This is a genomic window from Nitrincola schmidtii (assembly GCF_008973715.1).
Lineage (GTDB): Bacteria > Pseudomonadota > Gammaproteobacteria > Pseudomonadales > Balneatricaceae > Nitrincola > Nitrincola schmidtii.
This window is the reverse complement of record NZ_WBOL01000010.1, coordinates 57,672-115,342: the sequence shown is the minus strand read 5'-3', so window position 1 is coordinate 115,342 and position 57,671 is coordinate 57,672. Positions and strand designations below refer to the sequence as shown.

The 57,671-nt window shown below is 45.9% G+C and carries 55 protein-coding genes (2 of these 55 cut by a window edge); 14 read left to right on the top strand and 41 right to left on the bottom strand.

The window, feature by feature from the left end; genetic code table 11:
• Window positions 1-1,025 carry the 5' portion of a DUF294 nucleotidyltransferase-like domain-containing protein gene (locus tag F7R24_RS10240; RefSeq protein WP_151671164.1) on the bottom strand. It extends 91 nt beyond the left edge of the window, so 1,025 of the gene's 1,116 nt are visible here — the first part of the coding sequence; its start codon is at window positions 1,023-1,025; its stop codon lies beyond the left edge, outside the window.
• Window positions 1,026-1,258: 233 nt separating this feature from the next.
• On the opposite strand from F7R24_RS10240, the gene F7R24_RS10235 reads away from it, so the two are divergent.
• From F7R24_RS10235 to F7R24_RS10215, 5 genes are all read left to right on the top strand, one after another.
• Window positions 1,259-2,797 carry a peptidoglycan DD-metalloendopeptidase family protein gene (locus F7R24_RS10235; RefSeq protein ID WP_151671163.1) on the top strand — a complete coding sequence of 513 codons (1,539 nt, stop codon included), beginning with the start codon at window positions 1,259-1,261 and terminating at the stop codon, window positions 2,795-2,797.
• Window positions 2,798-2,834: 37 nt separating this feature from the next.
• The gene (locus F7R24_RS10230) at window positions 2,835-3,593 is read left to right on the top strand and encodes a TSUP family transporter (RefSeq protein ID WP_151671162.1); all 759 of its coding nucleotides are present in this window, start codon (window positions 2,835-2,837) and stop codon (window positions 3,591-3,593) included.
• Window positions 3,594-3,639: 46 nt separating this feature from the next.
• On the top strand, window positions 3,640-4,266 hold the full coding sequence (locus tag F7R24_RS10225) for a hypothetical protein (protein ID WP_151671161.1): 627 nt from the start codon (window positions 3,640-3,642) through the stop codon (window positions 4,264-4,266).
• 81 nt (window positions 4,267-4,347) lie between these two features.
• Window positions 4,348-5,772 carry a two-component system sensor histidine kinase NtrB gene (locus F7R24_RS10220; RefSeq protein ID WP_151671193.1) on the top strand — a complete coding sequence of 475 codons (1,425 nt, stop codon included), beginning with the start codon at window positions 4,348-4,350 and terminating at the stop codon, window positions 5,770-5,772.
• 14 nt (window positions 5,773-5,786) lie between these two features.
• The gene (locus F7R24_RS10215; protein WP_151671160.1) at window positions 5,787-7,388 is read left to right on the top strand and encodes an ABC transporter ATP-binding protein; all 1,602 of its coding nucleotides are present in this window, start codon (window positions 5,787-5,789) and stop codon (window positions 7,386-7,388) included.
• Window positions 7,389-7,393: 5 nt separating this feature from the next.
• Here F7R24_RS10215 and F7R24_RS10210 read toward each other — a convergent pair whose 3' ends face one another.
• The 4 genes from F7R24_RS10210 to nfuA form a co-directional block, all read right to left on the bottom strand.
• Window positions 7,394-9,274 (bottom strand): SurA N-terminal domain-containing protein, encoded by a 1,881-nt coding sequence (locus F7R24_RS10210; RefSeq protein ID WP_151671159.1) that lies wholly within the window; start codon window positions 9,272-9,274, stop codon window positions 7,394-7,396.
• Between the two features lie 77 nt (window positions 9,275-9,351).
• Window positions 9,352-9,642: an HU family DNA-binding protein gene (locus F7R24_RS10205; protein WP_338087107.1), complete on the bottom strand. Its 291-nt coding sequence runs from the start codon at window positions 9,640-9,642 to the stop codon at window positions 9,352-9,354.
• A 116-nt stretch (window positions 9,643-9,758) separates the two neighbouring features.
• Complete coding sequence (gene lon / locus F7R24_RS10200; protein ID WP_151671157.1) at window positions 9,759-12,203, bottom strand: endopeptidase La; 2,445 nt, start codon at window positions 12,201-12,203, stop codon at window positions 9,759-9,761.
• A gap of 176 nt (window positions 12,204-12,379) precedes the next feature.
• Window positions 12,380-12,973 carry a Fe-S biogenesis protein NfuA gene (nfuA, locus tag F7R24_RS10195; RefSeq protein ID WP_151671156.1) on the bottom strand — a complete coding sequence of 198 codons (594 nt, stop codon included), beginning with the start codon at window positions 12,971-12,973 and terminating at the stop codon, window positions 12,380-12,382.
• 193 nt (window positions 12,974-13,166) lie between these two features.
• On the opposite strand from nfuA, the gene rlmD reads away from it, so the two are divergent.
• Both rlmD and F7R24_RS10185 read left to right on the top strand, forming a co-directional pair.
• Window positions 13,167-14,552, top strand: coding sequence for a 23S rRNA (uracil(1939)-C(5))-methyltransferase RlmD (rlmD, locus tag F7R24_RS10190; protein ID WP_151671155.1), 1,386 nt, complete (start codon window positions 13,167-13,169; stop codon window positions 14,550-14,552).
• Window positions 14,549-15,169 (top strand): RluA family pseudouridine synthase, encoded by a 621-nt coding sequence (locus F7R24_RS10185; protein WP_151671154.1) that lies wholly within the window; start codon window positions 14,549-14,551, stop codon window positions 15,167-15,169. The genes rlmD and F7R24_RS10185 overlap by 4 nt, the downstream gene beginning before the upstream one ends.
• On the opposite strand, the gene F7R24_RS10180 is transcribed toward F7R24_RS10185, so the two are convergent.
• The 4 genes from F7R24_RS10180 to dapA form a co-directional block, all read right to left on the bottom strand.
• Window positions 15,166-16,113, bottom strand: a complete 948-nt coding sequence (locus tag F7R24_RS10180) for a 2-hydroxyacid dehydrogenase (RefSeq protein ID WP_151671153.1) — start codon at window positions 16,111-16,113, stop codon at window positions 15,166-15,168. The genes F7R24_RS10185 and F7R24_RS10180 overlap by 4 nt on opposite strands.
• Window positions 16,114-16,155: 42 nt before the next feature.
• Window positions 16,156-16,869, bottom strand: coding sequence for a phosphoribosylaminoimidazolesuccinocarboxamide synthase (gene purC / locus F7R24_RS10175; protein ID WP_151671152.1), 714 nt, complete (start codon window positions 16,867-16,869; stop codon window positions 16,156-16,158).
• A gap of 89 nt (window positions 16,870-16,958) precedes the next feature.
• Window positions 16,959-18,353 carry an outer membrane protein assembly factor BamC gene (gene bamC, locus F7R24_RS10170; RefSeq protein WP_151671151.1) on the bottom strand — a complete coding sequence of 465 codons (1,395 nt, stop codon included), beginning with the start codon at window positions 18,351-18,353 and terminating at the stop codon, window positions 16,959-16,961.
• A gap of 14 nt (window positions 18,354-18,367) precedes the next feature.
• Window positions 18,368-19,243 (bottom strand): 4-hydroxy-tetrahydrodipicolinate synthase, encoded by an 876-nt coding sequence (dapA, locus tag F7R24_RS10165; RefSeq protein WP_151671150.1) that lies wholly within the window; start codon window positions 19,241-19,243, stop codon window positions 18,368-18,370.
• 186 nt (window positions 19,244-19,429) lie between these two features.
• Here dapA and F7R24_RS10160 point away from each other — a divergent pair, with 186 nt between their 5' ends.
• Window positions 19,430-19,897, top strand: coding sequence for a peroxiredoxin (locus tag F7R24_RS10160; RefSeq protein WP_151671149.1), 468 nt, complete (start codon window positions 19,430-19,432; stop codon window positions 19,895-19,897).
• Between the two features lie 36 nt (window positions 19,898-19,933).
• Here F7R24_RS10160 and F7R24_RS10155 read toward each other — a convergent pair whose 3' ends face one another.
• Window positions 19,934-21,028 carry an AI-2E family transporter gene (locus F7R24_RS10155; RefSeq protein WP_151671148.1) on the bottom strand — a complete coding sequence of 365 codons (1,095 nt, stop codon included), beginning with the start codon at window positions 21,026-21,028 and terminating at the stop codon, window positions 19,934-19,936.
• Between the two features lie 25 nt (window positions 21,029-21,053).
• On the bottom strand, window positions 21,054-21,293 hold the full coding sequence (locus F7R24_RS10150) for a sulfurtransferase TusA family protein (RefSeq protein ID WP_151671147.1): 240 nt from the start codon (window positions 21,291-21,293) through the stop codon (window positions 21,054-21,056).
• Window positions 21,294-21,425: 132 nt separating this feature from the next.
• On the opposite strand from F7R24_RS10150, the gene F7R24_RS10145 reads away from it, so the two are divergent.
• Complete coding sequence (locus F7R24_RS10145; protein ID WP_240776078.1) at window positions 21,426-22,868, top strand: M48 family metalloprotease; 1,443 nt, start codon at window positions 21,426-21,428, stop codon at window positions 22,866-22,868.
• A gap of 55 nt (window positions 22,869-22,923) precedes the next feature.
• Here the strand turns inward: F7R24_RS10145 and nadA are convergent, their stop codons facing one another.
• The 15 genes from nadA to aspS form a co-directional block, all read right to left on the bottom strand.
• Window positions 22,924-23,967, bottom strand: coding sequence for a quinolinate synthase NadA (nadA, locus tag F7R24_RS10140; protein WP_151671145.1), 1,044 nt, complete (start codon window positions 23,965-23,967; stop codon window positions 22,924-22,926).
• A 101-nt stretch (window positions 23,968-24,068) separates the two neighbouring features.
• Complete coding sequence (queC, locus tag F7R24_RS10135; RefSeq protein ID WP_151671144.1) at window positions 24,069-24,764, bottom strand: 7-cyano-7-deazaguanine synthase QueC; 696 nt, start codon at window positions 24,762-24,764, stop codon at window positions 24,069-24,071.
• A 17-nt stretch (window positions 24,765-24,781) separates the two neighbouring features.
• Window positions 24,782-25,597: a tol-pal system protein YbgF gene (gene ybgF, locus F7R24_RS10130; protein ID WP_151671143.1), complete on the bottom strand. Its 816-nt coding sequence runs from the start codon at window positions 25,595-25,597 to the stop codon at window positions 24,782-24,784.
• Window positions 25,598-25,604: 7 nt separating this feature from the next.
• Entirely contained in the window at window positions 25,605-26,120 is a 516-nt protein-coding gene (pal, locus tag F7R24_RS10125) for a peptidoglycan-associated lipoprotein Pal (protein ID WP_151671142.1), read from the bottom strand.
• 52 nt (window positions 26,121-26,172) lie between these two features.
• Entirely contained in the window at window positions 26,173-27,474 is a 1,302-nt protein-coding gene (gene tolB, locus F7R24_RS10120; RefSeq protein WP_151671141.1) for a Tol-Pal system beta propeller repeat protein TolB, read from the bottom strand.
• Window positions 27,474-28,529 (bottom strand): cell envelope integrity protein TolA, encoded by a 1,056-nt coding sequence (gene tolA / locus F7R24_RS10115; protein WP_151671140.1) that lies wholly within the window; start codon window positions 28,527-28,529, stop codon window positions 27,474-27,476. The genes tolB and tolA overlap by 1 nt, the downstream gene beginning before the upstream one ends.
• A gap of 8 nt (window positions 28,530-28,537) precedes the next feature.
• Window positions 28,538-28,954, bottom strand: coding sequence for a protein TolR (tolR, locus tag F7R24_RS10110; RefSeq protein WP_151671139.1), 417 nt, complete (start codon window positions 28,952-28,954; stop codon window positions 28,538-28,540).
• Window positions 28,955-28,969: 15 nt separating this feature from the next.
• On the bottom strand, window positions 28,970-29,647 hold the full coding sequence (tolQ, locus tag F7R24_RS10105) for a protein TolQ (RefSeq protein ID WP_151671138.1): 678 nt from the start codon (window positions 29,645-29,647) through the stop codon (window positions 28,970-28,972).
• A 129-nt stretch (window positions 29,648-29,776) separates the two neighbouring features.
• A complete protein-coding gene (locus F7R24_RS10100) occupies window positions 29,777-30,052 on the bottom strand; it encodes a TraR/DksA family transcriptional regulator (RefSeq protein ID WP_151671137.1) in 276 nt (91 codons plus the stop codon).
• A 102-nt stretch (window positions 30,053-30,154) separates the two neighbouring features.
• Window positions 30,155-31,168, bottom strand: coding sequence for a Holliday junction branch migration DNA helicase RuvB (ruvB, locus tag F7R24_RS10095; protein WP_151671136.1), 1,014 nt, complete (start codon window positions 31,166-31,168; stop codon window positions 30,155-30,157).
• 52 nt (window positions 31,169-31,220) lie between these two features.
• Window positions 31,221-31,856, bottom strand: coding sequence for a Holliday junction branch migration protein RuvA (gene ruvA, locus F7R24_RS10090; RefSeq protein WP_151671135.1), 636 nt, complete (start codon window positions 31,854-31,856; stop codon window positions 31,221-31,223).
• The gene (locus F7R24_RS10085) at window positions 31,853-32,578 is read right to left on the bottom strand and encodes a trimeric intracellular cation channel family protein (protein ID WP_240776077.1); all 726 of its coding nucleotides are present in this window, start codon (window positions 32,576-32,578) and stop codon (window positions 31,853-31,855) included. Before F7R24_RS10085 ends, ruvA begins: the two co-directional genes overlap by 4 nt.
• Entirely contained in the window at window positions 32,569-33,084 is a 516-nt protein-coding gene (gene ruvC / locus F7R24_RS10080; RefSeq protein WP_151671134.1) for a crossover junction endodeoxyribonuclease RuvC, read from the bottom strand. Before ruvC ends, F7R24_RS10085 begins: the two co-directional genes overlap by 10 nt.
• Entirely contained in the window at window positions 33,081-33,818 is a 738-nt protein-coding gene (locus tag F7R24_RS10075; protein ID WP_151671133.1) for a YebC/PmpR family DNA-binding transcriptional regulator, read from the bottom strand. The genes ruvC and F7R24_RS10075 overlap by 4 nt, the downstream gene beginning before the upstream one ends.
• A gap of 83 nt (window positions 33,819-33,901) precedes the next feature.
• The gene (aspS, locus tag F7R24_RS10070; RefSeq protein WP_151671132.1) at window positions 33,902-35,665 is read right to left on the bottom strand and encodes an aspartate--tRNA ligase; all 1,764 of its coding nucleotides are present in this window, start codon (window positions 35,663-35,665) and stop codon (window positions 33,902-33,904) included.
• 139 nt (window positions 35,666-35,804) lie between these two features.
• On the opposite strand from aspS, the gene F7R24_RS10065 reads away from it, so the two are divergent.
• Window positions 35,805-36,707, top strand: coding sequence for an alpha/beta hydrolase (locus F7R24_RS10065; protein ID WP_151671131.1), 903 nt, complete (start codon window positions 35,805-35,807; stop codon window positions 36,705-36,707).
• Here the strand turns inward: F7R24_RS10065 and F7R24_RS10060 are convergent.
• Entirely contained in the window at window positions 36,682-37,137 is a 456-nt protein-coding gene (locus tag F7R24_RS10060) for an HIT domain-containing protein (protein WP_151671130.1), read from the bottom strand. The two genes, F7R24_RS10065 and F7R24_RS10060, sit on opposite strands and share 26 nt — an antisense overlap.
• Window positions 37,138-37,235: 98 nt before the next feature.
• On the opposite strand from F7R24_RS10060, the gene F7R24_RS10055 reads away from it, so the two are divergent.
• Window positions 37,236-38,408 (top strand): GNAT family N-acetyltransferase, encoded by a 1,173-nt coding sequence (locus tag F7R24_RS10055; protein ID WP_151671129.1) that lies wholly within the window; start codon window positions 37,236-37,238, stop codon window positions 38,406-38,408.
• Here F7R24_RS10055 and fghA read toward each other — a convergent pair.
• From fghA to F7R24_RS10035, 4 genes are all read right to left on the bottom strand, one after another.
• Window positions 38,405-39,265 (bottom strand): S-formylglutathione hydrolase, encoded by an 861-nt coding sequence (fghA, locus tag F7R24_RS10050; RefSeq protein WP_151671128.1) that lies wholly within the window; start codon window positions 39,263-39,265, stop codon window positions 38,405-38,407. The genes F7R24_RS10055 and fghA overlap by 4 nt on opposite strands.
• A gap of 47 nt (window positions 39,266-39,312) precedes the next feature.
• On the bottom strand, window positions 39,313-40,431 hold the full coding sequence (locus tag F7R24_RS10045) for an S-(hydroxymethyl)glutathione dehydrogenase/class III alcohol dehydrogenase (protein ID WP_151671127.1): 1,119 nt from the start codon (window positions 40,429-40,431) through the stop codon (window positions 39,313-39,315).
• 134 nt (window positions 40,432-40,565) lie between these two features.
• Window positions 40,566-41,597 carry a CobW family GTP-binding protein gene (locus tag F7R24_RS10040; protein ID WP_240776076.1) on the bottom strand — a complete coding sequence of 344 codons (1,032 nt, stop codon included), beginning with the start codon at window positions 41,595-41,597 and terminating at the stop codon, window positions 40,566-40,568.
• Entirely contained in the window at window positions 41,575-42,459 is an 885-nt protein-coding gene (locus tag F7R24_RS10035; protein WP_151671126.1) for a LysR family transcriptional regulator, read from the bottom strand. The genes F7R24_RS10040 and F7R24_RS10035 overlap by 23 nt, the downstream gene beginning before the upstream one ends.
• A gap of 267 nt (window positions 42,460-42,726) precedes the next feature.
• On the opposite strand from F7R24_RS10035, the gene gbdR reads away from it, so the two are divergent.
• Window positions 42,727-43,863: a choline metabolism transcriptional regulator GbdR gene (gbdR, locus tag F7R24_RS10030; RefSeq protein ID WP_151671125.1), complete on the top strand. Its 1,137-nt coding sequence runs from the start codon at window positions 42,727-42,729 to the stop codon at window positions 43,861-43,863.
• Window positions 43,864-43,931: 68 nt separating this feature from the next.
• Here the strand turns inward: gbdR and F7R24_RS10025 are convergent, their stop codons facing one another.
• From F7R24_RS10025 to F7R24_RS09990, 8 genes are all read right to left on the bottom strand, one after another.
• Window positions 43,932-45,311: an L-serine ammonia-lyase gene (locus F7R24_RS10025; RefSeq protein ID WP_151671124.1), complete on the bottom strand. Its 1,380-nt coding sequence runs from the start codon at window positions 45,309-45,311 to the stop codon at window positions 43,932-43,934.
• A 45-nt stretch (window positions 45,312-45,356) separates the two neighbouring features.
• A complete protein-coding gene (gene purU / locus F7R24_RS10020) occupies window positions 45,357-46,226 on the bottom strand; it encodes a formyltetrahydrofolate deformylase (protein WP_151671123.1) in 870 nt (289 codons plus the stop codon).
• Window positions 46,219-46,842: a sarcosine oxidase subunit gamma gene (locus F7R24_RS10015; protein ID WP_151671122.1), complete on the bottom strand. Its 624-nt coding sequence runs from the start codon at window positions 46,840-46,842 to the stop codon at window positions 46,219-46,221. Before F7R24_RS10015 ends, purU begins: the two co-directional genes overlap by 8 nt.
• Window positions 46,835-49,852, bottom strand: coding sequence for a sarcosine oxidase subunit alpha family protein (locus F7R24_RS10010; RefSeq protein ID WP_151671121.1), 3,018 nt, complete (start codon window positions 49,850-49,852; stop codon window positions 46,835-46,837). Before F7R24_RS10010 ends, F7R24_RS10015 begins: the two co-directional genes overlap by 8 nt.
• On the bottom strand, window positions 49,849-50,157 hold the full coding sequence (locus tag F7R24_RS10005) for a sarcosine oxidase subunit delta (RefSeq protein ID WP_151671120.1): 309 nt from the start codon (window positions 50,155-50,157) through the stop codon (window positions 49,849-49,851). The genes F7R24_RS10010 and F7R24_RS10005 overlap by 4 nt, the downstream gene beginning before the upstream one ends.
• 15 nt (window positions 50,158-50,172) lie before the next feature.
• The gene (locus F7R24_RS10000) at window positions 50,173-51,423 is read right to left on the bottom strand and encodes a sarcosine oxidase subunit beta family protein (RefSeq protein WP_151671119.1); all 1,251 of its coding nucleotides are present in this window, start codon (window positions 51,421-51,423) and stop codon (window positions 50,173-50,175) included.
• A gap of 21 nt (window positions 51,424-51,444) precedes the next feature.
• A complete protein-coding gene (gene glyA / locus F7R24_RS09995) occupies window positions 51,445-52,740 on the bottom strand; it encodes a serine hydroxymethyltransferase (RefSeq protein WP_151671118.1) in 1,296 nt (431 codons plus the stop codon).
• Between the two features lie 182 nt (window positions 52,741-52,922).
• On the bottom strand, window positions 52,923-54,029 hold the full coding sequence (locus F7R24_RS09990; protein WP_151671117.1) for an FAD-binding oxidoreductase: 1,107 nt from the start codon (window positions 54,027-54,029) through the stop codon (window positions 52,923-52,925).
• A gap of 275 nt (window positions 54,030-54,304) precedes the next feature.
• Between F7R24_RS09990 and F7R24_RS09985 the strand changes: the two genes are divergently transcribed.
• Entirely contained in the window at window positions 54,305-55,567 is a 1,263-nt protein-coding gene (locus F7R24_RS09985) for an aromatic ring-hydroxylating oxygenase subunit alpha (RefSeq protein ID WP_151671116.1), read from the top strand.
• A gap of 139 nt (window positions 55,568-55,706) precedes the next feature.
• Window positions 55,707-56,327, top strand: coding sequence for a CBS domain-containing protein (locus tag F7R24_RS09980; RefSeq protein WP_151671115.1), 621 nt, complete (start codon window positions 55,707-55,709; stop codon window positions 56,325-56,327).
• Here the strand turns inward: F7R24_RS09980 and F7R24_RS09975 are convergent.
• Both F7R24_RS09975 and fdhF read right to left on the bottom strand, forming a co-directional pair.
• On the bottom strand, window positions 56,324-56,542 hold the full coding sequence (locus F7R24_RS09975; RefSeq protein WP_151671114.1) for a hypothetical protein: 219 nt from the start codon (window positions 56,540-56,542) through the stop codon (window positions 56,324-56,326). The two genes, F7R24_RS09980 and F7R24_RS09975, sit on opposite strands and share 4 nt — an antisense overlap.
• Window positions 56,543-56,565: 23 nt before the next feature.
• Window positions 56,566-57,671, bottom strand: partial view of a formate dehydrogenase subunit alpha gene (gene fdhF / locus F7R24_RS09970; protein WP_151671113.1) — the end only. It continues 1,663 nt past the right edge of the window; 1,106 of the gene's 2,769 nt are visible here — the last part of the coding sequence; its start codon lies beyond the right edge, outside the window; it ends in the stop codon at window positions 56,566-56,568.

Here is a 57,671-nt window from a genome sequence, read left to right as displayed (position 1 = left end):
TCCACCCAACCATCAGGTGTACGGTTCAATTCAACGGCTTTCATTTGCGACTCCAGTAATAGAGCCAACAATAAGGATAAGGCTTCTTCTAAGGATTCGGCCTTAGAAGCACTGAGAAGACCCATCGATTTCAGCGCTAACAGTCTTCCTCGACAATCTTGCTGTGCAATTCCCTTTCTTAAAGAAAATAACCGCAACGCCGCTTGCAGCGGAAGCAAACCTTGGCGCTTCAGATTGATTGCATGTTGATGAGGAGCTTCTTGATCATCTCCCACTAAGCGATCAAATCTATCCAAAGCAACGCGCGTCTCATCCTGTAATGCATTCATCTCATCTAGAAAAAGGCCTGCACTGGGCATCAGCTCAATCAAATATTGCCTGAACTGCTCAGCCAACACAGCATTGCCGTAAACTGGAGCAAAATCTAATAAAATATTGGATAGCTGAACCAGCTTCACCGTGCGCCGACCACTCCAGAGACGCATTTGTTCACACCACTCTTTTAAAGGTTTTCGCCACAAAGGCCAACGTGCCATCACATGACCTTTGCAGAGTGGAATGCCTGCATGGTGTAACTTATCAGTGAAACGTTCTGCCAATGACTGAAACCAAGTATCTATTTCGACGTGACGATCTTGGGGGTAGTCTTGCAATATCATGGCATTGTCTTGATCAGGCCCGAGTAGACTCTCATGACGTGCGCCTGAGCCAAGCGTCAGCACACAAAAATCACAAGGAGGATGCCCCCAACCTTGCTGAAGCATTTCATCCAGGGATTCTCTTATAGCAAAACGATAGATCCAATCATTATGATCACTGACAACCTGACTAATTCGCCATGCAGGAATATCGATCGCCTGAAGCGCGCTGACAAGCTCTGGCTGCCAACCTTTAAGAGTGGCAAGATCCTGACTTGATTGAATAGCACAGAAAGCCGTTTTTAATTCAGATAGGCAATCAGGCCAGTGAGATGTGTCCGGCAAGCTATCATTGGCAAAGAGGGTTCGCCATCCAGACTGCGTCATATTCTGATCTCTTTTTTATTATATTGACTATCAGCCTAGCTCCTTAAACTCGCTTTGTCTTTAACACTAAAGGCGATGAAAAACTGATCTAGCGCATAAAAATCGATAGAAATCAGCAAAAACTTAACTTAGGTTATGCATTACCGTTGCAATCAGGTCCTAAATCACGTGATAATCGCGTTCAATTATACTTTTTATAGACCATTGATGATCAAGGTATAGCAGGGTACAGGATGCAACTGAGGAAAACCGATTCATCAGCTCTCAGCGCTAAGGGCATTCCTACGACACATATTATCGCATTAAGTCTCGCCGTTATTGTCACTGTGACTGCGGCTTTCTGGCCTGATAGTGATACTTCTGAGACTCAAAACTCAGTAGCAAGTTCACGATCTTCATCAACAGATAACCTTGTAAATGACTCTGCAAGTCCAAGCAATCAAGCGACAACCCATATCTCTCCGAAAATACGTTATCGATCTGAAAATCAAACCGAGTATGAAGGCGACACATCAACTGTGCAGTTGACTCAATCCCTGCCAGAAAATGATCCCGACACACTCAATAATGATTATGCTGAATTTGACTACGACAATCATGTCGCATTCGACGATGAATCTCTGGCAGCAATTGAAGAAGATACAGAATTACCAGAAGTTGAATTAGAGCTCCGCCTAACCATAGACGAAGGCGACACTCTAAGCACCTTGTTTGATCAAGCTAGTGTTGGTCAGACGGTGATGTATCAGATTCTATCAGCAGACGAGCAACTTCTGGCTTTGGATATTTTAAGACCCGGTAATCTACTGACTTTCCGCAAAAATCCAGAAACTCATGATTTAGAGGAAATGGAACTCTATGTTCATATAGGTAAGCAAGTCATTTATCGTCGCGTGGATAATGAAAACTTCGAATTTGAAGAAGTGATACATGAAGGCGATTGGGAACAAGAAATTATTGCAGGTGAAATCTATGGCAGTTTTTACGTATCTGCCATACGTGCTGGTTTAACCAAAGCCGAGATCCATGAAATCAACAAGCTTTTAAGTGAACAGATTGACTTTAACCGCCAAATTCAAGCGGGCGATCGTTTCCAAGTCGTTCGTAATGCTCAGTATGTCGGTGATGAGTTCACCGGACAAACCTCGATTGAAGCGATCAGACTTCAACAGAGTCGTAAGTCTTACACCGCGTTTTTATTTGAAGATGGCAATTACTATGATAGCAACGGTGATAGCTTAACCAGAGCTTTCCGCCGCTTACCGCACAATCAAAACTTCAGAATCAGCTCTCAATATAACCCTACCCGTAGACACCCGGTTACAGGTCGTGTCGCGCCCCACAACGGTACCGATTTTGCGATGCCGACAGGCACTCCGATTGTTAGCATCGGTGATGGGGTCGTTACTCGTGTGGAAAACCACCCCTTTGCTGGTAAATATTTAGAAATTCGCCACAACAGTACCTATGCAACTCGCTACCTTCACATGCACCGCATCGATGTTCGCCGTGGTGACTCCATCAAGCGTGGTCAGCGCATCGGTCTCTCTGGTGCGACGGGTCGTGTCACAGGACCGCATTTACATTTTGAACTTCATGTTAACGGTAGACCCGTTAACCCTATGACAGCAAATCTACCCTTAGCTACTTCAGTACCTAAAGAACAGCTTGCCGAGTTCAATAAACGTGTTGACGAGCTTGTGTCAGTGATGGAAGTTGCGAGAGAAGAACAATTTGCTATGCGCAGAAATGAATCTCAACCTGGCACCTAATCAAGACGACCTGTTTGATATCATGACGTCTTTATAAATGGAGCTAGAGCTCTCCGTCATTCTTCTATTAATGCTAGCTGCCTTAGCAGCTGGCTTTATAGATTCCATCGCCGGTGGCGGCGGACTCATTACTGTTCCCGCTTTGTTAGCCACTGGCATGCCTCCTGCTCTAGCATTGGGTACCAATAAACTACAAAGTTGTTTTGGCTCTTTCACCGCGACCTTATATTTTTGGCGCCAAGGCCTCATCAAAATTCGCGAATTATGGCCCCATATCATCTGTACTTTTTGTGGTAGCGCGGTAGGTACTTTGCTGGTTCAGCATATTGACCCCACCCTACTCAGTAAACTACTCCCATTTCTTCTCATTGGCTTTTCATTGTATTTCCTTTTTTCTCCTCGTATCAGTAACGATGATAGTGAGCAGCGCCTTTCACCCCTCTTGTTTGCTTTTGTTATAGGCACTAGCGTCGGTTTCTATGATGGATTCTTTGGTCCAGGAACCGGCTCTTTCTTTGCAATAGCCTTTGTTGCTCTTGCTGGTTTTGGCCTTGCCAAAGCAACTGCGCATACGAAACTGTTAAATTTTACCTCTAATATTGCCTCCTTACTGTTTTTTGCGCTCGGCGGTCATGTACTATGGTCAGTGGGCTTGGCGATGGCAGTGGGTCAATATTTAGGGGCTCGGGTTGGATCAAGAATGGTTGTCAGTCATGGTGTTAAATTGATCCGTCCGTTATTAGTAGGGATCTCTCTGATCATTAGCCTAAGGCTTATCTGGCAGCATTATATGTAATAATAGCGCTGCTATCTGGCCATTTATTTACAACAAAGGATGCGTCATGAATCGATTTCTTTTCAGGTCTGTTTTTTTCAGCATAATATCTACCACCGCGATGATTTTAGCTTCTCATGCAGTGGCTCAAAATAGCAGTGAATTTAGCCTTTTAGCGACGCCAGAAGTCCTTAACTCTGAAGAAGGTGAAGTTCTACAGGTCTTTTTACCACCTTCATGGCACACCGTTCACAAAGAGTGGTTGGATAATCGTGGCGTTAAAGAGGTCGTTCCTGCTGATCAAACCATTATTAACTGGCGAGAAATGTTGGCTTTTCAGGTAATTGATAAAGTCAGAATGCCACCCAATGCTTACCTTGACCAATTAAAGCAAGCGCTAAGCCAAAGCTGTGAATTTAGTCATTTTCGGACACTTTCAGGTTCTGTAAACTCGCATTACAGTGAAGCGGTGCAAATTAGCTGGTGTGGTCAAGTCGCCGGAGCGCAGTGGGGAGAAATCGTGTTAACGCGCATTATCTCAGGAGAAAACACCCTCTATAGCCTGAATAAATCTTGGCGAACTATCCCCTTTCGCTCGGTTGAAGCCATCGGTTTACCCGAGGATGAGATCCAGTTTTGGCTAAACCAGGTTAACCGTAGTCGCTTATGTGATACCCGTCGAAACGATTGCTGATCAATCAAGCTTCTGAATTTTTAAAGAAAAATGCTAGAATATAGAATAATCTATTGATCGAAATCAGGGAGACAGCCTTTGATGTGGCATACGGTTCGGCACTTTTTATATTCGCTTCTAGCATCCGTGCTCATTCTGCTATCGTCTAGCGCTCATGCTCAGCTGAATCTCATACAGTATTTTAAAGACGAAGAAGGCAGCACTAATTGGCAGTATGTCGCTAATTTTTCTAGTGGCGTTCTTATCATCACCCTGTCGATTGTCGCCATCTTTTTACTCCTCACCTGGCGCAGAGCTTATCATGCCAACCGAGAACTCACTGACATTCGTAACGAATTAGAAAATCGCGTAGAACAGCGCACGGCTGAACTTAAAGCGTCAGAGTCTTACGTTGCCAATATTCTTCGCTCGCTTCCAATCATGCTGGTGGGATTAAATAAGCAATGCCAAATTACTCATTGGAATCGCCAAGCTGAGGAGATTGCAGGGGTATCAACACAAGATGCGCTAGGTAAAGACTTATGGCAAATCTACCCCACTATCAGTATTACGCCGGCACAAATAGAGCAGTCGATTAAGCAACAAGAACCTATTCACATCAAACAAAGCCAGAGTGGCCTTTACTACTTCAACATTATCATCTATCCACTCCAAGAGCTGGAAAATGGTGGAGCGGTTTTGCTAATCGATGATGTTACTCAGAAGATACTCGCTGAAAATATGCTGGTGCATAATGACAAGATGGCGTCGATGGGTGAGTTAGCAGCTACCATGGCTCATGACATTAACGCACCGCTGCAGGGCATTCTCTTCGATCTGAGTAGTTTCCAACGCTTGCTATCGAATGGACGCTTGATGCAGCAAGATAGCGAATGCGGCAAAGAGGTGGAGCGTTTGAACCACCTGTTAGAAGATGCCTCCGAGAAAGGCCGCAATGTTACCGCCATCATCAACAACCTATTGAACTTTTCTCGTCAACGTACCGATAAAAAAATTCTTGTTGATGTGGCTGAACTGATGGAACATGCGCTTGAACTGGCTGGTGACGTGCTTATCTCAGCAAACAACATCAGATTTAGCGACTTTGAGATCGAAAAACATTACGCCGATCAGTTGCCAAAACTAAGCTGCTATAACATTGAACTACAGCAAGCTTTCTTAAGTCTATTTAGGCATTGTTTTGATGCATTAATGGAGCAAGCTGACAGTGTTACACCCAAAATTAAAATAGATATTAGCGAATCCTATGGCAGTCTATGGGTTCGTATTAACCATAATGGCAAGCCATTAAACGAAGAAGAACAAATGTCATTGTTTGAGCCATTTTTTAGCTCTGACATCACTTCATCGGAAACGAGTGATGCAGGCAAGCGCCTATCATTTGCTTATTTTATTATTACTGATCAGCATCAAGGTCACATGGCAGTGACATCTGATGCCAGCTCAGGGACAACCTTCCACATGCAATTAGGCTTAAATAGTGACACGAATCCTCTTGGATCATAACAGGTAGAACTTACATGGATCATCCTTTACTGAACATCCGCAACCTTTCTGTGGCATTTACTGGTAAAACAGTTGTAGAGGATATCGATCTTCAGGTGGGATCGGGAGAATGTGTTGCCTTGGTGGGTGAATCCGGTTCAGGAAAGTCCGTAACGGCTCTTTCCGTGCTGGGTTTACTTCCCTACCCTTTGGCCAGCCATCCCTCCGGAGAAATATTCTTCAATGATGTTGATCTACTGAAACTCAAAGAACCTCAACTACGTGCGATACGCGGCAATCGCATTAGTATGATTTTCCAGGAGCCTATGACATCGCTGAATCCATTACATACAGTGGAGAAGCAAATTGGTGAAAGTCTGCAATTACATGCCGCCATGAGCCGACAAAAAGCACGTGGCCGGATTTTAGAGCTATTAGACTTGGTAGGCATACCTGAACCAGAAAAACGTCTAAGGCAGTATCCGCACGAGCTATCTGGAGGTTTACGGCAACGCGTGATGATCGCAATGGCTCTAGCGAACGAACCAGAGCTACTGATCGCTGATGAGCCAACCACCGCACTGGATGTCACGATTCAGCAACAAATACTGGAACTGTTAAAGAGCTTACAACAAAAGCTCAATATGTCAGTACTGCTGATCACTCATGATCTGAATATCGTCCGACGCTTTGCTGATCGCGTCTATGTGATGAATCAAGGCCATTTAGTGGAAACGGCGTCTACAGCAGACCTGTTTGCTCAGCCTAAAGAAACCTACACACAGATACTGCTGGCAGCGGAACCGGATGGAAAGCCAGCAACCATCCCTGTGGATAGCCAAGTGATTCTTAAAACAGATGCCCTTAAAGTCTGGTTTCCAATACAAAGTGGCTTATTTAAGCGGGTTAAGGATCACCACAAAGCAGTCAATGATATTAATTTGACCTTAAAGCGTGGTGAAACACTGGGCGTTGTCGGTGAGTCAGGTTCAGGTAAGACTACGCTAGCCCTTGCGATTCTTAGATTAACTAAATCTGTTGGTCAAATTCATTTCGCAGGCCAGGATCTGAACCAAATACCACAAAAGGCAGTGAAACCTCTGCGTAAGCAGATGCAAATCGTCTTTCAAGACCCTTTTGGCAGCCTCAGCCCTAGAATGCTGGTTGGCGAATCCATTGCAGAAGGGCTGGAAGTTCATGGTGTTACCAATGCCGCAGAGATTGAAAAGCGTGTGATTCAAGCATTAGAAGATGTCGGTTTACCGGCTGATATCAGAAACCGCTATCCACATGAGTTTTCAGGCGGTCAACGTCAACGGATTGCGATCGCTAGAGCCTTAGTATTACGACCTGAATTGATCGTATTGGATGAGCCTACATCAGCGCTAGACCGAACCGTTCAAAAACAAATTATTGAGCTATTACGCGACTTACAAGCTCGCTACCAGCTGAGTTATTTGTTTATTAGCCATGATTTAGCCGTGGTTCGAGCCTTAAGCCATCAGCTTTTGGTGATGAAGTCAGGAGTGGCTGTTGAGCAGGGTGATGCGAGTGATGTTTTTAACCATCCTCAACACCCTTACACTCAACAACTGTTAAAAGCAGCGTTTGGTGACACTGCGCGTCCTTGCGCATAACTAGCTTAGTTACGTTTAATCGTTGCTTGAGCGCGTAAGCTGTCGACACGATTTTGATATTCTTGCTGTCCTAACGTCGCACCCAGAATCGACATCATAAGCGCCATCTCATCTTCATTCAACTGATTGTCTTTGTGCTGAACTGCATCTAAGCGAAGTAGCGCAAAACTCCCGTCACGCAACTGCAGCAGGTCGAATCGAGGCGTTTCGTTTGCTGACATCGCAAACAAACGGTTGCGTATCTCAGAAGGCACTCTAGAGTCAGCTCTTCCTGCTTCAACCACTTCACTCCACGCCAGATCATCATTTAGATTCTCTAAAGCTTCACCCTGTTGCAAAGCAGCGAGCCACTCAGAGGTTTTTTGCTGCAGCGTTTCTGTTGCTTTAGCCGTAATCAATTCCAGTTCGAGTTCATCACGCACTTCTTCAAAGGCCAACTGACGGCTTGGAAGATGTTCGTTAACACGCACTACTACTGTTCTTTCACGATCTAACTCGATTGGTAAGCTATTTAAACGCTCACGTAATAAGTCACTACTGAAAGCAGCTTCAACTACACGAGAGTTTCTTCCTAAGAAGTCACTGCCACCCTCACGACTGATCGGTTGTGAACGCTCGATAATCAGGTCTAGCTCTTCAGCAGGAACAATCAAATCTGCAGCAGAGAAAGATAGATCCGCCAAGCGCTCCATCTGCTCCACGTAGCGCATTTCTGCATCACGCTCTGCTATCTCTAGGCGAAGATCAAAAGCAGCCTGCTCAAAGCTTGGACGCTCAGTTTGACGTATCTCATCTAGTCGAATGATATGATAACCAAACTGGGTTTCAACGGGATGACTGATATCACCCGGTGATGACATCTCAAACAACGCATCAGCGAATTCATCTACCAGCGAATCACGAGTCAACAAACCTAATGATCCACCTTGTGAAGCAGAACCCAGATCATCAGAGAATCGCCCTGCTAGCTCAGCAAAATCAGCTCCGTCTTGTAGCTCAAGAAAGATCTCTTGTGCTAGAGCTAAAGCGGCTAACGCGTCACGCTGTCCATCCACTTCAATCAGGATATGGGAGACCGCACGTTGTTCTTGAGAAACAAACTCAGCCATCATCTGTTCGTAAATTTCACGAACTTCATCATCACTGACGATCGAGGGGTCAACAAAATCGCTTCGATCCAATAGCACGTAATCTAAAACCACCTGTTCAGGGGTTTGTAAGCTGGAAGTACGCTGATCATATAGAGCTTGTATTTCAGCTTCGCTAACTTCCGTTTCATTTAAAATCGTTAGCAATGGAATTCTGACCCAAGCAACATCTCGGGTTTGTTGATCAAGGCGGACAATGCGATCAACTTCATCTCTCGTAGTAAATGAAGACAACAAGAATGCTGCTCTTTCTTGATCCATGAGGGTTTCTTTACGCAGCAGATCACGATACATCAATGGCGTAAAGCCTGCGTTACGCAGAACCATCTCAAATTGATTACGATCAAAACGACCATCTATCTGAAATTCTGGCGTCGATACGATCAACTGATCAATCATCTCTTCTGAAAGAAATAGCCCCTGATTCTCGGCCGATTGAACTAATAATGCTTGTTCAATAAGGCTTTCCAATACCCCACGCTGAAGTAGATTATCATCGAGCAATGTTGGATCTGCATCCGGTCCCATTTGCATCAAAATTTGACGACGTTGCAGGTCGACGCCTCGCATTAAATCAATAACGGCAATATCTTCGCCGTTGACCTCTGCTGCTGGTTTTTCTTTTGATCCTAGACCGACCAACGATTCTAGACCAAACAGCGCAAACGTGACCGCAATAAGACCTACGATGACCTTGGCGATAATGCCTTTTGAGTTGTCCCTGATGGCTTGAAGCATTGTTTACAATTACCTTATGTTTTCATAAAAAAAAGCGCACTCATCGGAATGCGCTTTCTTAGACCAGAAAGGTCAGATTACTTATTTACCGCATCTTTAAGCGCTTTGCCCGGCTTGAACGTAGGCAGAGTAGCCGCAGCAATTTCGATAGGCTTGCCAGTTTGTGGATTACGGCCTGTACGAGCTGCACGCTCTTTCACAGAGAAAGTACCAAAACCAACTAGCGCAACCGATTCGTTGTTCTGTAGAGCTTTAGTCACTGCTTCGAGCGTCGCATCCAATGCACGGCCTGCAGCTGCTTTTGGTAGATCAGCAGAAGCTGCAATCGCATCGATCAATTCTGACTTATTCACATTGTTCCCCTTAATGCATCGTTATTTTGTTCTGTTCGCGTGGCATGCCCAGTCACACTTCAGGCCACTTTATACCAACACTCAGATTGCGGTGTCAACTGAAAAGCCCCTTTTTATGGGGGCTACAGCGATTAATGAGTACTTAATTGCCCTGGCTCAACTTTTACGCCTGAGCTTTCTTTAGCAACAATTTCAGCCTCTTTGTCGTCAAGAGGTTCAGGTACTCTGGTTAAAGCAACCTCCAAAACCTCATCAATCCATTTTACCGCGATTATATCTAGGTCTGCCTTAATATTTTCAGGTATTTCTTTTAAATCGCGTTTATTTTCATCGGGAATGATAACGGTTTTGATTCCACCGCGATGTGCAGCCAACAATTTCTCTTTCAAACCACCAATCGGAAGTACCTGACCGCGCAGGGTAATTTCACCTGTCATGGCCACATCCGAACGCACAGGAATACCTGTGAGTGCAGAGACTAACGCAGTACACATACCGATACCTGCACTGGGACCATCTTTTGGCGTAGCGCCTTCGGGTACATGAATGTGGATATCTTGCTTCTCATGAAAATCAGGACGAATACCCAAAGGCAAAGAGCGATTTCTAACCACGGTCAATGCGGCCTGAATCGACTCTTTCATTACATCACCCAACGAACCGGTATTAATTTGTCGACCTTTACCGGGAACGATAGCCGCTTCAATACTGAGAATTTCTCCACCTACTTGAGTCCATGCCAATCCAGTCACGTGACCAATTAGATCTTCTTCTTCCGCTTTTCCATAGCTGTGCTTGTGCACACCGGAGTAATGCTCAAGATTTTCAGACGTTACCGCTTGTAAATCTGCAGTCATTTTTCCTAAGGCTGATTCTCGAACCGCTTTACGACAGATTTTGGCTATTTCTCTCTCTAAGCCACGCACACCAGCTTCACGAGTGTAGTAACGGATCAGGTCTAATATGGCTTCGTCGGTAAAGGTTAGCTCTTTGTCTTTTAAGCCACTCTGTTTCATCTGCTTAGTAATCAGATATTTTTTCGCTATATTGAGCTTTTCGTCTTCGGTATATCCTGGAATACGAATAATTTCCATACGATCCAGCAGTGGACCAGGAATATTCATTGAGTTAGAGGTACAGACGAACAACACATCTGACAAGTCCATATCTACTTCTAGATAATGATCATTGAAGGTGCTGTTTTGTTCTGGATCTAACACTTCTAGCAATGCTGAGGAGGGATCACCGCGATGATCCATACCCATCTTATCGATTTCATCAAGTAAGAAAAGTGGATTTTTAACGCCAGCCTTAGTGATTTTCTGCACCAATTTACCGGGCATTGAACCGATATAGGTACGTCGATGACCACGAATTTCAGCTTCATCACGCACACCGCCTAACGCCATCCGCACATACTCTCGGTTGGTCGCTCGAGCGATTGACTTACCTAGTGAAGTCTTACCCACACCAGGAGGTCCAACCAAGCAAAGGATAGGCCCTTTCAGCTTACGTACACGCTTTTGAACAGCGAGATATTCAATGATGCGTTCTTTAACTTCTTCTAAGCCGAAATGATCTTCATCAAGAATACTTTGAGCACGCTGCATATCTAAACGGACTTTCGAACGCTTCTTCCATGGCACTTGAAGCATCCAATCAATATAACCACGGACTACGGTTGCTTCGGCGCTCATGGGCGACATCATGGTCAATTTTTTATGCTCAGCGAGCGTCTTTTTCAGTGCATCTTCTGGCATTTCTGCAGCTTCAATTCGACGACGTAACTCGTCCATATCATTGCCACCGCTTTCATCCATATCGCCCAGCTCTTTCTGAATCGCTTTCATTTGCTCGTTCAGATAATACTCACGCTGACTTTTTTCCATCTGTTTTTTCACGCGGCCACGGATACGCTTCTCAACTTCAACCAAGTCGATTTCAGTTTCCATTTTGGCCATCAGATATTCAAGGCGATCACGACTACTCGGCATCTCGAGAACTTTCTGTTTATCCTCAAGTTTCAATGACATATGCGCTGCAAGGGTATCAGCTAAACGACCAATATCATCAATGTTTTGCAGTGAATTTAGCACTTCAGTTGGTATTTTCTTATTGATCTGAATAAAGCGTTCAAACTGATCTAGCGCTGTATGTTTGTAAATTTCACTTTCAGCTTCGGTTGCCTCTTCTGTCGCCATGACTTCCAAACTTGCATTGAAGCTTTCTCCTGTGTCGGTGAGACAGGCAATGCGAGCACGATACTCACCTTCAACCAGCACCTTCACGGTACCATCAGGTAACTTCAGCATTTGAAGAATGGTTGCAACGGTACCTACATGGAAAAGGTCAGACGCAACAGGCTCATCCTCAGATGCACTTTTTTGCGCGACAAGGAGTATTTGCTTGTCATGTGCTAAGGCATTATCTAACGCACGAATCGACTTAGCGCGACCAACAAATAAAGGAATAACCATATGCGGATAAACCACGACATCACGAAGTGGCAATACTGGAAGCTCAATATCAACACGGCCTTTCACGTTGCTATCATCTTTTGCTTCGTAATGATCCATAATTCTGTGCCTCTGTGCTGCGTATCAGCCCGGTTTGGACTGAGCTCTTTTGAAAATATCAGTTTGATAGTATCAGTCAATGGGGACAGGATGGTAAATTGCAAGCCGCTTCCTGTTTTACACATTCATACGGCTTGAAACTAACTTTGGTGCGTAAAAATTACGTCTAGCACACTTTACTTGTAGTAAGCGTTGGCGGTATTGGTGTGATCTGTGACATCTTTAACGGCAACAAGCCCTGGAACTCTCTCGATCAAGGTTTTTTCAACGCCATCTTTAAGTGTTAAATCTACTGCACTACATCCTTGGCAACCGCCACCGAACTTAAGAATAGCGGTATGTCCGGTATCCTCTTCAATCAACTCAATCAGTTTAACTTCTCCACCATGGGCAGCCAGACCTGGGTTGATATCGGAATAAAGAATATAGTTAATTTGATCTTGCATAGGACTATCTGCAGTCACTTTCGGCATTTTAGCATTAGGTGCCTTGATGGTTAGCTGACCACCCATGCGATCCTCTGCAAAATCAACTACAGCTTCCTCTAAGTAAGGAATACTGTTTTTTTCCAAATAAAAACGCAGTTTAACGGTTTCCATGACTTCGTCTGCTTCGTTTACTTCGTCTGGACGGCAGTAGGCCAAGCAGGTTTCAGCGTAAGGCGTACCGGGTTGAGTGACAAACAGCCTAACTGCCATACCCTCAACATTTTGTTTTTCTAGCAAGCTGGCTAAATAATCTTGGGCGCCATCTGTTACTGTAATGATCATCTTTTTTACTCACAACCGTCATAGATAGATGAGATATAGCATACACTGAATTTAATTCCGAGTAAATTGATCGGATATTCCCAATCTTCCTCTCTAATGGATGATACGTGGATCAAAGAAGTGTAGATTTTTAGCAATATACAGCCCAAATAACTTTAAAAGCGGGTTATAATCGCTATTTTTGCAGAGCATTATGTCCAAAAAGCTGCTATCAAAACAAGCACGATCTAAGCAAACTCTCAACAAGACTCGTCGTGCTAATCATCAGCCAAATAACACCTTACCCATCATCAGTGAAGCCATTGAAGTGGTTCGTTACAGCAATGAATGTCGTGGCATTGCGACTCATGCAGGTAAAACGGTGTTTGTTCGTAACGCACTGCAAGGTGAACAAGTTCAGGTGTCTATTGAAGCGACTCACAAGCGCTATGATGAAGCAGTAGCCACTGAAATAATACAGTCCAGTATTGATAGAGTCACACCTGTCTGCCCTTATTACGGCCAATGTGGTGGATGTGATCTGCAACATTTAAATCCTTCTAAGGCACCCAGTATCAAGCAAGAGTTAGTACTGGAGATGCTCAAGCGAAGCGCTAATGCCATACCAGCCCATATTGAAGATCCAATCTTATCTAAGCCTACAGGCTATAGACGCAGCGCAAGGATAGGGATCAATCAACGTCAACGTGATGGTGCGTTATTAACAGGATTTCGCAGACGTCAGTCTGCAAAGCTACTTGATATTGATCATTGTCCAGTGCTGGATAGTCGCCTTGATACTCTTTTTAACGAACTCCATAAGGGCTTAGCTGATCTTGATGGCATCAGAAATATCACTGAGGTACTGGTTAGCCTAGGTGATATCGATGGTAGTTTGCGCTTTCGCTTAGTCAAACCTGCGTCAGCAGAGATGAAACAACGTCTCATTGATATTGCGCAGACGCTCAAGCTAAGCGCGTGGATAGAGGAAAACAATCACGGCTCTATCCCATTATCATCTAATGCCAATTTAAGTTTTAGCGCCGATGGCGAGACTCAACTGAGTTTTGAACCGGGTGATTTTTTACAGGTGAATGCCGAAATTAACCGCGCCATGATTGCTCGGGCAAAGGAGTGGTTAGTCGCTGATTCTGACGCAATTCTATTAGATCTTTTCTGTGGGTTAGGAAATTTCTCCTTACCCTTAGCTCGGCATTTCAAGCAGGTCATTGGCATCGAAGGCAGTGCTGAAATGGTAAAGCGAGCAACACAGAATGCAGCAACAAACAAGATCAGTAATGCTAGCTTCTTTTGTGCCGATCTCAGCCAACCTATCAAGGAAACTGCGTGGTATCGTCAATCTAAACCCGATCTAGTCTTACTCGATCCACCCAGAACAGGCGCTGCTGAACTACTACCACAACTTCTTCCCCTTAAGCCGAAGAAGTTTCTCTACATTGCGTGCAATCCCGCAGCACTGGCAAGAGATACACAAACGTTGGTTGACGCAGGTTATCAGTTAACTCGTTTCTGTGTATTAGATATGTTCCCTAACACCTCTCATATTGAGTCCATGGCGCTGTTTGAGGCAAAGAAATGATCGATCTACTTTATGCCGATGATGTCATGGTGGTGGTATCAAAACCCGACAACCTGCTTTCGGTTCCCGGAATCGGAGACGCTAAAAAAGATTGTTTAGTCAGTCGTTTACAAGCTGAGTTTCCAACGATACGAATCGTACATCGACTGGATTACTCTACTTCGGGTTTACTGGTACTTGCACTCAATGCCGGCTCTCACCGAGCATTGAGCATACAGTTTCAAGAACGCGTTCCTAAAAAACGCTATCAAGCACTGGTTACCGGAAAACTTGAAAAAGATGAGGGGATGATCGATTTTCCTCTATCACAAGACTGGGAGAACCGCCCCTGCTCTAAAGTAGATTTAGAAAACGGGAAACCGTCACTGACTCACTGGACTTGCCTAGAGCGGAATGATCAACAGAGCCGAGTGCTACTTTATCCTCATACGGGACGATCACACCAGCTTAGAGTCCACATGCTGGCAATAGGACATCCCATATTAGGAGATAACTTTTACACGGAAGAAGGTGAACATCAGAAGTATCCACGGTTAATGCTTCACGCCGATCAACTGGCATTGAAGCATCCGGTTAACGGTCAGTGGCTAGAGTTTGAATCACCCTGCCCTTTTTAGACAATTCTGCGTAAGTCGGTGCCTTGCTGCCAAGACTCAATATTTTCGACGGTTTGTTTAATAATCGTTTGACGTGCCTGGCGAGATCCCCAAGCATTGTGAGGCGTGACAATCAAATTGGGGATCGACTCATCTAACAAGACATTGCCATCTTTAGGTGGCTCTTGCGTCAGCACATCCGTGGCAGCACCTGAAAGATGCCCACTACGCAGTGCAGCAGCTAAGTCTTCTTCGTTAACGATACCACCGCGTGCGGCATTGACTAAAAAACTACCTTCAGGCATCAGGGACAGCGCATCCTTGTCGATTAGATTTTTGGTTTGTTCTGTCAGAGGGCAATGAATGCTCAACACATCAACACGAGGTAGAAGATCTTTTAGTGCTAATCGCCCCTCTGAAGGCTCTGTACCGGCACGTGCTGCAACTAACACTTCCATTCCAAACGCTTGTGCTAACTGAGCTACTCGCTGCCCTAAGGCACCATAGCCGATGATTCCGAGCCTGCGGCCTTTTAATTCAAGAATAGGAAAGTCGAGCAAGCAAAACTGAGTCGCCTTTTGCCAATCGCCTTGTTTTAGCGACTGTTGATAATTAACAAACTTAGTATGCAGCACTAACATCAGCATCAACACGTGCTGTGCAACGGAATCTATGCCATAAGCTTGAGAGTTATAAACGCTGATATTGGCTTGTTTGGCTGCATCCAAGTCAACATTATTGACCCCAGTAGCTACCACACAAATCAGTTTTAGGTCACTGGCTTGAAGGATAACTTCAGCGCTGAGAACAACCTTATTGGTAATGACAACGTCAAATCCAGAAATGCGCTCAGCAACCTGATCAGGTTGAGATGAGGGGTAGGAAACAAATTGATCAAACTTAGCTTCCAGCGTTGTCAGATCTAAATCATCTAAACTGGTGGTATCCAGAAAAACGCACTTCATCACCTACCCCTTACTTATCTTGCTGATACGGCCGATAACACCTTAACCGAAATCGATACCTAAGCGGCGACCGACCTCTTCGTAGGCTTCTATGACACCACCTAAACCTTGGCGGAAGCGATCTTTGTCCATCTTATCACGCGTTTCTTTGTCCCATAAGCGGCAACCATCAGGTGAGAATTCGTCACCTAAAACCACTTGCCCTTGATAAAGTCCAAATTCCAATTTGTAATCCACTAATAACAAGCCAGCATCATCAAAGAGCTTTTTCAGTACTTCATTGGTTTTGAAGGTCAGTTGCTTAGCGATTTCAATATTGGCAGGATCGGCCCAACCAAAGGTGGCGATATGCGATTCATTCACCATCGGGTCACCCAATGCATCATTTTTCAGAAACATCTCAAAGGTGGGTGGGTTCAACGTGATTCCCTCTTCCACACCTAAACGACGGCAGAGTGAACCGGCGGCATAGTTACGCACTACACATTCAATCGGCATCATCTTTAAGCACTTCACAAGACTTTCAGTGTCCGACAACAGCACTTCAAAATGGGTAGGAATACCAGCAGCTTCAAGCTTTTGCATGATGAAGGCATTAAACTTGTTATTGACCATTCCTTTGCGGTCAAGCTGTTCAACTTTCTTACCATCGAAGGCAGAGGTGTCATCACGAAACACCATCACCATAAGATTCGGGTCATCTGTCGTAAAAACAGATTTCGCCTTGCCTGCATAAAGCTCGTTACGCTTTTCCATTCATTTCTCCAATAAACAACGCCCAGTGATTGGGCGTTATTATGATCTAAACAAAATTAAGAGGTTCAAGACTCATTCAAACGAAGGGCTTATAGAACCTGAGGTAGCCGATCTCTTATCTGCCAAAGAATTTCTTCTGCAACCACTGCAGGCGCTTCGATCTCTTCATCAGTTAATACCGTCACAATCACACCTGTTCGGGTACGATTCAAAACGACTTGGTAACGCCCTACATGTTCATACTGACCCGTATCGGTATTCAGTACACCTGAACGTCCTCCGCCAAAGACGAAAATAACTCTTCCACCTAACCAGATTTTATAACCAGGTTGGTTAGCAGGATTATTTGGATCGTTAAGATCGTTAGCAATATCCTCATCACCAGCTAACTCAGCGGATGTTCTCGCGCCTCTGGAGGAGTAAGAAATTGCATCTTGTTCGGAAGAATCACCAAAACCAAGTGCTGAAGATATAAAGCCAGTATCTAACTTAATCTCACCACGATCAGAATGTAACCATTCAAAGAACCCCATTTTACGCGTGTCATCAAATGGCGTTGTGGTGGTGTAAGTCATGTAAAACTTACCCAGACCTTGATCTTGTGAGCCTAAATCTAGATCGGCATCAACGATAGCCTGTGCAACCATATTCCATGCTTGATCAGGTGAGGTATTGATTCTAAGCGCTGGATTTCCACGAGCATCACGTCCGAGCTGACTTGTTTGACCCTGCTGCTGCATCGCCAAGAGTGTATTGGCGGTTGTCGGTGCCGTAGAACGGCTGAGGTATCTAAGTAACTCAAACATCATATCACTTTGATAAGCGATATCGTTTTGGAAACCATCCCACTCAATCTGTTCGGGTTGTTGCCCTGCGGCAAACTGCACATGACGCATACGGATAGAGGTTCTATCGTAGTTGTCAGGATCAGGTCTCACCAAAACCTGCAGTTTATTGTCAGCAGGCCCCTCCATAGGGGTTAAGGTTAAGCGTTTAATCCAACGATCAACAAAACCATAGTCACGGCCATCGGTGCGAATCCAATCGGTTTCTATGATGCCCTGACGTGGATCGGTACGTGCAATACGCACATTATGATAATTCCAAAAATCCAGTGTTTTGTTCCATACGTCGGCAATCGGCTCATCAACGAAGATAACTCGCTCACCCTCAAGTCTTGCTAGATTAACAGAATCCGAAGTTGGATCTGCGTAGAAGAACTCAGGTCTAGGCACTTGAAAACGCCCTGTTGAACGACTAGCCGTCATCTCTACCTGAGGGACCACCAGTAGATCACGCGTTTCGCGAGCTTGAATATTTTCAGGAATCACTAAACGCTGACCTGATTCAGCCAGAGCATAATCCTGACTACGGTCACGAATTAAACCATGTTCTCCATAAACAGGATTTTTAATCGAGCCACAACCTGTGAGAGACAAGGCCAACACCACAAGGGTTGGCACTAGTAAAGGAATCCTGTTCATATGAGCACCTGTAATCATGCAATTCCACTGTCTTTAAGAGCCTGACGGACAAGGTCATGATATTGTGTAGAAAGTTGTGTTAACGGCAAACGTATACCCTGTTGCATCAAACCCATTTCTGCTAAGGCCCATTTTACCGGTATCGGGTTAGCTTCAACAAACAGTGTTGTATGCAGAGGCATTAAACGTTGTTGTAAAGCACGTGCTGCTTCTGCTTCTCCAGCCAAGCCTAGACGGCAAAGCTCAGCCATTTCGGCTGGAGCGACGTTAGCGGTTACCGAGATATTACCCTGACCACCTAATAATATCAGTTCAATGGCGGTAGCATCATCACCGGAGTAAACAGCAAAGTCATCGGGCGTGGCTTCAATTAATTGACGAGCGCGCTCTAAATTACCCGTTGCTTCCTTAATGCCAACGATATTCGTTACTGACATCAATCTTAGTACTGTTTCCGGCAACATATCGCATGCTGTTCGACCAGGAACATTATAAAGGATTTGCGGGATATCGACAGCTTCAGCAATTTTGCAGTAATGCTGATACAAACCTTCTTGAGTGGGTTTGTTGTAGTAAGGCGTCACTAAAAGGCTGGCATCAGCACCCACGGATTTTGCAGCACGAGTTAGCTCAATCGCCTCACGGGTAGAATTTGCACCCGTACCCGCGATCACAGGAATGCGCCCATTCACTTGATCTACCACAAATCGAATGGCTTCAGTGTGCTCATCACAATCTAAGGTTGCTGACTCACCTGTTGTACCCACGGCCACAATGGAGGCAGTTCCCTTTTCGACATGGAATTCAACTAAACGCTTCAACGCCTCCCAGTCGATATCTCCATTTAGGGTCATAGGGGTGACCAACGCTACCAAACTGCCGCAAATCATTGTGTTCTCCATATTATTCAGGCGATGCCGCGATACTCAACACCGCAACTGTAAAAAGCAAGGTTAACCTACTGAACCACTTCTGCTATCGTTATCGTATTCGAATGACCCAACATTCTAAACGAAGTACCCCCCTTTAGCGTAGTGGTAGATACGTTTTTCAATAGACTTTTTTAGGAGCCCATAATGCAAGCGCCAATAATCGACCAACCCATCACTGATTTTAAGGCCTTAGCCACCAGTGATATGCAAGTAAGCTTGAGTGAGTTAAAAGGTCGCAATGTGGTGATCTACTTTTATCCTAAAGACAGCACACCAGGCTGCACCACGGAAGGCCAAGACTTTCGCGATCTCTACGCTGAATTTCAAGCTTTAGATACGGAAATCTTCGGTGTTTCGCGCGATAGTCTTCGTAGCCATGAAAACTTTCGCACTAAACAATCGTTTCCTTTCCAACTGATCAGCGATCCTGATGAGGAACTCTGCAAGCTATTTGACGTTATTAAACTCAAAAAACTCTATGGTAAAGAATATTTAGGAATTGATCGAAGTACCTTTTTGATCGATAAAGAAGGCGTTCTTCGCAAAGAATGGCGTTCAGTAAAGGTCAAAGGTCATGCTGAAGCGGTTCTTGAGAGTGTAAAGCAGCTTTAATTTCAATCATTACTTTGTTCAGAAGAACGGAGTCAATCAAGACTCCTGCTCTTCTGGTGGTCCGTGAGACTTTTCTGATGCATGTTCAAGCGCTGCTGGCCATGCATTGACAATGGACTTAACCAAAGTCGCCAGAGGTATCGCAAAAAACACCCCTAATACTCCCCACATACTGCCAAATAACAACACTGCGACGATGATCGATACAGGATGCAGATTAACCGCTTCAGAGAAAAGAATAGGTACCAACACGTTTCCGTCAAGTGCCTGAATGACAAAGTAAGCGATCATTAGCGTCAGAAATTCACTTCCCCACCCCCACTGGAAAAACGCGACACCCGCAACTGGCAAGGTCACCACTGCAGCACCAATGTAGGGAATCACCACCGACAAACCGACCATCACGGCTAATAATGCCGCGTAATTCAGGCCGAAGAATACAAAGACGACATAAGATACGGCGCCTACGATTAAAATTTCGATCACTTTGCCACGAATATAGTTAGCAATTTGTGCATCCATCTCTGTCCAGACTCGGCGCATCAGATCACGCTTTTCGGGTAAGTAGGTGGTTAAACTTCCAGCCAAATAGTTGCCATCCTTCATAAAAAAGAAAACCAGAATCGGCACCAAAATAAGATAAATCAGTAACGCAACAATATTGGTAATGGAATGTAACGAGAAAGTTAACGCCCATTGCCAGGCTCGACCGATTTCAGCAGCCGCAACAGAACTTAACTGTCGAATCTGTTCTTCAGTGACCAATTCAGGGTAGCGTTCAGGCAAAAACAGTAGTGATTTCTGAATTTCAGTCACGATACGCGGCGCTTCATTTAATAATGTCAGCAACTGTCGCCAGACTTGAGGAAGAACGAGCAGCATAAACGCTAAAAAAGCCGCCATAAAGCTGCTAAACACAAGTAACACCGCAACTTTATGAGGCATATAGTTAGAGCAACGCTGAACGGCACCTTGCATTAAAAATGCCAAAATAATACTGAAGAATACCGGAGCTAAAGCTTTACCCACCGTTAAAATAATAATTAATGATGCAGCCAACAGCACAAAAAGCAGTAATGCTTCTTCGTCAGAAAAATAACGATGGATCCATTTACTAATAATTTTAAACATGCAGCCCCAAACCTATGTAAAAATATTAACCGCGACGAATAAGGTAGATATAAAGATCGTCTTCGGTGAACGACTCTAACAAACTATGGTCTGACTGATCAGTAAAAGCTTTGAAATCGCGGACTGAGCCAGCATCGGTTGCAATCACTTTCAACAGTTCGCTCGGCTGCATACGATTTAATGCCTGTTTAGCTTTTAATAAAGGTAGAGGACAGTTCAATCCGGATGCATCTAAGAGTTGATCTGGCTCTGGTAAACTAGACATATATACCTCAAAAATAAAAGCACTGTGTGTTAACTGATGATGGTTAGCGTACTAGACGGCAATAATCCGCTTAGATTAAAGTGCTGGACAGGCTATTACAACTAAACTTTGATGAACTATAGGCTACAAGATTTGAAAAATTTCCTTTTGGGGCTTCTGATTAGTATTCCGACAATCGGGCTTGCTATTGCGCAACCCAGTCAAGCCTCCACCAACTTGCCAACACTGGCGAATCCTTCACTGACAGCATCTGCCTCAACGGAATACCAATTAGGCCGAAACTGGGCGAGGATTTTGCGTGGCAGAGCTCCTTTACTGAATGACCCGCTCACTTTTCACTATATCGATGAATTACTCTGGGATCTTGTCCCTCACAGCGAGCTGTCAGATCGACGTCTAGAACTGATCGTGGTTGATAACCCAACCTTTAATGCGTTTGCGGTACCCGGAGGCATTATTGGCGTTCATAGCGGATTGATTGTTGCAGCCGGATCTGAAGACGAACTGGCATCAGTACTGGCACATGAAATTGCTCACTTAAGCCAACGTCACTACGCACAACGCATAGAAGAAGAGCGCCGAAATCGCCCTATGGTGCTGGCGGGTGTATTGGCCAGTATTTTAATCGCATCGGCCAGCCCAGAAGGTGGTGCCGCTGCATTAACGGGCACCATTGGAGCTCAAGCTCAGTCACAACTCAATTTTAGTCGACGTAATGAAGAAGAAGCGGACCGAATCGGCATGCAAACCTTAGTTGCGGCCAATCGTGATCCACGCGCAATGCCACAGATGTTTTCTAGGCTTCAACGCAGCTATCGTTTCTATGGTCAACGACCACCAGAGTTTTTACTGACCCACCCTGTTACCGAATCTCGTATTGCCGACTCACTTAACCGAGCTGAAGCTTTACCACCAGTCACACTTAGACCTGCCTCGATAGATTTTGATCTTATTAAAACACGCATGGAGGTGCACTTAAGCAACCAACCGGGGGAATCGTTGCAAAGATTTCTAGCGGAAAGCCGTGATCATAACGCTGCTAAAGGACATTACGGGGTTTTATTGTCTGCAATACGTACCAATGAATTAAGCTTGGCTAGAAACGCGCTAGAACAGCTGCCTAACGTTTGGCGTCAGCATCTTTATGTACAGCTATCTGAAATTGAACTATTACTGGCTGAACAAGACTTCACCACAGCACAGCAGCATTCTGAACGCATGATGTCACTTTATCCTGGCAGCTATCCAGTGATGAAAGTTCATGCAGCCGTGTTGTATCAATCAGGCAAACCTGCCCATGCAGTGCCTGTTTTCCGTAGCATTTTACAAAGCTTTCCAACCGATGTGGACAGCTGGTATCAGTTAGCAGAAGCCGAGGGATTAGCAGGTAATATTACCGGAGTTCACGAAGCCAGAATTGAGTACTTTTTACTCACTGGCAATATCGACAGTGCTATGCAACAAGTCACCTTTGCAAAAAGGGAACGTAATTTACAGCCCGCCGACCTTGCAAGACTGGAACAGCTGGAAGCAGAAACGATCGAGATCCGCCGCCAGCTGAAAGAAGATTTCTAAAGCAATCGTATCGTTTTGTTATACAAACTAGCGATTTAGCTAGTTTGTATAACTATTACTTGAGTGGAAAATCCAACATCCGCTGCAGAGGTTTTCTAGCACGCTCGATTAAGTGCTCTGAAACAAAAATTTCCTGATCATGATTGATCAACACATCACGCAGGTTTTCTAAACCATTCATGGCCATCCAAGGGCAATGAGCACAGCTTCGGCAGGTAGCACCTGTTCCACCTGTTGGCGCCTCTATCAGCACTTTACCTGGCGCCGCTTGCTGCATTTTATAAAAAATGCCTCTATCCGTTGCGACAATAAACATCGGATTGGGTAAGGTTGCCGCAGCATTGATCAATTGACTGGTAGAACCCACAACATCGGCTAACTCCACCACTGCTTCTGGAGACTCAGGATGAACAAGAATTGCCGCTTCCGGATAAACTTTCTTGAGATCCATCAGGCCCTTAGCTTTAAACTCTTCGTGCACGATGCAAGCACCGTCCCAAAGCAACATCTCGGCACCGGTTTTCTGACGAACATAGTCACCTAGATGCTTATCTGGCGCCCAAATAATTTTCTTGCCTTGATCATGAAGATGCTCGACAACCTTTAGCGCAATGCTAGAGGTAACGACCCAGTCTGCTCTAGCTTTAACCGCTGCAGAGGTATTCGCGTAGACGACAACCTCATGGTCTGGATATTGATCACAGAAAGCAGAGAACTCATCGATAGGACAGCCTAAATCCAAAGAACAGGTGGCTTCGAGTGTTGGCATCAAAATTCGCTTTTCTGGGCTAAGTATCTTTGCCGTTTCACCCATAAAGCGAACACCTGCAACTAACAAAGTCGAAGCAGGATGCTGACTACCAAAACGTGCCATCTCTAATGAATCCGCAACACAACCGCCGCTTTTCTCAGCTAAGGCTTGAATGACGGGGTCAGTGTAATAATGTGCGACAAGACAAGCATCTTTTTGCTTGATGAGATCAAGAATCTCTTGTGTTAACTCAGCCTGCTGCTGATGCGTTAACGCGCCGGGTAAGTGTTCTTGAGCAAAATGCTCCTGCACTAAAATACGATCAGCCAACTCTCGTGTCGATAACATGAATCGTTCTGAGCTCCGAATTTATTAGAGATCTACCAGCAGAATTCACTAGTAGGAAAAAACCAGTATACCATAGTGAAAAAGGCTAAAATGAACAAAAATCAGCCTTGATAGCGTGTCGGATCAGGTATGCCCGCTTGCTTAAAACCAACCGCACGAAGCCGACAACTATCGCAACGACCGCAAGCACGACCGTCATCGTCAGCTTGATAGCATGATACCGTTTTACTGTAATCTAATCCCAAACGCACACCTGCCTGAATAATTTCAGCCTTAGTGAGATCAATTAGAGGTGTTTCTATACGGATGGGGGCGCCTTCCACTCCTTGACGCGTGGCTAATGCAGCCATCGTCTCAAAGGCCTTGATAAATTCAGGACGACAATCAGGATAACCAGAGTAATCAACCGAATTAACGCCAATAAAGATAGCGGCTGCATCCAGGACTTCTGCCCAGCCTAGCGCCAAGGATAGAAATACTGTGTTTCTTGCGGGCACATAGGTCAAGGGTATGCCTTCTTCGGGAGCATCTTCAGTATCGCCTTCAGGCATACTCAGACTGTGATCGGTTAATGCAGAACCACCAAAGTCTTCAAGGTTAAGCCTCAACACACGATGCTCGACCACACCAAGCTCTTGCGCGACTGCCTTAGCCGCATTCAGCTCAGTTAGCGAACGCTGTCCGTAATCGAAACTTAATACAAAACAGTCGTACCCTTCGGCTTTGGCCATCGCTAATACGGTTGCAGAATCTAAACCACCGGACAGTAAAACCACTGCCCGTTTACCACTATTCATTGAATTCTAATTCCCAGTTAGGTTCCTACGGGTCTAAAGCTTTGAGCCAAGGTTGCTGCCGTACTTTGTGGAAACTCATTAATAACACGCTGCATCATATGTCTAGAACGTTCATGCTCACCCAAACGTGAGAAGGTCACCCCTAACTTATACAGTGTGTCAGGAACTTTATGGTGACTTGGAAAACGATCTAGGACGGTCTCAAATGCCACTCTCGCCTGGTCTGGAGACTCTTTTGCTAGATGCAACTCTCCTAACCAATAATAACCATTTGCCGTATTGGCATGTTCTGGAAAACGAACAACAAAGTTTTCAAAGGCGTCTATGGCTGCATCAAAATCTCTGGCTCTGACCAAGGCAAAGGCCTCATCATAAGCATTTTGATCATTGGCAGAGGCGGGTTCTGCAGCTACCGATGGTGCAGAAGAGGAGGACGGAGCACTAGGCTCTTGTAATGCTGTGTTAGCTGGAGCTAAATCAGAAGGTCCAGACAAGGGTGGCAATGAATCTGACTCCATCGCAGCTTGCATCAACACACTTAGACGACGATCAACATCTCGATATCGATCTACGACGTCTGCTTCAATTCTATTGAGTCTATTCTGAGCGGTTTCTAAATCACCACGCAAAGAGCGGACTTCTTCTTGCAAACTCAGCACTAGAAGTATCAATTCACTTTGACTAGAGGCACCTATCGATTGAGACGATTGCCCCAACCCTTGATCACCACTTCTAACTTCGATAACGGGAACTTGCGCATGCAACTGTGCTGACAGAGTCAGCACAGTGCCTAAACAACCCGCTAATATGTATTTCAGCGCTGTTATTTTCATTTGGCAATTAACGGCTCAGGTATCTCAGTTCAACGCGACGGTTCTGAGACCATGCACCTTCATGATTACCAACAACGGCTGGACGCTCTTCACCGTAGCTTACGGATTCGATTTGGCCAGAGTTAGCACCGTTAACCATTAATACACGCTCAACGGCTTGAGCACGACGCTCGCCTAGAGCCATGTTGTATTCACGCGTACCACGCTCATCGGTATGACCATCCAAACGAACACGAGCAGATGGGTTGTTAGCTAGGAAACGTGCGTGTTTTTCCAGATCAGGAAGAAACTCTGGACGAACCACTGCGCGGTCGAATTCGAATAAGAAAACATTTCTTAACTGCTGAACTTCTTCCCAGCTACCAGGAGTTACGCCACCAGTAGAACCAGCACCGATAGAACTAGCACCCACAGTATCAGTCAGGGCACCAGAATCGCCTTTACTGCCTGATGAACTACAACCCGCAGCAATAGCCATAACAGCCGCTAGAGCCAAAGCTTTTGTGAAATGAACTGAACGCATTTTTTTCTCCATTACTGACCATTGTCAGCAAACACTATAAGGTTGATACAAACTATTTCAAGAAAGGCGACCACGCCGGTTCACGAACATCTCCCTGAGGGACAGGCATATTGAAACGAATACGCCCATCAAGAGACACGGCTGCAAGGATACCTCGTCCAGCTTCTTGGGTTGCGTACATTACAATACTTCCGTTAGGTGCAATGCTTGGTGACTCATCGTAATCGCTATTGGTTAAAATATCCACACGACCGCTCTTAAGATCCTGAACAGCTATCTGGAATCGGCGCGAACTGCCACGGTGAACCATGGTTAAGAATCGCCCATCTTGCGTGAGACGTCCACGAGCATTGTAACTGCCCTCAAACGTAACACGTTCCACTGCCCGTGAGGCCAGATCCATCCGATAGATCTGTGGTGAACCACCACGGTCAGAGGTGAAGAATAAAGATCTACCATCTGGAGCCCAAAACGGCTCGGTATCAATGGCAGAATTCTGTGTCATGCGCTGCAAGTCACGAGAGCGCAAATCTAATACATAAATCTCTGGATTTCCATCTTTTGACAGCACCACAGCCAGACGATTTCCATCAGGTGACCAAGCAGGTGCCCCATTCAAACCCGGGAAAGATTGAATCTGCTCACGCTGCCCAGTGGCCAAATGCTGAATATAGACAACAGGTCGACTCGTTTCGAAAGACACATAAGCTAATTTCGAACCATCAAACGACCAAGCGGGTGATAAAATAGGTTCATTTGATTCCAAAATAGTTCTAGCACGTTCGCCGTCCCAATCTGCCATGTGCAGGCGGAAACGTTGATTAGTGCCCTGTCCACGATCAGCGGTGACATAGACGATACGCGTAGAGAAAGCACCTTTAATACCGGTGATCTCTTCAAAAATCACATCCGATATAAAATGCGCAGCATCTCTCAAGTTATTGCGACCTGCCGAGACTTCACGCGTCAGCATTTTCTGTTCTTTAAGTACGTCATATAACTCAAAGGTGACTCTTACTTCATCAGCCGACAATGGCTGCATACTACCAATCACCAAGTAATCTTGGTTAACCATTCGCCAATCTCTAAAAAATACTTGATCTTCCTGATTAGGGAAGCTCAGCATATTTTGACGATTCATGGATCTGAAAAAGCCACTTCGGGCCAAATTTTGGCTGACAATAGCAGCAACGTCTTCAGTCAATGCTGAATCACCGCTCCAACCAAAAGGAACCACAGCAACAGGGACAGGGCTATCAACGCCCTGAGTCACTTCAACAACGAGTTGCTGAGCCATTAACCCAGCGCTGAATAACATCACTACTGCAAAGACTAAGCATTTTAACTTGTTCATTACCATCTCAACCCTTCCGGTGTGAAAACAATCTGCATTCTTCTAAGACGCCTTTCAAAGAGCATCGGATCTACTTCTGACACTCTTGGTAGCCGTTCAGTTCGACGAACCGCCTGTTCAACTGATCGATCAAACGCTAAATCGCCACTGCTACGAACGATTCTTACGTCAACAATATCACCTGCAGGTGTTAACTGTAACTCAACCGTTGCAGACATACCCGATCTTGCCGTTGCTGGAATATTCCAATTTCGGCTTACTATCGCTTGTATGTAAGATCCTATATCTCCAATAGCGGCCTCAGCGGCAGCTTGAGCAGCAGCTTGTGCGGCAGCCCTTGCTTCTTCTTGAGCACGGCGCTCGGCTTCTTGACGTCGCTGCTCTTCAGCTCTGCGCTGTTCTTCTTGACGCTTTTGTTCTTCCGCACGGCGTTGTTCTTCAGCACGCCTTTGTTCTTCTACACGCTTCTGTTCTTCTGCGCGCCTCTGTTCTTCAGCACGCTTTTGTTCCTCTGCGCGACGCTGCTCTGCAGCAAGTCGTTCAGCTTCTTGTTGCTGCTGACGCTCTTGTTCTGCCCTGAGTCTAGACTCTGCTTCTCGCTGAGCCGTTAATTCTCGCTGGCGTTGCGCTTCTGCTTCCTGTTCTCGTCGCTGCTGTTCCGCTTGACGTTGTTGTTCTGCTTGACGCTGCTGCTCAGCTTGCCGTTGTTGTTCTGCCTGTTGCTGAGCTTCTGCTTGTCTTTGTGCCTCGGCTTGACGTTGCTGTTCGGCTTGACGCTGTTGTTCTGCTTGACGCTGTTGTTCTGCTTCTGCTTGTTGACGCTGTTCATCTTCTCGCGCTTGTTGCTGTGCACGAGCCTGCTCTGCAGCTTGTTGAGCAGCCGCTTGATCGGGCTGAAAATTACTCAAGTCAATCATGCGTGCTTGCATATGACGCGGCTGTGCACGAGTTTGCTCTCTAAAATCAAACCAATAGCCTGCCAGCAACAACAGCATCACCAAATGTACCAGTGTTGCTAAAATGACTGGCGATACGTAACTGCGATAATTATCCACGCCGGACCCTACTCAGTCACCAAGCCAACACTCGGAGCGCCTGCTTGCTGCAAAAGCACCATCAGCTGAACTACACGCTCATAAGATACATTCTTGTCACCCCTAACCAGTAACAACTTGTCAGGATTTTCGCTCAGAACGCTGCTGACACGATTCATGATAACGTCAGCTTCGACGGGTACCGTATCATCACCACCGACATTGATATAGAAGTTACCATCACGATCGACAGACACTATTAATGGCTCTTGCTCGTCAGAATCAACAGGAACAGCACTGGCTTGAGGCAAATCGACATCGACACCTTGAGTTAGCATCGGAGTTGTCAACATAAAGATGACTAATAGAACCACCATAACCTCTATGTAAGGTACGACGTTCATTTCCGTATTCAGATTTCGTTTTTTCCGCGTACGCCACTCCATCTCCATTATAAAACCTCAAAGTGCATGCAGACGACGATAAAGAATACTAGAAAACTCATCCGCAAAGGTTTCGTAGTTGCTTAATAAAGTTTCTGACTGGGCTGTGAAACGGTTATAAGCAATAACCGCAGGAATAGCGGCAAATAGACCAATCGAGGTGGTAATTAAGGCCTCAGCGATACCAGGCGCAACAACAGAAATGGTTGCAGTGGTTTGAGTTGCCAATCCTCGGAAGGAGTTCATGATCCCCCAAACTGTTCCAAACAGACCCATATACGGGCTAGTAGAACCAACAGTTGCTAAGAAAGGCAGATGTTTTTCAAGCTTTTCCTCTTCTCGGGACATAGCCACACGCATACGCCTTTGAATACCGTTCATGACGACATCAGGGTCAGCCTTTCCTTGCTGAGTAAGACGGGTAAACTCTTTTAAACCAGCACGAAATATATTTTCAGCGCCACAGTTTTCATTCGGGTGTTGACTGACTTCGCGATAGAGTTGTCCAAGGTCAGCACCTGACCAAAAACGCTCTTCAAATGCACGCATTGAACGCTGTGCTGCTCGAATTGCGGAGCGACGCTGAAAGATCATAACCCAGGAAATAAATGACGTTATTACCAGCGCGAGCATGATCAATTGCACGACCAAACTGGCATCTACGATTAACGACCATATAGAAAGCTTTTCTTGCACAATACACTCCTAACCTAGTATGAGGCAGGCGCTCACTCTAGCAGTAGCGTAAATTTATACAAGTAGGCAGGCACGAAGAATTCGCAGAATTATTTAAATTTTTCTGTGATTCATCGAATAAATCTGTCTTTAATTACCAATATTACAGCTTAGGCATAAAGTAACCGTTGGTTCAGCTTTAAGGCGATTGAGCTCGATCGCTTCGCCACATTGATGGCATCGACCAAAGCTACCTATATCAATGCGTTTTAACGCCTCATCACAGGCACGCAGTTCAACCAATAAAGCCGCTTGACGACCCTCTTTTCCTTTTGCTGCTGTCAACTCCTGCATCAGAGTTTCATGCAACTTTATTAACTGTCGTCGACAGTCATTTAAAAATCGATCTTCAGCTACAGCTAACACCTTAACCACCCTATTTTAAATTTCTGTATTAATTAAGCACTGAGACTTAAGTTAATATTATCAGGGCAAAGCTGTTAAACCTTGATCAAGATCATGCTGACCTTATTCGCTAACGGGTTTTTTAATACCAAAATGTTCATAAGCGTGATCAGTGACGACTCTTCCCCTAGGGGTGCGCATCAAGTAGCCCTGCTGGATCAAATAGGGCTCTAAGACATCTTCGATGGTATCGCGCTCTTCACTGATTGCTGCGGCCAAACTATCAACACCGACTGGGCCTCCACCAAACTTTTCAATCATTGCCAGCAGCATGCGTCGGTCCATATGATCGAATCCACGCTCATCAACGTTGAGCATATTCAATGCTAAGTCAGCTATTTCAAGTGTTATTGACCCATTACCTCTGACTTCAGCATAGTCGCGAGCACGGCGTAATAAGCGATTAGCAATACGTGGCGTACCACGGGCACGTCGTGCAATTTCACGCGCACCTTGAGGATCAATCGGAGTCCCCGTTAAACGAGCGGCTCTACTAACGATCTTGGTCAAATCTTCAACAGAATAAAACTCTAAGCGCTGAACAATACCGAAACGATCTCGTAAAGGTGATGTTAATAAGCCAGCACGGGTAGTGGCTCCCACCAAGGTAAAAGGTGGCAAGTCAATCTTTATTGATCTGGCTGCAGGGCCTTCACCGATCATGATATCCAGCTGATAATCCTCCATGGCTGGATAGAGTATTTCTTCCACATTAGGACTCAGTCGATGTATCTCATCAATAAATAAAACATCACCCGCTTCAAGATTCGTCAACATGGCGGCCACATCGCCGGCTTTTTCCAATACTGGGCCTGACGTCGTGCGAATCTGGCTACCCATTTCGTTGGCAATAATATTGGCCAGCGTTGTTTTCCCTAACCCAGGTGGGCCAAAAATCAACGTATGATCAAGTGCCTCTGATCGTTTACGGGCCGCATGAATGAAAATTTCCATCTGCTCACGCACCACCGGTTGACCTTCGTAATCCTGAAGCGTTTGAGGACGCACGGTCCTATCCTGTATCTCTTCAACAGGACTCGCCGCTATCGGTGTTATAAATCGATCCGCTTCTATCATGGGGCCACTCAGATTGTTGACTCAGGTTATATCAATAGGGTGCTATCTACTATTATTGACTGATCATGCCACGTAAAGCGAGACGTATAATCTCTTCAGCACTCGCATCTTTCGCCAAGGTTCGACACACTGTTTCAACCGCTTTAGATGCCTGAACAGGCTTATAACCTAGAGCGATCAGTGCGGTCTCGGCTTCACGTTTCTCATCAACCACAGGAATCATGGGCTCCATAGCGGGCAAGGATGAATGACTCGACTGCTGCAGGCCGCGAGGAATAGAGGTCAGATTTTTCAGTCGATCCTTCATTTCAATGATTAACCGCTCCGCCGTCTTTCGACCCACCCCTGGCAACTTAACAAGGGTAGCGATATCTTCATGTTCCACACAACGAACAAAGGATTCCACACTGCTGCCAGATAAGATAGTTAATGCAAGCTTTGGACCGACACCATTGGTTTTGATCAACTCGCGAAATACACTTCTCTCTTGACGATCAACAAAACCATATAAAAGCTGAGCATCTTCCCTCACAACCATGTGGGTATAGATAGCGACTTCAGTGCCTAACTCAGGTAGTCGGTAGAAAGTGTTCATCGATGCTTCAACTTCGTACCCTACTCCAGCAACGTCTAGAATCAAAAACGGAGGGTGCTTTTCCAATAAGCGGCCACGCAAATATCCGATCATTTACTTTCTTTATCCTGTTTAATGTGACGAACTGTCCAACGCTTTTGCCGAAAACCCAAAACACGCCGAGGCGTCCTATCAATGCCTGCAACGACAAAGACGGGAAGACGTAAACCGGTATAGATCGCTATCAACCTTACCACAAAAATAATCGCCATTGAGGTGAACGCTAGTAGGTTTGGATCTAGATGACCGTGCATCAAGACATAGAAGGTAGCACCGATCAGAGCGCAGGTGGCATAAAACTCGTCGTGCTGAAGAATCCCTGGAATTTTACCCGTCAATACATCACGAATAACGCCGCCAGCACAGCCGGTGCTGATACCCATAATCACCGCAATTAAGGGTGAAAATCCAAGTGCCATCGCTTTTTCGGCGCCAGCAATGGCAAACAATGCTAAACCAGCCGCATCAAATACCAGCATCGCTCGTCTGGGCATCTTGAAGAAGCGACAATACACAAAGGTCATAAATGCAGCGCCAATCGCTGTCCAGATCAACAAAGGATCTGCGATCCAGATTAACGGATGAGCGTTCAGTGCAAGATCTCGCAATGTACCGCCACCTAGAGAGGTCGCTAAGGCTAATACCATCACACCAAATAAGTCGATCTGCTTTCCTCGTGCCGCCAACACGCCAGTGATAGCAAAAACAGCGATACCAAAGAGGTCAGCGAAGTAAACAAATCGTTCAAGCTCAATATCAAGATAGATCAACGCCAACGACCTCCTTTACCCGAATGTTGACCCGCCAAACTTATCAAACTGCTGCGTGCATGGGCGTGGCATAGTGCAATAGCCAAGGCATCTGCGGCATCGGCTTGCGGCAGTCCCGGCAGTTTTAATAATCGAGCGACCATATGCTGTACTTGGCTTTTATCTGCAGCACCAGAACCCACGACTGACTGCTTCACCTTACGCGCAGAATATTCGTAAACAGGCAGTGACTGATTGGCCGCGGCTACAATAGCAACCCCTCTGGCTTGACCTAGTTTAAGCGCAGAATCAGCGTTACGTGCCATAAACACCTGCTCTATGGCAAATTCCTGCGGGATATAGCGCTCAATAATTTCGGTCACTCCAGCATAGACCTGCTGTAATCGTTCAGCCAATTCGCCATCTCGTATACGAATACAACCACTGGCGACATACTCATTATGACCATTCACTGTATTGATCACACCATATCCGGTAATGCGCGAACCCGGATCAATACCCAGAAAGATCACTCCATCGCCTCTTCTGGAATATTGGCATTGTGGTACACGTTTTGCGTATCATCTAAATCTTCTAGCGCATCCAAAAGCTTTAACGCTTTTTGTCCACCTTCAAGATCCAGATCCACGGAGGTAGATGGAATCATCCCAACTTCCGCATGAACAGGTTCTAAGCCAGCATCCAAAAGCGCCTGCTTAACATCCATAAACTCTGACACGGTAGTGAAAACATCCATCGAACCATCGTCGTTGGTGATAATATCTTCAGCACCTGCCTCTAGGGCAACTTCCATCAATTGATCTTCATCCACTTCAGAGTCGAAGCTTATCTGACCTTTTTTATCAAACAGATAGGATACAGAGCCATTGGTGCCTAGATTTCCACCATGCTTACTAAACGCAGCCCGAACCTGTGAAACGGTACGATTGACGTTATCGGTCATGCACTCAACCAGAATCGCAACACCATTAGGACCGTAGCCCTCATAGGTTAACTCATCGTAATTATCTGCTTCGTTACCACCGACACCACGTTGAATCGCTTTTTCGACAGTGTCTTTTTTCATATTAGCGCCGAGGGCTTTATCCACCGCCGCACGCAAACGCGGATTATCAGCGACACTGCCGCCGCCCTCTTTAGCAGCGACGGTTAACTCGCGAATCAGTTTAGTAAAAATCTTGCCCCGCTTAGCGTCTTGTCCTGCTTTGCGATGCTTAATATTGGCCCACTTGGAATGACCTGCCATACCACCTTACCTCACTAACAAAGAAGGGGCTCGCAAGCCCCTAAGTTCATTCTGCTACTCTCTATCAGTAGTGCTGCATACCCTTAAGGTGTTTTGCGCAGTTTGATATTCAACTCACGTAATTGAGCAGCACTGACTTCACCCGGTGCATCGGTTAACAAACACGCCGCACTCTGGGTTTTCGGGAAAGCAATCACTTCACGAATCGATGCAGATCCCGTCATCAGCATGACTAAGCGATCTAAACCGAAGGCCAAACCACCGTGCGGAGGCGCACCATAACGTAATGCGTTCAATAAGAAGCCAAACTTCTCTTCGGCTTCTTCGTCGGTAATACCCAGCACCTTAAAGACAGCACGCTGCATGGTTTGATCGTGAATACGGACAGAACCACCACCTAACTCGGTACCGTTTAATACCATGTCATAAGCACGTGACAGCTTACCTTCAGGTTCAGCAATCAACTCTTCTGGTGAACAGTTGGGCGACGTGAAGGGATGATGCAATGCGGTTAAGCCACCTTTGCCATCTTCTTCAAACATGGGGAAGTCAACCACCCATAAAGGCGCCCACTCACACTGAAGCATATTCAGATCTTCACCGACCTTGATACGCAACGCACCCAGTGCTTCGTTAACGATCTTGGTTTTATCCGCACCAAAGAAGACCAGGTCTCCATTCTGCGCACCGACACGCTGCATAATCTGCAAGGCAACGTCTTCACCCAAGAACTTGACGATGGGTGACTGAAGACCTTCCGCACCGGTTTCAAGGGCGTTAACTTTGATCCACGCCAAGCCTTTCGCACCATAAATGCTGACAAACTTGGTGTAGTCATCAATTTGCTTACGGGTTAATTCAGCACCACCCGGGACTCTCAATGCCGCTACACGACCTTTGGGATCCGTGGCAGGGGCTGCAAAGACTTTAAAGTCAACGCCCGCTACTAAATCGGCCACATCAACAAGTTCCATCGGAATACGCAGATCGGGCTTATCCGAACCGTAACGCTGCATCGCTTCAGAATAAGGCATGCGAGGGAAATCACCGAGATCCACGTTCAGCTGCTCTTGGAACAACCCACGAATCATTTTTTCAGTGATTGCGATAATTGCCTCTTCATCCATAAAAGAGGTTTCAATATCGATCTGTGTAAATTCAGGCTGACGATCGGCACGTAAATCTTCATCACGGAAACATTTGGCAATTTGGTAGTAACGGTCGAAACCTGACACCATCAACAACTGTTTAAACAACTGAGGTGACTGTGGCAGTGCAAAGAAATGACCTTCATGGGTACGGCTAGGTACCAAGTAATCACGCGCACCTTCTGGGGTTGCACGCGTCAATATCGGTGTTTCGATATCGAGGAAGCCGTTTTCTTCTAAGTAGTTACGAATGTAATGCGTGATTTTAGAACGGAAACGTAATTTGCGTTGAATCTCAGGACGACGTAGATCAATAAAGCGGTTACGTAGACGAACGTCTTCACCGACCTGCTGATGATCATCGAGCTGGAATGGCGGTGTATCAGCCTTGTTTAAGATAACCAGCTCTTTGCCCAACACTTCAATAGATCCTGTCGGCATCTCTTTGTTTTCGGTGCCTTCAGGACGCGCACGGACAAGACCTTTGACTTCAATCACGTATTCGTTACGCACACTATCCGCTAACGCAAAGCTGGCTTCACGATCAGGATCGAAGACCACTTGAGTGATACCTTCACGATCTCTGACATCGAGGAAGATAACTCCACCATGATCTCGACGACGGTGTACCCACCCTGTTAGTGTTATCTCTTGGCCGATATGTTCTATACGAAGATCGCCGCAATAATGGCTGCGCATGATATCTCTTTCCTGTTTCCGTCACGGTTATTGCAAATTAGCGCGAAATTATACCCTAATTTAACATCGCTGACAGCGCTAAAGCTGAATATAATATCGACTCTGTCATGCTTGGAAATCGTCTTTTAAAGGAAAGAATATGGATTTTTGGCTCTATGCCATCGGATTTTTGTTTATCGCGCTGATTGCCACCCTTGTCGTGACTCGGCTTTTCCATCAACGGCTGCATCAACAACTAAGCCCATCACGCATTCCCATTACTGAATTGCCTAAACTCGATCAAGTGCAGGCGCAAACCATTCGATTTCCAACCCAAGGCGATTTGACCCTAGAAGGATGGTGGATTCAGGGACAACAAACCGACCGACACGCTATTTTAACTCACGGCTGGGGGGCTAATAGAGCAGCGTTATTGCCTTTAGTCCCTTTACTGCTGGAGGCCGGTTGGAGCGTGATGCTTTTCGATGTTCGCAACCATGGCAATAGTGATGAAGATACTTTCTCTTCGATGCCACGCTTTGCGGAAGATATCGATGCCGCTATTGCTTGGTTGAAGACACAACACCCTAACGGAAAGATTGCCTTGTTAGGTCATTCGGTGGGCGCCGCTGCGACATTACTTGCTGCCTCTCGCCGTGATGACATCAGCGCTGTGGTCAGCCTGTCCAGTTTTGCACATCCTGCGGATATGATGAAGCGCTGGCTTAGCGAAAAAGGTATCCCCTTTTTTCCGCTCGGTTGGTATGTCTTGGGTTATGTCGAACGAGTAATTGGTCACCAATTCGATGATATTGCTCCGATCAAATCCATTACCGGCATCCGCTGCCCTTTATTGGTCGTCCATGGAGAAGATGATGAGGTCATTCCGATTAACGATGTTTACACCCTTGTCAGCAAAACAGATGAGGTTTTACTGAAAATTCTTGAAGGTGGACATGACCTCACACCTAGTATTGTCGAGCATGGTGACGAACTGGTGCAGTTTCTACACAAAGCTGTTCCTATCAGACCCTATGCTAGGGCGCATCAATCTCCAGAATAAAGTCCAACTCTCCTTCTAGCAACACATCAAGTTTCTTAAAGATCGACGTCACCTGCTCGTCGCTATAGGGTTTAGCTTCTGCCACTCCCCAGACGGGACCCGGCCAAGCAACATCATCTTCATAGCGAACGATGTGGTGAAGATGAAGCTGGGGGACCATATTTCCTAGCGCCGCCACATTCATTTTACGTGCCATAAATAGATCTGCGAGCGTTTCACTAAGCTCTGCCGACTCTTCGATCATTTGCGCCCTTTCTTTGGCTGACAAATGATATATTTCCGTCACACCGGCACGTCTAGGCACCAAAATAAACCATGGATAATTGGCATCTTTCATCATCAACAATCGACATAATGGAAAGTCACCGATCACCCAGGTATCTGCCTTAAGCTGAGGATGTAGTTTAAATTCTAACTCTAGCTCATCCATTGAATGCTCCTTATGATCTAACCTGATGATATGAATCGACTGATAATAGCGTATAACATGACTAAATCAGATTCTAAATTTATTCTAAACGGCATCTCATGTATCAAATACGCTTTAGCGACAGTATAGACAAGATACCCGCAAGCACATGGAATGAGCTGTGCAATACAGACTATCCCTTCATTCAGCATGCTTTTTTGAAAGCCATGGAAGACTCAGGTTCCGTCACCGCTAAAACAGGTTGGCAACCGATGCACATGACATTGGTACGCCAAGGGGAAACGGTTGGCGTCATGCCACTCTATATAAAGAATCACTCCTATGGTGAATATGTCTTTGATTGGAGTTGGGCGGATGCTTGGGCACGACAGGGATTGGAATATTATCCCAAACTGGTGACTGCAATTCCCTATACACCGGCTCAAGGGCCGCGCATGGGTACACGACTTCCTGAAGCTGAAGCCCTTGGTTTATTTTATGCCGGCATACGCCAACTCGCTGAACAAATGGGAGCCAGTAGCTGGCATGGCCTTTTCCTAAATGATTCGTTGAAAGCAGCTGCTACGGAACTCCTCGCTCAGCCTCAGTGCTCTACTAGGATGGGACTGCAATACCATTGGTTTAACCGTGACTATCAAGATTTCGATCACTACTTAAGCCATTTCAACTCACGTAAACGCAAAAACCTGCGCAAGGAAAGACAAAAAATTGCTCAACAAGGCATTACGCATCATTGGGTCAGCGGAAACGAAGTCAGCGAAGAGGAGCTAGAGCATTTCTGGATTTTTTATCAAATGACGCACTTAAAGCGCGGTCGACGCGGCTACTTGACCCGTTCTTTTTTTGAAAAGCTCAGGCATGAACTAGGTCATCAACTGATGTTTTGCTTCGCCAGCCACCAAGAGTCGATTGTTGCTGGATCACTGTTTTTTAAAGACAGCCAAACACTCTATGGCCGTTATTGGGGCTCTACAAAAGAATATGACAGTCTCCATTTTGAAACCTGTTACTACCAAGGCATTGAGTACGCTATTCAGGAAGGTCTAAAGCGTTTTGATCCGGGTGCTCAGGGTGAGCATAAAATCGCCAGAGGCTTTGAGCCTATCCCAACCTGGTCAGTTCATCATATCGAAGACTTAGGATTCGCTCAGGCAGTCAAGTCGTTTGTCGAAGAGGAAGCCACGCAACTCAAGCGTTTTCAACTTGAGTTGCGTGAAGGTTTGCCATTTCGGCAAACAGAGGAAATGACAAAGAATAAAGAAAGTGACTAAGCGCTTTGAATACCCAAATGCTTAGCATGAAAGCCTAGATGTTCTTCCAAGAAGGTCATAATAAAATAAAAGCTATGATCGTAGTCTTGTTGATAGCGTATCTCCACGCTCAACTCTTGATCTTGGCAAGCCGTGATTAATGCCTCAGTTTTCAGTTGCTCATCCAGAAAGACATCTGCAGTACCCTGATCAACCAACATCGGCGGAGGTACAAGCCCTGCTTTAACGAGTTGCACGGTATCATAGATTTTCCAGCTCTCTAGATCACTACCCAAATAGTGACTGAAGGCTTTTTGCCCCCAAGGACAGTCTGATGGATTCACAATCGGAGAGAAGGCACTCACTGACTTGAACATTTCAGGGTTGCGTAACGCAATCATCAAAGCCCCATGACCGCCCATGGAGTGCCCCATAATTGACCATTGATTGGGGTCAACGGGTAAATTGGCTTTCACCAAGGTCGGCAGCTCTGCAACGATGTAATCATACATCTGATAATGATCTTTCCAGGGCGTTTCAGTAGCATTGACATAAAAGCCTGCACTTAAACCAAAATCATATGCACCCTCTGGATCATCAGGCACCCCCTCACCCCTTGGACTCGTATCAGGTATGACTAATGCAACACCTAATGCTGAAGCGATTCGCTGAGCACCTGACTTAGTAGAAAAGTTTTGGTCGGTACAGGTTAAGCCTGACAGCCAATACACAACCGGAACGGCTTGCTTTTCCGCCAAAGGAGGAAAATAGACACTAAACTGCATATCACAATTCAATGCAGAAGAGTAATGTTGATATTGGTTTTGCCAACCTTCAAAGCAACGTACATGGCTTAATAATTCAAGCTTTTCGTTCATGCTAACTCCTGTTACCGAGGCGACCTGATTGATCGCCCCATCCTGTTTTAATAATGAATAACACTGCGAATCGATTTGCCTTCATGCATCAAATCAAACGCTTCATTAATCTGTTCTAATGGCATGGTATGGGTAATAAAGGTATCCAGTTCATACTCGCCATTCATAAAGCGCTCAACGTATCCTGGTAATTCAGAACGCCCTTTCACACCACCAAAAGCACTACCACGCCACACACGGCCAGTGACTAACTGAAAAGGACGGGTAGAGATTTCTTGACCGGCGCCGGCAACACCGATGATGATTGACTCACCCCAGCCTTTATGACAACACTCTAGCGCCGCACGCATGACGTTGACATTACCGATACATTCAAACGAGTAATCCACACCACCATCGGTCATGTCGACAATGACTTCCTGAATGGGCTTGTCATAATTAGCCGGATTGATAAAGTCAGTTGCACCCAGCTTTTTGGCGATCTCAAACTTATCTTCATTTAAATCGATGGCAATAATTCGTCCCGCTTTTGCCATCACCGCACCGATAATAACCGCAAGCCCAATACCACCTAGGCCAAATACGGCAACCGTATCACCCTCTTTCACCTTAGCCGTGTTAGTGACTGCACCCATCCCCGTGGTCACACCACAACCCAATAAACAGACTTTTTCGAGTGGTGCTGCTTTATCAATCTTCGCTAAGGAAACCTCAGCAACTACAGTACGCTCTGCAAAGGTCGAGGTGCCCATGTAATGATAAATAGGCTTTCCATCTTTGAAGAAACGAGTGGTACCGTCCGGCATTAAACCCTTACCTTGCGTCGCACGAACAGCCTGACACAAATTGGTTTTGCCCGATAAACAGAACTTACATTTGCCACATTCCGCCGTGTAAAGCGGAATCACATGATCACCCACTTCTACACTGGTGACCCCTTCACCGATAGCTTCAACAATACCGGCTCCCTCATGACCTAGAATCGAAGGAAAAATACCTTCGGGGTCTTCACCGGATAAGGTAAAAGCATCGGTATGGCAGACACCGGTAGCAACAATACGAATCAACACTTCACCCTTTTGTGGTGGCATTAAGTCGACTTCTTCAATCGTTAATGGCTGACCTGGACCCCATGCCACAGCTGCACGCGTTTTAATCATTTCCATTCTGTTACCCCATCATTTCGTGTGATACATCTATTTGAATAGACGTTGATTATAATTTTTTGTCGCCAGCGGATTGTGACTTGAATTGAAAATCACTGTTGCAGCTGAGAAACAATCAAACACCATTAAATCCATTAGAGATCTCTATAAGGAGAATTGACGCCCTGTTTGGCTATTCCAATCAAGGCAGTTTCAATGGCATCCCAGTTCAATGCCTGTTCTGCCAAAATTTCTATACGAGAGTCGCGTCGATAACTGATTGCGTCATAATCCATTTCATCTTTGACTCGATTGATAAACACGTAGGCAGCGCCGAGTCGAAACACTCCTTTTAAGCGGACAATACCTGATAAGCTTGAGAGAAAAGCCTCTAAGGCATCAAAATCAAAAATATCTTCTTGGTGAAAAACCCATCCACAACTCACTAAACCCATGCCTTCACTGGTGTACCTCACTGGATAACAAGGTTCAGGCGAACTGTTCATTTGTGGTTGAGTAAGATGTTGATGGTGATGAGCATGTGCATCGGGTGTCTGTGCCTGATATTGCCCCTGTCGAATCATGTCCAATAATTGAACATCAAATTGTCCATGCTCTGTCACAATGAGTTGTTGTTTCGCTGGAAAGATACCCTGCATATGATGATAAAAATTCGCTATCACTTCATCCGACGCTCTATCTGCTTTATTCGCAACGACAATATCTGACATATTAATTTGATCAACAAAGGTGGGATCGTTTAACAAGGATTGATCTGCTAAATCTCTCGGATCCAGCAAACAGATAATCGCTTGCACGTCTAAGCTTTGTCGATAATAAGGCTTAAGCAAGGTATCCAAGATACCGCTGGGATGCCCCATACCGGTTGGCTCTATAATCAAACGATCAAACTGCTGCAACGCCAGTAAACTTTTTAAACTTGAATGGAGTTGCGGACCTAAACGGCAGCAAACACACCCACCTGACAGAGGTAGCAACTCTAGCTCATCTGTTTTTTCAACAGCGAGCGTATCAATACCCACTTCACCAAATTCATTGACAATAATTGCCCAGCGTTCATTGTCTGGCTTTTGTGCTAATAAGTGTTTTATCGCTGTGGTTTTACCACTCCCCAAAAAGCCAGTAATCACATTGACGGGAAGCTTACAGTCCTTGATTGCGTTCAATATTCTCTACCAGATAGTCAATAAACATACGTACTTTAGACGATAAATGTCTGTGTTGTGGATACACGACCCAAACCGAGGAATCACGGTAAGCATAGTCATCTAACACTGACTTTAACTCTCCCTTATCCAGATATTCTTTGATGTAATATGCAGGTAACTGGACCAATCCAATGCCTTTTAGCGCAGCATCCAGCAACGCATTGCCCGAGTTTGCACGAAGACGCCCTTTCACGCGTATCTCTCTGCGAACTCCATTATCAAAAAAGAACCAGCGATCACGCGATCCGATCAAACATTCATGTTTGGTCAACTCTTGTAATTGCATCGGCTCGCCATAGAGAGCTAGGTATTCTGGCGAACCTACAACAATCTCCTCCCGTGACCAGAGCTTTCGTGCAATCAGCGACGAATCTTCCATCGGTCCTACACGAATGGCTAAGTCATAGCCTTCTTCAACTAAGTCCACTCGTCGATTGGTCAAATGTAAATTCACTTCTAACTGCGGATGTTGCTGCATAAAGTTGTTTAGCAGGGGGACGATATAACGCTCCCCGAAGGTGTAACCCGCAGTAATCTTTAGCACGCCACGTGGGCTACTTTGCAAATCATTAATGGCAGCTTCTGCTTCGCGAAAACCTTCAAACAGATGTCGACACTGTTCGTAATAGACTCTACCGGCATCGGTTAAGCGAACCTTACGCGTCGTTCGGTAAAGCAATTGTGTTCCTAGGTGCTGCTCTAGCTTCACAATCAAACGACTAATATGAGATGCAGACACATTCAGATGACGTGCAGCAGCAGAGAAAGTGCCTAATCGCACCACCTCTGTAAAGGCTTCTATCCTGTCCCAATGGTTCATTAAAACGCGACACCTTAAACGAAGGTCATTAATATGGAGATTATTGCCATACAGCAATAGTTATTTTATACACAGACACGAAATAACACATGCCTATTTACGACATTTGCATTACATTTGCTGTTGAACGTGCCCGAAAACGACATCGAGGTTCAGTGTAGAGCGAAACAATACCGCTTTGCTCTACCCACACAATAACAATAAAAGGTCACAGCATTGGAAGATTTTTCTGATGCTTAAATGACACCACAACCTGGAGCTATGTCAATGTCTGCTACTCCCAAAGGCGCTGTTGCGCTCACTGCTGCTAAAAAACCTAAAACCGTCACGATCGGTTTTTTATTAATGAATAACTTCACATTGATATCGCTGGCATCCGCTATTGAACCCTTACGCATGGCCAACCAGCTTAGTGGGGAAGAGCTCTATCAATGGTTCACGCTATCACCGGGTGGCGTTCAGGTTCAAGCCAGTGATGGATTGACCGTGACTCCTGATGCAGCGATGGAAGAACAACTTAAACTGGATATCGTCATTGTCTGTGGTGGCTATGCGGCTCAACACAGCGCGACTAAAGAGCATTTCAGTTGGCTACAACAACAGGCTAGGCAGCATAGAACGCTGGGTGCTATCTGTACAGGGAGTTGGGTACTGGCACAAGCGGGTTTGTTGGATCATTTTGAGGCCAGTATACACTGGGAATGTATCGCCTCTTTAAAAGAAGCCTTTCCCAAAATTGAATTGTCATCCAAACTCTTCAGTATCGACCGTGAGCGTATGACCTCATCTGGTGGTACGGCACCCTTAGACATGATGCTAAATCTGATTGCCCGAGAGCATGGCAAACAACTCTCTGCGGGCATCTCTGATATGTTTATTTATGACCGTGTACGCAATGAGCAAGACCAGCAGCGGGTTCCGTTGAAGCATGTTCTCGGATCAACTCAGCCCAAGCTACTGGAAATTGTTGCGTTAATGGAATCTAACCTTGAAGAGCTGCTAACCTTGGATGAACTGGCCAACTATGCCCATCTTTCAAGACGTCAGCTTGAACGCTTATTCCAGAAATATCTGCACTGCTCACCTTCGCGCTACTATTTGAAACTGCGTTTAGTGCGAGCACGGCAACTACTGAAACAGAGCAGTCTATCCATTATTGAAGTCGCTTCTGCTTGTGGTTTCGCTTCCACACCGCACTTTTCCAAATGTTATCGTGAATACTTTGGTTTACCACCCAGAGAAGAACGCCAAGGACTGTCGGATCTTCGACCGGTGACTCCAGTGATGAGTCATGCAACGACTCAGCCGCCAGTTATTAACTCAGAGCCAAGAGTCTCTTCCGCGATGAAAGCACTGGCCCAAGCACGTGATGAACCGACCTTTGCCAGCATCATGCTGCACTAAATACTGTTATCGTTAATACAGAACGCCCGCAAAGCGGGCGTTCTGTATACTTAAAGCGTACTGAATTTCTAGCACTCTATAGCGTTCACGGCCAATCCGCCACGTGAAGTTTCCTTATACTTATCCTGCATATCACGACCCGTATCGCGCATGGTACGGATGACTTTATCAAGAGAGATAAAGTGTTCACCATCACCACGTAATGCCATTTGTGCGGCGTTAATCGCTTTAATGGACGCGATAGCATTTCGTTCAATGCAAGGCACTTGCACCAAGCCCCCCACCGGATCGCAGGTTAACCCTAGATTATGCTCTAAACCTATTTCAGCGGCATTTTCGACTTGTGAAGGCGTGCCTCCTAAGACTTGGCATAATCCAGCAGCAGCCATAGCACAAGCTGAACCCACTTCACCCTGACAGCCTACTTCAGCACCAGAGATCGAGGCGTTTTTCTTACATAAGATACCCACGGCACCGGCGGCTAACAGAAAGTCTACCACCTGCTTTTCACAGGAAGTCGGTTCAAACTTAACGTAATAGCACAACACCGCAGGAATGATGCCCGCGGCACCATTGGTTGGCGCAGTCACCATACGACCACCGGCTGCATTCTCTTCATTAACCGCCAAAGCGTAAACATTCACCCAATCCATCACTGAAAAAGTGGTCGAGATCACATTAGGGTTTTGCTCAACGGCTTTTAGCCGTTGAAAGAAATCTGGCGCACGACGACGTACATTCAATCCACCCGGAAGAATACCACCATGCTTTAAGCCATTTTCCACACATTCGTGCATCGCTTCCCAGATTTTCCATAATCCCGAACGGATATCTGCTTCACTTCGCCAGACTTTTTCATTTTCCAGCATCAACTCACTGATGCTCATCTGATGTTCTTTGCAGAGTCTTAACAGTTCTTCAGCCGTATTAAATTCATAAGGTAATGAGGAAGTGTGCAGCACCAACTTATCATCTTGAGCTTCTTCATCGGTAATAACAAAGCCACCACCGATGGAGTAATAGGTGTTTTGGTACAGCGCTTTTTCATCATCATAGGCAGTAATCGACATGGCATTAGGGTGACGTGGTAACACCTCCTCTAAAAACACCATGTCTCGATCCCATATAAAAGGAATGTGCTTATGTTGATACAGGAACAAGGTTTCAGTGGAGATTAATTCTTCAACACGAGCATTAATCACGCTTGGATCGATTCGATCAGGACGCTCCCCCATCAGCCCCATAATAATGGCCTTGTCTGTGGCGTGCCCTTTACCTGTCGCTGATAAAGAACCGTACAAACGAACTTCTATGCGCTTAACGCTGTTCAATAAATTGCGTGCATCAAGAACGGTGGCAAAGTCACACGCGGCACTCATGGGTCCAACGGTATGTGAACTCGATGGCCCAACCCCAATTTTGAAAAGATCAAATACACTTATGGACATGGTCACACTCAGTTTTATCGTTATTATGGCAACAGCAACGCTAGACTAACTAGCAAAAACGACCGTTTTCCCTTTTTGCAGCAAAAACACGCGTCGTTCAATATGATAACTTACCGCTCTAGAGAGGGTTAGACATTCAATATCACGCCCTTTTTCGATCAAGTCCTCTGGATAATGAGTATGGTCAACCGGCTCCACACCCTGAGCAATAATCGGTCCTTCATCAAGATCATTATTGATGTAATGCGCCGTAGCTCCCACCAACTTAACACCCTTGTCGTAAGCCTGATGGTAAGGACGCGCACCTTTAAAGCCGGGAAGTAAGGAGTGATGAATGTTGATCGCTTTACCGGAAAGTTTTTCGCACATCTCAGCCGAAAGCACTTGCATATAACGCGCTAAAATAACCAGTTCTGCGCCCGTTTCTTCCACCACCTGCCATACTTGCGCCTCTTGCTCTGCTTTGGTGTCTGCAGTGATAGGGAAATGGTAGTAAGGCAAGTTATGCCACTGTGCCAGGGTTTCCAGATCAGGATGGTTAGACACTATGGCACGAATATCGATAGAGAGTTGACCGGTACGATAACGATATAGCAGATCATTTAAGCAATGATCTGACTTAGAAACCATAATCACAACCGGCATTTTGGTGCCGGGCGCCGTCAGTTCAAAATCCATATCAAATTCGACTGCCCTTGGCTGAAAACGCTCTAGGAAGCTTTCACTATTAAAGCCTTCTGTTTCGGGTCTAAACTCGACCCGAATAACAAAACCTTGACTATCGCGATCGTCGAAGGAGTTAAGCTCAGTGATATAGCAGTTTTCTTCTCGCAGAAAACGGGTCACCACATCTACTGTACCGATACGACTGGGACACTGAGCGGTAAAGATCCAACTAGTGCGAACCCTACTCATAATCCACTCCAAACTCTTGGCTCGCATCGATTAACCAACGGTAACAATAATCTGCAAAGCTGCGACGAACGATCAGCTCCCAAGTCCCTTCTGAAGGACGACGAATAATCGCGGTAGCTTTGGCAAAGTTTGTCGCTACTGCCTTACCGACTGGAAAATTACGTGGATGAACATCATACACTGTCGACTTATGTAACACGTCTTGTGCAGCCGAACCACTCAGGGTTAGCAATGTTTGGCCACCACTGATATTGACCACAGCAAAATGACTCGATAATTCAGTACGCAGTGCCATTTCAGTTTCATACTCGGTTCCTCCTTGAACCACGATCAGCCACTCATCGGGCGATAGCCACTGGATACTACTGCCCTTTTGTTGGTTTTGATGCAGGCTAAGAGGCTCTGTAGGAAGCGGCATCCCCAATGCTTGCTCGACACCTGAACAGAATGAGGAATCAGCAGAGTTTCCTCGTAAAGTCAGGTAGCCGAGAAACGCTTTCTCATGAATAACAACGCCAGGGGTGTGACCACCTTTAACACCACTGACATGTGCCAAGGGTGATTCAGCCAGTACGCCGATGCCAGCGTTTTGATCAAATACAGCTACATTAGACATTCTGGCGCTCTCCTTTAGGATCTAGGAAAATTGGGCTAACGATTTTGGCTTCATAGACAGTACCATCAGCCATCGGCATAAATACGGTTTCACCCATCCGCTCTGCTCCACCCATCACCAGTGCCAACGCAAAACCTTGTCCCAGTGTTGGACTGTAATAGCTTGAGGTCACATGCCCTTTCATTTTCATCGGTACTTGCTGTTTAGGATCGAAAACGATTTGAGCGCCCTCTTCCAAAACAACCTTGGGATCACTGGGCAATAAACCGACCAATTGCTTTCTATCTTTCCGACGTGTATCAGGTCTCGATAAAGCACGCTTTCCTATCCAAGAGAAAGGTTTGTCATAACCCACACACCACTGCATTCCCAAATCTTCAGGCGTGACAGACCCGTCAGTGTCTTGACCTACGATAATGAAACCTTTTTCTGCACGTAATACGTGCATGGTTTCTGTTCCGTATGGCGTCAGACCATAGGTTTCTTCATGTTCAAACAGGGCTTTCCAAACATGCATAGCATAGTTAGCCTGCACGTTTATTTCGTAAGTTAATTCACCGGTAAAGGAGATGCGATACACTCGTGCAGGCACATTCGCAACCATTCCTTCGCGGCATTCCATGAACTTAAAGCTGTCTTTAGCTAGATCAATGTCAGTAATTTCTGACAACAGATCTCGGGCATTCGGACCGGTAATGGTCATGGTTGCCCAATGATCGGTGACACTGTTGAAATAGACTTCCAGTTCAGGCCACTCGGTTTGATGCCATAGTTCAAGCCATTCTAAAATACCTGCAGCACCGCCAGTGGTCGTGGTCATCAAGAAGTGATTGTCACCCAAACAGGTGGTCACACCATCATCCATCACCATGCCATCATCTTTACACATCAAGCCGTAACGGCATTTGTTAAGCCCTAGCTGCGCCCATTTATTAGTATAAACACGCGCTAAAAAGTCACGAGAATCTTTACCTTGAATATCAATTTTACCCAGTGTTGACGCGTCCAATATGCCGACTTGTTCACGCACCGCTCGGCATTCACGCGCCACAGCCTCATGCATGGTTTCGTTGCCGATCGGGAAATACCAAGGACGCTTCCATTGACCAACATCCTCAAACTTTGCGCCACGTTGCAGGTGCCATTGATGCATAGCCGTATAACGTTCTGGATCAAATAAAGCGCCGGCATGACGCCCCGCAATCGCTCCAAAGGTGATACCGGTGTAGTTGGGACGAAATACCGTCGTACCTGTTTCAGGGATGGTGCGTCCCAACAACCGGGCGGTAATCGCCATGCCATTGATATTGCCCAACTTACCTTGATCGGTGCCAAATCCTAAGGCGGTGTATCGCTTAACGTGCTCAATCGATTCAAAACCTTCACGCGTTGCTAACTCGATACCCGCCGCAGTGACATCATTTTGTAAATCAACAAACTGTTTCGGTGCACGACTGGTCGACTTTAGATGCGGTACTTGAAAAAGTGCCGCAGCTTTGCCTTCAACACGACCCGTGGCTTTAGGTAATTCAAGAGGCGTTAAGGTATAACCACAACTTTCAATTGCCTGAACTGCTGCTTGGTGGCCTGATTGCAACACCTCATTTAAGGGATAGATCGCATCCACTCCACCGACAGGAATCACTCCTTTTACTTTACCTGGAACAAAACCAATAGCTTCTTCATTCCAGACAGGACGAGCACCGGTATGTGCAGCAAGGTGAACAACAGGACTAAAACCACCACTGCTGGCAATCGTGTCACAACCCAAATCTTCTACATCACCTTTGAGTGTAAACGCATTTAGATCCACTGCAGCGACTCGCGCACCGGTCACTCGTTTACTACCCTTAGCTTCGAATACTGCACTACCAGCAATGATGCGAATACCTTTTTGACGCGCTTGTTTAACCAAATCACCATCAGGATTCGCGCGGCAGTCGACAATCGCCACGACTTCGCGTCCAGCTGCTTGCCAATCTAATGCAGCTTGATAGCCACTATCATTACCGGTGGTTACCACCAGCTTTTGACCGGGTACAACCGCATAACGGCGAATATAAGCAGAAACCGCACTGCATATCATGTTACCGGGGACATCGTTATTTGCGTAAACCACAGGACGCTCTTGAGCACCCGTGGCCAAAATTACCTGTTTAGCACGAATATGATGCATACGACTGCGCGCTTGATGCGCAATCGGCGCTTTGTCGGCAAGATGCTCTGTGCGACGCTCATGCAGGGTTACAAAGTTATGATCGTGATAACCATTTGCGGTCGTTCTGGGCAGCATCAGTACATCGTTATTGGCGGCAAGTTGTTCTACCACTTGCGATACCCACTCAGAAGCTGGCTTGCCATTCAATGGGTCAGCAGTTTCCAGTAATGAGCCACCAAAACTCTCTTGCTCATCACAGATGATGACTCTTGCACCACTATTCGCAGCCGTTAACGCAGCCGCTAAGCCGGCAGGACCCGCACCGATAATCAACAGGTCACAGTGTCGATTGTAATGATCATAAATATCAGGATCATTCTCGTTAGGCGCACGACCCAAACCTGCGGCTTTACGAATAAATTTCTCGTAGGTCATCCACATGGATGCTGGTGCCATAAAAGTTTTGTAATAAAAACCCGGACCCATCATCGGCCCACCGAGCTTGCCAACAAGGCCCATGGCATCGTTATTGACGTTAGGCCAGCCATTGGTGCTGCGCGCTGATAACCCTTCGTACAGCGCCTGTTGTGTCGCACGGACGTTAGGTACTTGAGTCGCTTCGGTACTTCCTAATTGAACAATCGCATTAGGTTCAGCCGCATTAGAGGCGACAATGCCCCGTGGACGGGAATACTTAAAACTGCGGTTGACGATATCTACGCCATTAGCCAATAAAGCAGAAGCTAAGGTATCGCCTTCATAACCGGTATAACGCAATCCGTTAAAGGTAAAGTTAATCTGTTTGCTACGGTCAATTTGACCGCCTTGACTGAGACGATTGGCTTGACTCATTTTTCGCCTCCAACGACACGACTGGCTGCAGTAATCTTAGGTTGTTCACCCATTTTATAAACTTCAAGGATCTCGTAACTGACGGTATCGCGGGTCATATTAAAAAACTTACGACAGCCGGTCGCGTGAACCCACATCTCATGATGAATACCCTTGGGGTTATCGCGGAAGAACAGATAATCTGCCCACTCTTCATCAGAGCAGGATTCTGGATCTTTTGGACGCATGATATGCGCCTGACCTTTGGGTCGAAACTCGTTTTCTTCTCGATGCTCCCCACAATAGGGACAGTAAATATGAAACATAACAATTCCCTCAGATTAGTGGGCAACACCGGCGGCGCCGTGTTCATCAATTAATTTTCCGCTGACAAAGCGGTCGATACTGAAAGGTGCTGCGATTGGATGAGCCACACCTTTCGCCAGTGTCCATGCAAACACATTTCCAGAGCCAGGAGTCGCTTTAAAGCCACCGGTTCCCCAACCACAGTTAAAGAACAATCCTTTGACAGGGGTTGCTGACAGAATAGGACACGCATCAGGGCAAGTATCCACGATGCCACCCCATTGACGGTTCATGCGCACACGAGAAAACGTTGGGAACATCTCAACAATGGCTTGCAAAGTGTGCTCGATGGTTGGGTAACTGCCACGCTGGCCGTAACCGTTGTAACCATCAATACCCGCGCCAATCACCAAATCGCCTTTGTCAGATTGGCTGCAATAGCCATGCACATGGTTTGACATCACTACGGTATCTAATACCGGTTTAATAGGCTCAGAAACCAAGGCTTGCAATGGGTGCGATTCTAATGGCAACTTAATACCGGCCATTTTAGCCAGTACACTGGAGTTACCAGCCGCAACACAGCCCACGGTTTCTGCACCGATAAAGCCTCGCGTGGTTTCCACACCAATAATTTGACCGTCTTCAATGCGCATACCGACCACTTCGGTTTGCTGAATCAGATCCACACCCAAGGCATCCGCACCCCGTGCATAACCCCAGGCCACTGCATCGTGACGCGCAACACCACCACGAGGTTGCCATGAAGCACCTAATACAGGGTAACGGGTGTTAGGTGAACAATCTAAAACAGGACAGATCTCTTTAACCTGCTGTGCATCCAGAACCTCACCATCAATACCATTCAAGCGATTGGCATTCACACGACGTTGAATGTCACGCATATCTTGCAAGGTATGACCCAGGTTCAATACACCACGTTGAGAGAACATCACGTTATAGTTCAGATCTAGTGAAAGACCTTCCCAAAGCTTCATGGAATGCTCATACAATGCAGCCGCTTCATCCCATAGGTAATTGGAGCGCACAATGGTGGTATTTCGTGCCGTATTACCGCCACCTAACCAGCCTTTTTCAATCACGGCGACATTGGTAACGCCACACTCTTTCGCTAGGTAGTAAGCGGTTGCCAATCCATGACCACCGCCACCCACTATGATGACATCATATTTTTTCTTGGGGACTGGGTTACGCCACATACGCTGCCAATTTTCATTGTGAGTAAGCGCGTGTTTAGCTAAACCAAAACCGGAATAACGCTGCATTATATTTTCTCCTGTGCCTGATTAGGCGCGGGTTTCGGTGTAAACAGGGAAGCGTGAGCAAAGCTCAGCCACTTTGGCACGCACTCCAGCCTCTATCGCATCTGTAGACTGACCAGCTGACATCACATCCAAAATGTCACAGATCCAGCCTGATAACGCACGACTCTCCTTAACACCAAAACCACGTGAGGTAATGGCAGGCGTGCCGATGCGAAGACCGGAAGTGACAAAAGGACTTTGTGGATCATTGGGTACTGAGTTTTTGTTCACTGTGATATGAGCACGACCCAGAGCTGCATCAGCATCCTTACCGGTCAAGCCCTGACGAATCAATGAGACTAGGAATAAGTGATCTTTAGTACCACCAGAGACAACATCGTAGCCTCGCTCAATGAATACCGATGCCATCACTTGTGCATTTTCTAGCACCTGCTTTTGATAATCGATAAAGGCAGGTTCCATCGCTTCTTTAAAAGCGACAGCCTTGGCAGCGATGACATGCATTAATGGTCCGCCTTGCTGACCGGGGAATACCGCACCATTCAGTTTTTTATGCAAGGCTTCATCATCACGGGCGGTCAAAATCATGCCGCCACGGGGGCCACGAAGGGTTTTGTGTGTGGTGGTAGTGACCACATCAGCAAAAGGTAATGGGCTAGGATAAAGACCCGCCGCAACCAGTCCAGCAATGTGTGCCATATCAACAAATAGAATCGCACCGACTTCATCTGCGATTTTTCTAAAACGAGCCCAATCAACAATTAACGAATAGGCAGAGAAACCCGCAATAATCATTTTTGGCTGATGCTCACGAGCTAGCGCTTCGACCTGATCATAGTCAATTTCACCGGTTTCTGGCTTTAAACCATACTGAACCGCTTTGTAATATTTACCGGAAAAATTGGGTGCAGCACCATGCGTTAAATGACCACCATGCGCTAAGCTCATGCCTAGAATGGTATCACCAGGCTGAACCATCGCCATAAATACCGCAGCATTGGCTTGGGCGCCAGAGTGAGGTTGAACATTTGCATAGCGGGCACCAAAGAGTTCACAAGCACGACTAATCGCCAAGGCTTCGACCTTGTCTACGGCTTCACAACCACCATAGTAGCGTTTGCCTGGATAACCCTCTGCGTACTTATTGGTTAACTGACCACCCTGTGCTTCCATCACACGAACGCTGGTGTAGTTTTCAGAAGCAATCAGCTCGATGTGTGCTTCTTGACGGCTATGTTCCTCTTGCAGCATCGTGGCGAGTTCAACATCATAATTTTGTAACGAGTCAACTCTTGAAAAACCATCACGACTATTCATGCTTATCTCCTGTCTTTTATTCTGTTAGCTGAGAGACTGTTTGCTCTAGCAAGGGCATCAAGCGCCAGTTGCAACAGATGTTAGCCCTAGTGCCCCAATATCAGATACGCGCCACCGTCAGCAGGTGATCTATTTGCGACACAGATATCAATTTGCGACAAAATCATCAGTACATCACCTTATCAGAAATCAACAACGACATTGCCTTTGGGACGGCTACAGCAGGAGAGGATATAACCCTCTTCAATATCTTCATCGGTAATACCACCGTTATGCTCCATATCCACTTCGCCTGATTTAAGTTCGACTCTACAGGTACCACAAATACCCATACCGCAGGCTTTGGGAATATGTAGCCCTAATTTGGCGGCGGCAGCATGAACAGTTTCGTTGGGTAAGATACGAACACTTTTACCACTGCTGAGAAACTCCACTTGAAGCAGATCCTCTGGCTGAACTTCTTCAGCGGCCAGTTCTGCCTGCTCTACCTGCTCCAACACATCGACCGTGACATCGACAGGTGTCGCTCCGAAGGATTCTTCGTGGTAACGGCTCATATCAAAGCCATTTTGTTGCAGAATATTCTTGATTGCGTTCATGTAGGGTGTTGGACCACAACAGAAAACTTCTCGTTCCAAGTAATCAGGAGCAATGAGCTCCAACATCCGTTGATCAAGATAACCTCGAAGGCCATACCATGAATCACCTAATTCATCACTGCGTTCACAGACAATATGCAGCCTAAATTCTGGTATGCGCGAAAAAATATGCTCCATCTCGCGATGATAAATAATGTCTCTTGGGGAGCGAGCGCTATGAATAAAGTTAATATCGATAGCAGCGTTAGTATCAAAATACCAACGAACCATGGACATCAGTGGCGTGATACCAACACCTCCTGATAGAAACAGCGCTTTTTCACTCGGATAGTCAATACAGTTGAAATTCCCAACAGGTCCATGCACTGCCAGTTCATCACCCTGCTGAAGGTTATCATGCAACCAATTGGATACCTGACCGCCTGGCACTCGCTTAACGGTAATAGAAAAGCTATAAGGCACCGAAGGTGAACTAGAGATCGTATAGGAGCGCATCACTGGTTGTCCGTCAATCTCCAACTCAAGCGTTACGAACTGACCTGGTTTGAAGAAAAAAAGCACTGGCTGTTCAGCCATAAAGCAAAAGGTTCTAACATCCCATGTCTCTTGAATCACTTTAACGCAACGGACAAGATGTCGACCGTTAGACCAAGTTTGAGTTGTAATTGGGTTCATGAAAAGCTCGCTCATGTTGTGTATCCGTCCGCTAGAAAATGTCGGTATCTGTTTTATCTTGCCATTGTCGCCTGCATAGAAACGACCATTGTTCTATTTGCGACATTTAGCCATCTAAAACCCCCACCTATATTGATTTTTTTAATGAAGCACGTCGCTTTACAGGCATTCAATGTCGTCGCTGTGTAATTGGCATTTTCAACTCTATTCCACACTTGCGTCGTGGCTTTGCTGGTAGCATAAAAAAGCTGGCTTGATTGAAATATGGACCCTAACACAGGATACCGAAGATGAACCTGAACACCTCTCAGTTGCTTGAAGATCCACTGGCCAATGTTCGCTCAGCGGCTGCCTCGATGCTGATCAACCGTAAACCCAATTATTCACTCGAACAACCCTTCTACAATGACGAGCGCATCTATCAGCTAGATCTTCAGGAAATCTTTGGGAAAGAATGGATCTTTGCTGGCATGACCTGTGAAATTCCAAGTAAAGGTAACTTTATCACCCTGACCATAGGTTCCAACCCTGTTGTATTAGTCAGAGGGGCGGAGGGGGTTATACACGGCTTTTTTAACGTTTGCCGTCATCGCGGCTCGCGACTCTGTGTCACCGAAAAAGGAAAAGTAGCGAAACTGGTTTGTCCGTATCATAAATGGACTTATGAATTAGACGGTCGGTTGCTGTTCGCGGGTTCTGATATGGGAGAACAATTTGATTTAAATGCTCACAATCTTAAACCCGTCAATGTAAAAGTCGCCGGTGGCTATATTTTTGTATGCTTAGCCGACAACCCACCAGAGTTTGAAGCCTTTACTGAAGAGCTTAAGCACTATTTAGAACCCTATGATGTCGAAAATCTAAAAGTTGCGGTACAAACCGACATTGTTGAAGATGCCAACTGGAAGCTCGTCATAGAGAATAACCGTGAGTGCTATCATTGCAACGGTTCCCATCCAGAGTTGCTTAACTCACTGCAACAGTTTGACGACACCGATGACCCGTTGGCAACGCCTGAATACAAAGCTTTAGTGGCTGTTAAACAGCAAGACTGGGATAACATGCGTGTACCCTATGCGCTCAAGTATTTTGGTAAACGCAATCGTATGACTCGTACGCCTTTATTAGATGGCGTGGTTTCTATGACGATGGACGGCAAACCCGCATGTAAAAAACTGATGGGTCGTATCACTAGCCCTGATCTGGGGTCACTTCGTATTTTGCATTTACCCAATTCATGGAATCACTGGATGGGTGATCATTCTGTAGTATTCCGTGTATTACCACTCGGACCACAAAAGACCCTAGTGACCACTAAATGGCTAGTGCATAAAGATGCGGTTGAAGGTGTCGACTATGACATCAGTCATATGCGCAAAGTGTGGGATGCCACCAATGACCAAGACCGCGTTCTGGCGGAAGAAAATCAACGCGGTATCAACTCGATTGCCTATCAGCCTGGTCCTTACTCAGAAACCTTCGAGTTTGGTGTGATAGATTTCGTCAACTGGTATAGCGATCGAATAATCGAAAACACACACAAAACAGTGTAAATTTTACACTCTCTCCCTACTAAACAAGGGGTAATATCGTCTCAGAACGAGATTAAGATAATATCCCTTGTTTTATGCTATAAAATATTTTGCGTTTTAGCCGATACTATGATGAGGAGTAACTTAAAAGGAACGTAACATGGCTCTGCTCATCTACAATAACGGTATCATCACGCCAACAGCTAGCCTACTGTCAAGGCATCGTCATATTGAAGAACTCAATCCGTTAACATCAGATCGGCAAACAGACACTCCAGCGCCGCTAGCACGTGCGGCGGTTCCTTTAGGTCGTAAGTATCAATCTAATCATCCCTCCAGTCTTTACCTTGATACCGAACGTAAATCGGACACGCTTCAAGAGAGACGCAAGCTTCAAGCCATGCACATTATGAGCAGTCCAGTCATTTCCATACCATCACAAAGCACAATCTTTAGGGCCTTAGCCTTAATGGATAAGGCAGAAGTCGATCATATTGTGGTTGTCGATGACGAGTTTAAACCCATAAGTATTTTGCACAGAAAACACTTAGAGCAAGCAAGGATCGAAGAGCAGATTTTAATTAGCCATGTAATGCCAGAAGAATTTTCAGCAGTAACTGGCGATACCCTAGTAAGAGATATCGCTCAGTTCTTCATTACTCACAAACTCAGCGCTATGCCTGTCGTAGATCAGGACAACAAAACCCTTATAGGGATTATTTGCCGCCCAGATCTGATGCGCCTGTTGGTTAGCGGACCCAATGTTAAACTTGAAGTTTAACCAAATTTAACTTGCTGCAACGCCAATCTGACCTCTGGTTGAAGTAAACCTGGATCAGCCAATAAATGCTCTACCAACTGCTGTAAACCGTCTAACTTCTGCGCTTGAGCCATCGTCATACAAAGCTCTGGAGAGGCATCCTTGGGTAATTGCGCCCCCAAATCTTGAAGGCGCTCACGAAAATCATCCTCATCAACTAAATCCGCAAACATCATAGGCAATACCTCTTGTTATCCTTCTATGCCGAACTGAGTCGACAGGCAGCATATTTAAACTCAGGTATTTTGCCATAGGGATCTAACGCTGGGTTAGTCAATATATTCGCTGCGGCTTCAACATAGCAGAAAGGCACAAACACCATCCCTTCTGGCATCAGAGGATCGACTCTAGCCGACAAGGTAATCTCCCCTCGCCGGGTAATAATCTTGATAGCGTCACCCGGCTGAACACCCAGTTTAGTGAGCTCGGCAGGAGCTAGGCTAGCAACAGCCTCAGGCTCAAGATGATCTAGCACTTGCGCTCGCCTTGTCATTGAACCGGTATGCCAATGCTCAAGCTGACGACCTGTCGTCAGGACAACTGGATATTCATGATCCACGGGTTCATCGGGTGGTAAGGGGCGCGTCGGCGAAAAACGAGCCTTACCGGTTAGTGTTGGAAACGCATCTGAATACACCACATCTAAACCTGGTTGATCATCTGCTGGGCAAGGATAAGTAACGGACTCTTCAATTTCCAAACGAGACCAAGTGATATGATCCAACGAGCGCATACCTTGCTTCATTTCGGCAAAGACATCACTGGGATGTGAATAATTCCAGTTCAACCCCATACGATTGGCAAGCGCTTGAATAATCCACCAGTCCGGTTTAGCCTCACCGGGTAACGGCACGGCGGCACGCCCCATTTGTACTTGTCGATTAGTGTTAGTGACTGTGCCATCTTTTTCCGCCCAAGCAGACGCAGGCAGGATAACATCAGCAAACATCGCCGTTTCTGTGACAAACAGATCCTGCACGACCAAGTGTTCTAATTTCGCCAACGCCGCACGCGCATGATTCAGGTCAGGGTCAGACATCGCCGGATTCTCACCCAAAATATACATACCTTTAATTTGACCCGCATAAATGGCATCCATAATCTCAACCACCGTCAAACCAGGCTTGCCACTCAAAGGCGTTGACCAAAGTTCTTCAAAAGCAGCCTTTACCTGACGATCAGAAACCGGTTGATAATCTGGCATCACCATAGGTATTAAACCCGCATCGGATGCACCTTGCACATTGTTTTGGCCGCGCAACGGATGTAAGCCAGTCCCAGGACGACCGGTTTGTCCGCAAGCTA

Bases quoted from the DNA above. Each gene is read 5' to 3' on its own strand.
- F7R24_RS10235 (WP_151671163.1), top strand. From the start codon at position 1,259: ATGCAACTGAGGAAAACCGATTCATCAGCTCTCAGCGCTAAGGGCATT.
- F7R24_RS10230 (WP_151671162.1), top strand. From the start codon at position 2,835: ATGGAGCTAGAGCTCTCCGTCATTCTTCTATTAATGCTAGCTGCCTTA.
- F7R24_RS10225 (WP_151671161.1), top strand. From the start codon at position 3,640: ATGAATCGATTTCTTTTCAGGTCTGTTTTTTTCAGCATAATATCTACC.
- F7R24_RS10220 (WP_151671193.1), top strand. From the start codon at position 4,348: ATGTGGCATACGGTTCGGCACTTTTTATATTCGCTTCTAGCATCCGTG.
- F7R24_RS10215 (WP_151671160.1), top strand. From the start codon at position 5,787: ATGGATCATCCTTTACTGAACATCCGCAACCTTTCTGTGGCATTTACT.
- F7R24_RS10210 (WP_151671159.1), bottom strand. From the start codon at position 9,274: ATGCTTCAAGCCATCAGGGACAACTCAAAAGGCATTATCGCCAAGGTC.
- lon (WP_151671157.1), bottom strand. From the start codon at position 12,203: ATGGATCATTACGAAGCAAAAGATGATAGCAACGTGAAAGGCCGTGTT.
- nfuA (WP_151671156.1), bottom strand. From the start codon at position 12,973: ATGATCATTACAGTAACAGATGGCGCCCAAGATTATTTAGCCAGCTTG.
- rlmD (WP_151671155.1), top strand. From the start codon at position 13,167: ATGTCCAAAAAGCTGCTATCAAAACAAGCACGATCTAAGCAAACTCTC.
- F7R24_RS10185 (WP_151671154.1), top strand. From the start codon at position 14,549: ATGATCGATCTACTTTATGCCGATGATGTCATGGTGGTGGTATCAAAA.
- F7R24_RS10180 (WP_151671153.1), bottom strand. From the start codon at position 16,113: ATGAAGTGCGTTTTTCTGGATACCACCAGTTTAGATGATTTAGATCTG.
- purC (WP_151671152.1), bottom strand. From the start codon at position 16,869: ATGGAAAAGCGTAACGAGCTTTATGCAGGCAAGGCGAAATCTGTTTTT.
- bamC (WP_151671151.1), bottom strand. From the start codon at position 18,353: ATGAACAGGATTCCTTTACTAGTGCCAACCCTTGTGGTGTTGGCCTTG.
- dapA (WP_151671150.1), bottom strand. From the start codon at position 19,243: ATGATTTGCGGCAGTTTGGTAGCGTTGGTCACCCCTATGACCCTAAAT.
- F7R24_RS10160 (WP_151671149.1), top strand. From the start codon at position 19,430: ATGCAAGCGCCAATAATCGACCAACCCATCACTGATTTTAAGGCCTTA.
- F7R24_RS10155 (WP_151671148.1), bottom strand. From the start codon at position 21,028: ATGTTTAAAATTATTAGTAAATGGATCCATCGTTATTTTTCTGACGAA.
- F7R24_RS10150 (WP_151671147.1), bottom strand. From the start codon at position 21,293: ATGTCTAGTTTACCAGAGCCAGATCAACTCTTAGATGCATCCGGATTG.
- nadA (WP_151671145.1), bottom strand. From the start codon at position 23,967: ATGTTATCGACACGAGAGTTGGCTGATCGTATTTTAGTGCAGGAGCAT.
- queC (WP_151671144.1), bottom strand. From the start codon at position 24,764: ATGAATAGTGGTAAACGGGCAGTGGTTTTACTGTCCGGTGGTTTAGAT.
- ybgF (WP_151671143.1), bottom strand. From the start codon at position 25,597: ATGAAAATAACAGCGCTGAAATACATATTAGCGGGTTGTTTAGGCACT.
- pal (WP_151671142.1), bottom strand. From the start codon at position 26,120: ATGCGTTCAGTTCATTTCACAAAAGCTTTGGCTCTAGCGGCTGTTATG.
- tolB (WP_151671141.1), bottom strand. From the start codon at position 27,474: ATGAACAAGTTAAAATGCTTAGTCTTTGCAGTAGTGATGTTATTCAGC.
- tolR (WP_151671139.1), bottom strand. From the start codon at position 28,954: ATGGAGTGGCGTACGCGGAAAAAACGAAATCTGAATACGGAAATGAAC.
- ruvB (WP_151671136.1), bottom strand. From the start codon at position 31,168: ATGATAGAAGCGGATCGATTTATAACACCGATAGCGGCGAGTCCTGTT.
- ruvA (WP_151671135.1), bottom strand. From the start codon at position 31,856: ATGATCGGATATTTGCGTGGCCGCTTATTGGAAAAGCACCCTCCGTTT.
- F7R24_RS10075 (WP_151671133.1), bottom strand. From the start codon at position 33,818: ATGGCAGGTCATTCCAAGTGGGCCAATATTAAGCATCGCAAAGCAGGA.
- aspS (WP_151671132.1), bottom strand. From the start codon at position 35,665: ATGCGCAGCCATTATTGCGGCGATCTTCGTATAGAACATATCGGCCAA.
- F7R24_RS10065 (WP_151671131.1), top strand. From the start codon at position 35,805: ATGGATTTTTGGCTCTATGCCATCGGATTTTTGTTTATCGCGCTGATT.
- F7R24_RS10060 (WP_151671130.1), bottom strand. From the start codon at position 37,137: ATGGATGAGCTAGAGTTAGAATTTAAACTACATCCTCAGCTTAAGGCA.
- F7R24_RS10055 (WP_151671129.1), top strand. From the start codon at position 37,236: ATGTATCAAATACGCTTTAGCGACAGTATAGACAAGATACCCGCAAGC.
- fghA (WP_151671128.1), bottom strand. From the start codon at position 39,265: ATGAACGAAAAGCTTGAATTATTAAGCCATGTACGTTGCTTTGAAGGT.
- F7R24_RS10045 (WP_151671127.1), bottom strand. From the start codon at position 40,431: ATGGAAATGATTAAAACGCGTGCAGCTGTGGCATGGGGTCCAGGTCAG.
- F7R24_RS10035 (WP_151671126.1), bottom strand. From the start codon at position 42,459: ATGAACCATTGGGACAGGATAGAAGCCTTTACAGAGGTGGTGCGATTA.
- gbdR (WP_151671125.1), top strand. From the start codon at position 42,727: ATGTCTGCTACTCCCAAAGGCGCTGTTGCGCTCACTGCTGCTAAAAAA.
- F7R24_RS10025 (WP_151671124.1), bottom strand. From the start codon at position 45,311: ATGTCCATAAGTGTATTTGATCTTTTCAAAATTGGGGTTGGGCCATCG.
- purU (WP_151671123.1), bottom strand. From the start codon at position 46,226: ATGAGTAGGGTTCGCACTAGTTGGATCTTTACCGCTCAGTGTCCCAGT.
- F7R24_RS10015 (WP_151671122.1), bottom strand. From the start codon at position 46,842: ATGTCTAATGTAGCTGTATTTGATCAAAACGCTGGCATCGGCGTACTG.
- F7R24_RS10010 (WP_151671121.1), bottom strand. From the start codon at position 49,852: ATGAGTCAAGCCAATCGTCTCAGTCAAGGCGGTCAAATTGACCGTAGC.
- F7R24_RS10005 (WP_151671120.1), bottom strand. From the start codon at position 50,157: ATGTTTCATATTTACTGTCCCTATTGTGGGGAGCATCGAGAAGAAAAC.
- F7R24_RS10000 (WP_151671119.1), bottom strand. From the start codon at position 51,423: ATGCAGCGTTATTCCGGTTTTGGTTTAGCTAAACACGCGCTTACTCAC.
- glyA (WP_151671118.1), bottom strand. From the start codon at position 52,740: ATGAATAGTCGTGATGGTTTTTCAAGAGTTGACTCGTTACAAAATTAT.
- F7R24_RS09990 (WP_151671117.1), bottom strand. From the start codon at position 54,029: ATGAGCGAGCTTTTCATGAACCCAATTACAACTCAAACTTGGTCTAAC.
- F7R24_RS09985 (WP_151671116.1), top strand. From the start codon at position 54,305: ATGAACCTGAACACCTCTCAGTTGCTTGAAGATCCACTGGCCAATGTT.
- F7R24_RS09980 (WP_151671115.1), top strand. From the start codon at position 55,707: ATGGCTCTGCTCATCTACAATAACGGTATCATCACGCCAACAGCTAGC.
- F7R24_RS09975 (WP_151671114.1), bottom strand. From the start codon at position 56,542: ATGATGTTTGCGGATTTAGTTGATGAGGATGATTTTCGTGAGCGCCTT.